The organism is Photobacterium sanctipauli (genome assembly GCF_003026495.1).
GTDB classification, from domain to species: domain Bacteria; phylum Pseudomonadota; class Gammaproteobacteria; order Enterobacterales; family Vibrionaceae; genus Photobacterium; species Photobacterium sanctipauli.
On sequence record NZ_PYMA01000018.1, the window covers coordinates 54,131 to 110,965 of the forward strand.

The window sequence follows — 56,835 nt, forward strand, 5'->3', positions numbered from 1 at the left end:
TGGCGAGATGTTGGGTGGTTGGTTTGGCCGCAAACTCGACTCGCCCGAGCAAGTTGCCACAAAGGTTGATGCTGTTCAGCAGAAAGAAGCTCAGGCTAGGCAACAACCTCAAGTGACATTTTCCCCTCAGATTCAAATCACCGGTGCTCAAGGTCAAGATGAGCAAGTCATTGCGAAAGAGGTCACTCGCCAGATGGATCAGCAATTTGCTTACCTGATGGGTGAGAACACGCTTTCGACTCAGTTGGGTTATGCCGCTATCGATCGGGATAGTTAGGTGCTCGAGATAATAAGGGTTCACTATGCATCATTTAGTTATTGGTGAGTTTGTTTTTGCTGTGGGGAATAAAACGCCTATTAGTAAGTTCGAGCGTACTTCTCCAGGCGCGTTCTCTGAAGTGGGTTTGATAGATGATGCTCGGTCGGAAAGGACTGGGCGCCCACTTGAGACCATCGATATTAGTGGGAAATGGCTGCAATACGGGGCTCATGAGTCAGTTGAGGCGATCCGGAACTTGATTGAAGAACCTCAGCAAGTGAGTGACGGGCAGGGGCGTAATTTAGGTCGCTGGACGATTCAGCAGCTTAAAGAAGGTAAATCATCGCTGGTACATGATGGTCGAGCGATGGTGACGGATATTACTCTGCAGCTGAAGGAGTATCGCGGGTGAAGGTCAATGCGAAGGCCGGAGAACTGATCACTGACTTGTTGTATCGGCATACCGGGCAAGATAACGATCAGCTTGAGCAGGCGTTTTATCAATTGAACCCACACGTTCGTGATGAGGTTTTCCAGCAAAATACCATTGTGGTTCTACCTGATGTGAAATCAGCGCCAAAACTCAAAACAGTCACTAAGTCATGGGATTAATGATGATTAATTTGATAGGAAAAAACGCCGACTTGATGTTGAGTCGGCTCAAATCATGGCGTTTGAAAGATGGAAACGGCACTGAGGGTGACAGCCTGACTCTGGTCATTAATTCAGATGACATAGATGGTATCCCGCCTAAGGGGGAGCGTTACTCAGTCATGCTGGGTGATGTATCTCGTGATGAGTTTCAGATCTCCAAACGGTCTATCAGCCTGCATCCAAGAGAGATCACCTTGGTTCTTACTGTGGCACCTTTTGCGATTACTGATGAAACGGGATATCGAGAGCGGAAGTCAGCGAGCTGGGACAATACAACTTTGGGCCAGGTAGTCTCGGACTGTGTTACCCCGCATGGGTTCTCTGTTTTTGTGCATTCGAGATTACAAAAAATTGTAATCGAGCATTTGGACCGATGTGAGGAGAGTACACCGGCTTTCTTAAATCGATTGGCAAAACAGTATGATGCAGTCGCCAAGCCATCAGAAGGACGGTTTGTGTTTGTTCCCATTGGTGAGCAACGAAGTGCGTCGGGACAGACCATTCAATCCATTACCCTGTCACTTTCTCAAGAGAATGATCCTCGCTTACCTGAGTTCATCAATGTGTCAGCTGATCTTGATGGCCGTAATGATTTTAGTGGTGTCCGTGCCTATTACCTTTCTACAGCCGACGGTAGCCGGAAGGAAGTTAGGCTCGGGAGTTCACCGTTCAAGCGGATTGGTAAAGACAAGAATAGTAAGGCGGAAGCCGAGCAGGCTTGCGCTACTGAGCTTAGGAAACTGCAACGGCAGGGAAGGAAAATCACCATAGATGCGCCAGTCAATCCAACGGCTTTTGCTGAAGGCATTGTGATTATGGATGAGTCTTTTCCCCGGGCATTTCAGGGGAAGTGCTCGATTGATCAGGTGAGCTTCTCCGGCCAAGGACTACAACCGACACGTATGGTTATTCAGGCGACTTTAACAGGTGAGTAATGTTATCAAGTAATCTTCGACTTAATCAGCAAGCTTTATTCTCTTCAACCATCTCCCTCAAAATCTCAGATGCCCAAATTAAAAAACACCTCCGCGATCCTCGGGTTCGTCAGCTCAAAGACGAGCGTTGCTCTCTTTATCTGAAATTCAATAAAGCGCGCACGGGTGGCACCTGGGTGTTGATGGAGTACAAGAACGGCAGTCAGTTTGGCCATCGCATTGGTAAATATCCAGCGACTCAGGCGAGGCATGTTATGGAGTTGGTGAGTATAGCGTCCCAACGAATTGCAGCCGGAGAAAAAGCTGAATGCAGCGGATTTGAAACAGTTGATCAGCTAATTAACTGGCATGTTGAGCGGGAATTTAAATTACATCGTTCAACAACTCAGAGATTGCAGAACCTTAAGAGCATGGCGGAACAGCATGTGAGCTGTATGTTTGAGGGTTGGCCGGTCATGAAATTGTGCCACCAAACAGTAGACAAACAGCTTATCCAGCCTATGTTTCAGCAGGGTTATTCTCTGAGCTATGTACGTGCCAATTTTAACTTGATGAAGACGGCATACTCTGCAGCAAAAAAGGTGAAGAAAATCACAGTAAACCCGATGTCAGATGTCCGGTTTAAAGACTTCTTTGGTGAGACCTTTTCTATATCTGCTGAACAGGTTCGAGGTTGCCGTTTCAATACTGATCAACTTCCGGAAGCATTGATGACCATCGAAAAGGCAGATCCAGATAAGCGGTTGCTGCTTACTTTAATCATTGCCCACGGTACCCGGATAGGAGAAACACGAAAAGCCAAGTGGGAACATATCGACTTGATTCAGAAGCGCTGGACCATTCCTGCAGAAGATACAAAGAACGGCAAGCCTGTTGTCTATCCTCTAACAGAAGGCATGGTTGAACTCTTGCGTTCATACCAAGAGTGGCAAGCTGTGCAAGGATATCAAACTGGGATGTTGTTCCCTTTGTCCAAACGAAGCCGAAAGCCTATCCACAGTACCACGGCGAGCGAATGGGTGAGGGATATCTCAAAAAGAAAGTGGTCGGCCCATGACCTAAGGAAGCGGGCAAGGACAATCTGGCTTGAATTGGGCATCGACTATATTGTTTGTGAAGCATTACTGAACCATGCTCGTGACAAGCTTGACCAGGCATATATTTACACTCATATGGAGTTGCAGAAGAAAGATGCCCTCAAAACGTACCATCAATGGCTGAATTCTTGCTGGCACAACTGGCTATTACCTATTTCAATTCCAGCAACAACCCTTCACTAAGCCTTATCACGACTGGATCCTTAAGTGATCCGATTCTAAACCTCAGAGGATGATAAAAAATATGGATAAATTGGCTCAAAGCGGCCCAATCGACTCGAATTTGGTTCGTGCAGCTCGGGCTGTTCCGTATCAAGTTGGTCTAGTTAAGTTGAGCAAGACGCAGTTGAGGGTGCTGCAGTCTATTAGGTGTGGGGAAGAGGTGAGTGCTATACAGATAGCTGAACGATGCAATTTGTCCTCAAGTTGGGCCAGCAATACGCTTCGTATGCTGTTAGAGAAGTGTTATGTCTCACGATATGGAATAAAAAAGGAGAGTGGTGGGATAGAATTTTGGTATTTTAGAAAGCTGAACTGAATGACTTTAAGAAACTAAAAATGGCATTATTCAAGTATCGCCCTGTTGATAAGAACTCACTTAATATCTTAATAAATGATGAGTTATATTTCGCCACCTCTAGCCAGTTTAATGATCCGTTTGACTCCCAGTTATCTCCATCCGAGTACATTCAGTCTTTCGAGTCTCTTGGGATGAATGACCAAGCATCTGAGCTAGTTGTTCTTGAGAAAACCCTACAGAAACGGTTTGAAATAATGGGTATATATTGCTTAAGTTCTCATGATGATAATTTATTGATGTGGTCACATTATGGTGATTCTCACAAAGGAATTTGTTTCGGGTTTAGAAATGATCTTCACTATTATGTCAGGACCGACGGTCCTGTTAGTTGTGAAGAAGTAGATTACTTAAATCCAGGTGAGCATGTATATACGACATTGTATATGGCTTTGAATAGTGGTAGCAGATTTCATGATGATGAGTTTGTGAATAGCATTAAAAAAAGACAAGCGCTATTCAAAACAGCATTTACGAAGAAGCATAAAAACTGGGAGTATGAGCAAGAAGTTCGGCTCTTATGTGACGATAGTGGTATCTTGAAGTTTAACCCATTAGCATTAGAGTCTGTGACTTTTGGTATGAGAATATCGGAACAAGATAAAGAAACTGTATTAACGTTGTTGACGCTGCCTAAATGGAGCCATGTAAAAGTATATCAAGCTAAAGCCAAAGGGCTTGAACTGGCCTTGGAAATTGAGACCTGTTAGGTTCTTTCAAAGAGTCCTTAGTTACAAACGAGGGGGACCCGCGCGAAATAAAAATTTTTCGGGCTCCTAGGTCACCACCACCGGCCATTCACCCGAACCAGTCAGCCTTCTTTCTCCCTGCAAGCGTTATGCGTAACGCATAGTTGATACTGCTTGAATGGTGATTGAAATAGTCTGTATAAAAATTCGACAATATCAGTGTCGCTTATCATTGATAAATAGATAATAAGATCAACATATTCAGAATAATTGATTGAATAGTTTCATGTGTGTGTTGTATAACTGAGATTATTTGCGTATGAGCCTAAAGAGGTAGAATGAAGTCTATATCAGTATTTAACAATAAGGGGGGAGTAGGCAAATCAACTCTTACTCACCATTTAGGTTGTGCTCTTGGTGAGATTGGTGTTAAGACATTAATGATTGACCTAGATCCGCAGTCGAACTTGAGCCTTTTTTCACTAACAGAAGAACAAATTGAACAAATATGGAAGGATGAAGACTCATTTGTTGAGGATTTTGAGTCGGCAAAATCGAGTATAACTCCAGAGGAATTTACCAAACTTCATTCAAGTCCTAGATCTGTTCATTATATTTTGAAACCAGTTGAAGACGGGCAATCGGATGAAGAGGAGTTACCTCCACCAATTGAAGTCGGAGAAAATCTCGCTCTAATCCCTGGTCGTTTGACCCTTCATATGTTTGAAAATAAAGTTGCCAAGCAATGGAGCGAAGCATTTTTAGGAGAACCTCAAGCACTACGCACGATAACAGCTATTAGACAGCTTTGTAAAAAATACCAGGAAAAGTTTGGTTTTCAGGTTGTATTGATAGATACATCCCCTAGTCTCGGCCTTTTAAATAAAGTAATCATATCTAATTCTGATGCTTTCATTATTCCTTGTGCACCTGATATGTTCTCTGACTACGGTGTTAAAAATATTGGTAATGCATTGAGCGTATGGAGACGAGAGTTTGGAACTATGTACTCGATGCTTTCTGATTTAAAACGTATTAATTTACGTACTGGATTTGTGAAGTTATTAGGGTATACAATTTATAATGCCAAGAAGCGCGGAGACGCTCGTAATGACTTAAAAATTGCCAAAGCACATCAGAATTGGGCTCAAAAACTACCTGATACAATTACTTCTTTTGTACCAGAAGAATGTTATAGCTTTCTAGGTGATGAAGAAATTAAAACTTCTATTGGGGCTAATTCCATAATTCATGGACACGGAACAATGCCTACAATGTCTCAAAAGTACAAATTACCAATGTGGAAAGTTCCAGATTTTCCTGAATTAGGTGACGATAAAGGAACAATATCCGGTAATCGAGACGATTATGAGTCAACTCAAGAGCGTTACCATGAGTATGCTCGTGACGTTTTAAACCGATTAGATAGGGTTGTTGACTAATATGAGTACTCAAGAATTTCATAATCAAAAGGTTGTTGCAGTCGTTCAGGAGAACATGCATCACTATGAGTTGCTTAAAGACCGATTGGAATCGATCTTAGTACGAGACAAAACCCTAAAAAAACTAATTCACTCCTTGAAGTATCGCTTCAAAGATATGGATCATTTAGATGAAAAAATAACGCGGAAAAATGAAGAGCTAGATCGAAAAGGTGAACCTCTGATTACACCTGAAAACGTTTTTGACAAGATTACAGATATTGCAGGCGTAAGAGCTTTACACCTTCATATGAGTCAATTTGCTTCGATACACTCAGCGTTAATGCAATATGTTGAAAATGGTGAGTTGGCTCTATACGAGGCGCCTAAAGCATACTCTTGGGATCCTGAATATGTGCAACAATTCAGAGAGTTGGGGATTGATGCTCAACATAAAGATAGCCTCTATACCAGTGTACATTATGTGTTTAAGTTCAGACCAGACAATCCATACACTTGCGAATTACAAGTAAGAACATTGTTTGAGGAGGTTTGGGGGGAAATTGACCATACAGTCAATTATCCGGTAGCTAGTGAAAATCTAGCAATCCAAGAACAACTTAAAGTGCTAGCAAGAGTTGTGAGTGCTGGAACTCGGCTTTCAGATTCAATATTTAAGGTGCAAGCAGAAGTTACTACAAATCGTGAATGACTTCCGAAGTTTTATGCTCAGATTTTCAATATAGTACCTAACCTTTGAAACGAGAATCAACCAGATGGAGGGGCCGCAAAAGTGGCCTCTTTTACGTTCAATGCAATATTAGTATCAAACGATGGGGGCAAAAAAGGGGCAATTAAAAAACGATATAAACAACAAAAATTTATTGCTCAACCAATTGATAAGTAAGGTTTTTTAGTCTTTTTGTTGGTAGTTCAAAGAGTTGTGGGTAAGTAAGTCAGCATTCCGCCCAGTACTTTGGGTACCGCTGGTTATAGTGTTATACGGAAGGTGGCGAGCTTAGTGTCTGAAGAGAAAGTAATCTAGTTATTAGAAGTTGGTTATTGTGTGGTCTGAACCCTAAGTTGTGTCCAAATTGCGTCCTGTAATGATGGCTTGTATAAAATAAATGATTAAAAACAGTTAGTTAATTACTTGTTTGCATAATCTAGCCAAAACAGGGTTGGCTGATTGGTATCATTCATAGTCGTTTCCATAAGCCATCTAGCATGTCATCAACCTTTCCGTCGGTGATGGCCGCGATGCAAATCATAGATGGCTGTTAGTATTAGATCTTATGGCTATAAGTATCTCGTAAGTACCCTGAATGAGGCAAGGTGGAATAGGGAAAACAGTAAGAAATTAGGCGACTTTAGCTGATGTGCACTTTACATCTAAGTTGCAGTATAGCCCTGAGCGTAATCGTGATGTTTTGAATAGTGTGTCGCATAGCTGACTAAACATGACGCAAACAACTCAAATTGATATGAGATGCATCGGAAAAATCTTTAACCTCTTTATTATCCTGGACGCGTTTTAGTTACGTTAATGCTTTTAGATTCGATAGGGAAGTAGCGATGAATCAATGCTATAAGCCAGGTGATTTTTATAAATACTTTGAAGAAAATATGAGAGCGTTAGGGTTATCGGCTCCGAGAAGTTTGTTTGAAACTGCGGAGAAGGCTACTGCAACAGCGACAATATTAGTCACTGCGCTAACGCAATTAGGTAAAAATGCCACAGTTGCAGAGCTTATTGGTGCTACGACTGGTCTGGAAAAGCTTGTTGTAGTAGGTGCACTTTTTGGTGCTGGTTATGCTGGAGCCGTCGTTGGCAGTATAGTTGTTGCAAGTGGGAGAACACTGGCTTGTGGTGCATCAATAGCCGATGCTCTTTGGTATATAAGACAGAATGGAATCGATTTTCCCAATTCACTGATATTCTTTAAATCTAACCCTGAGATTTTGAATAGAGAGGCACAAAATAGAATGAAATTTAGTGCTAAATGTAAGCAAATGAATAATTATGGTTATGTTTGCAGATGAAAAAGATAGCAACACTTATTTCATTGGTTGTCTTACTTGCTACTCTTTGGATGCTATATCAACTTATTGGTGACTATCTCTATTTGATTTTCTTAATAGCGGCAATTGCTCTTTTAGTAAAGAACTCTAAAGGAGCAAAGTTCAACGATTTGCTCGATAAGTAATACTTTGCCGATTGAAAAATTATTCCCCCAGAGACAGCAAACCTGTCTCTGGAAGGGCAGTTAGAGAGTTTAACTCAACAAGCTCACTTGCTTATCCAGCTTCTCTAGTAATACATCCCGTTTAAACGGTTTTGGTAGGTAGTCGTCCATGCCGCTATCGAAACACTTCTGGATGTCATCATCCAGTATCGAAGCGGTGAGGGCAATGATGTGTTTACGTGGGAGTTGGTTGCTAGCCTCGTGCTCACGAATGGCTTCTGTAGCGCCAAAGCCATCCATGACTGGCATCATGCAATCCATCAAGATTAGCCCGATAGCGTCATGCTCGGTTTGGTAAATGTCTACGGCTTCTTGGCCATTGTTGGCAATGATGTATTCAAGCCCCATACGCTTGAGGTTAATGCAAACAACCTGTTGGTTAACTTTGTTATCTTCAACCACGAGGATTTTTTGGCTCGTCGATGACGTTGGTCGTTGAGGTTGCTGCTGTGTTACTTCATCGGCATGGTCATTTTCATAAGCGTTTTTAAGGGTGTTGCTAAGTCGCATACCAAATAGTGGCGCGGTCACAAATGCCACAACGTGGTTTGAATCGATATCGATGTTTTTGGTGTTGTCGCGAATATAAACAACCCGATGTTTTGGCTTTTGCTGTTCAACGGCTTTCAAGATAATCGGGGAGTCAACAATCACGAGTGCATCTTGGTCGATATCAGCGATTAGCGAGGTATTGCCGTCGATAATCGAGTACTGATACCCAAAGCGTGCGAGTTCTGCCACGAGTAATGGATTAGGGCTGGTGGTGCAGTATGCAATGGTAAACAGGTTGTCTTGATTCAGTGTTTGGTCGTCTTTGCTAAACTCAACCTCAAAGTAGAACTGGCTACCCGTGCCTTTGGCTGATTTGATTTTAATCTCACCGCCCATCAGTTCGATCATTTTGGACGAAATCGCAAGACCTAATCCCGTACCGCCATATTGAGCTGACGTATCCGCATTCTCTTGCCTGAACTCATCAAAAATGTGGGCTTGTTTGTCCTCGTCGATGCCAATGCCAGTATCGGTGACAGCGAAGTAAATGACTACCGAACTATCTGTTTCCGATACCTGATGCGCCGTGAAAGTAATGGCGCCTTGCTCAGTAAACTTAATGGCATTCGAAGCCAGGTTCATGAGTACCTGGCGTACTTTCTGCTCGTCGGCTTTGATGTAGTTAGGTAGGTTGTTATCTAGGTCGACAACGATATCAATGCTCTTTTGCTGCGCCTTAGGAGTGATGAGCGCAGCGGTATCAAAAATGATCTCTTTAATTGCGCTGGTGTGGGGGCATATCTCAAGGTGGCCCGATTCAATTTTAGATAAGTCCAGAATGTCATTGATTAGCATCAGCAGCGTCTGGGACGATACGTTGATCGTAGAAAGGTAGTCTTTCTGAATGGCGCTCAGTTTCGAGTCTGATAAGATCTCCGTCATACCGAGTATGCCATTGAGCGGTGTACGGATCTCATGAGACATATTGGCAAGGAAAGCGCTTTTTGCTTTGTTGGCTTGCTTCTCTTGTTCCCGAGCGTTTATCAGTGCTGTTTCCATTTTGCCGATATGGTGAACAACGTAAACCAATACAGCAATAACAGAGAAGGCCAGAGTGAACGCCGCAATTAATAGGTAGAGTTCAAAGACATTAAGCTTGGCATTAATGAGGGCTGGGGTTTCAGAGAAGAGTGTATTGAGTTTGTCTTCCAGGACATGAATGGTTTCTCGTAGATCGCCATGGCGCCCCGAGTTATGGTCATAGCCAAAGTCTTTATAGGCACTTTGCAGCGAGTAAAATGTACTTTCAAAACCAATGAAGTGCTCGTATGCAGTGGAGTCTTTGCCTGATGTGCTAATAATTTCTTGTTCTATATTGCCGAGCGTGATCGTTATTTGTTCGAGAATCCCTTCATCAAAATCAGAGAAAAACTGGAACATTAAATCTTCGGTATTCAGGGTTAATCTATCGAGCGTTGAGTTGTTAGTGTTGATGATGTCATTTTTCAATGCCAAAGAATCATCTTTTAAAGCATCAATCAGACCTTGTTGCTCGCCTTGGCCGTGAATGAGCAAGACAACGTCAGCTAACGCAGAAAACTTTTGGTTATAGGCTTTAATTGAGTCGAGTGTTGCTTGAGGATCATAGCTGGTATCGATGTTGTTTAACGCGATACTTAGGCTAATTGCCTCAAGGCTTTGCAGTAGGTCTTGATAGGCGGTTGCCATCTTTTCTTGGTATTTAGCATCGACACGGGCAATGAAGTCTTTTTCATGCCGGCGCATCATGAGCATTTCATTAGAGGCGGTGAGAATATCAGCATTGAGGGAAATGAGTTGTCCCCGCTGGGCATTCAGTTTTTGGTCGGCATAGAAGAATGCACCAAGAAAAACCAAAATGATGCCAGCACCATAAGTTAGCAGCCGTTTGATTGAGGTGGCTTTTATCGTGTTGGTTTGTTGTGATTGGGTCACTTTCATAGAAGTCCGTTTCCTTTTTGACCTTTAAAAACGTGATAGTCATTTTCACGTTAATAAAAATGTAATACTTGTTGCGCATTGTAACAACAGTTATATGTGGCAAGTTGTTATATAAGCCACAGTGATGGAAACGTTGAGGTCAAAAAGTAACCGAACGGGTAAATGTGTGCGGGTATGATTACCCGCACTGGAGATTAGTTAACGTTAGCTTGGCCTATCTGTCCGGCTAAAGCATGGGGTTACAGTTTGGCATCAAAAGCTTCTGCCTGTTGGATAACCTTGCGGAGTGCTTGCTCAGCTTCAGAGACACTTAGCGGTTGTGCACGCTTAGATACTTTCATTAAAGCAAAAAGTGTTTTGTTGTCTTGGTTATCTTGTATGGCTTTAGCCGTGACAGTAACTTGCGGATAGAGCTCCTCCAACATACAAGCACCAATAGCCGCTGTGCCGCTTGGCAGCTCGCCTGTGGCAACCATTCTGGCAGCTTCTGCTGTGCCTTTCGGGATTTCGAGCTCTTTCAGCTCACTATATTGGCCTTTCCAACGATCAATTTGTTTTAGTGCCGCTGGGTGAGAGGCTATCTGGGTCAGTGGAATATTAGCTTTTACATCAGTTTTAGAGCGTAGGACACACATCTCAATGGCGGTTCGAATGCCGGCTTGAACTTCTTCGACTTGATATTCTTGCACGGCTGCAACGGTTGCTCTAACCAAGTTACCTTCGATGGTGGAGTTTTCTAGCGCTGTGAAAGCCAGAGCTGAGTTATCTACTGCGGCGATGAAGGTTTGCAGGGGCGTACCAGAAAATACGTAGTTTGGCTTAGCTTGGTCGGTTTTCGTATACAGTGAGTTTATCGCCGCATTATTAAAACTACCTGAACTTGCTTGAACGTATACATCGTTGGCGGCAACGGAAGAAAAACTGATTACCGAAAAAGTAAGAGCGATTGAAGCGGTAAGTCCTTTAACTTGAAAAGCCATTATTATCCATCCTTGTTAAAACTGCTGTGTTTTGGTGTAAAAATTATTATACGGCGTTGTTACTGGAGACTTCATCTTGCGATATTGACATGCTGCTGTAAATTCCGACTTTTCAATTTGCTAATAGGATGGCTAAGTGAAGACTGAATATGTGTGAGTTGTCACATTATTGATATCGATACCAATATCTACAATGTAAATTATTGCTATTAAATTCAGTGATTTATGTTTTTAGGGGCGCCTTACGTGGTAATGGCTGAGTGGGGGGGAGTGAGGATGTTGCAGGTTTTCAGGCAATAAAAAAGAGCGCCCTTGGGCACTCTTTCTTCTAAGCTTTAACGCTTGGTATCTAAATTAGATACGCTCAACGTTAGCAGCCTGAGGACCTTTCTGACCTTGTTCGATGTCGAAAGATACTTTCTGGCCTTCAGCTAGAGATTTGAAACCTTCACCAGCGATAGCACGGAAGTGAACGAATACGTCAGCACCGCCGTTGTCTTGAGTGATGAAACCAAAACCTTTCTCGTCGTTAAACCACTTAACGATACCAGTTGCTTTAGACATTGTATGTCTCCTGAAAATGTATATGTAAAATCACGCTTCGTGCGTACTTAAGCCATCATAATGTATTACTTATGGACAAAAGAATTTTGAGCTCTTCAGGACAACGGCGCTAGTTGAAGCGGTGGAACGAAGTTTTCTATTTCAATTTGTGGCATAAATAGGTCTGCATTACAGGCCGGGAAACATTAAGCCACAACTGATATGGTAGGGCAAGCAAATACTAAGAATTTTAGGGATTTATGAGAAAAGTGTGACCGCTTTATCAGCTGTAACTCAACAACTTTACATAGTGATAAGAGTTTAGTTGTAAATATCACAAACTTGCTGATGGGTAGTGATATATATGGAAGACATTAAAAAATAAGGTGAAGAGTGCATTGAAAGCACAAAATTGTCGGTGTGGTGGGAATAATAATTGTGGGTTATGACATGGCAAAAAGTAAAAAAGGGCGGTTAAGCCCTTTTAACTAGACACTGAGTAAGTGCAACTTAGATTTTCTCTACGTTAGCAGCTTGTAGGCCTTTAGGGCCTTGCTCAGTCTCGTATGCAACTTTTTGACCTTCAGCTAGTGTTTTGAAGCCGTCGCCTGTAATTGCACGGAAATGAACGAATACGTCAGCACCGCCGTTATCCTGAGTGATAAAACCAAAACCTTTTTCTTCGTTAAACCACTTAACGGTACCTGTTGCTTTAGACATGTTGTCTCCTGAATATCTTACATCTGTACACGCGCCAATAACTATTTAACTGACGTAACAATTGAAGCTAAATACTCTGGACAGCCCTTACGAGCCATTACCAGATGAAGCAATTCGTTCATATTGTTGCATTCTTGCCAAACACTACTGGTCTATTCAAGATTAGGCAGCCTTATGCTAATTGCAAATACAAATTTAAGATTTTTGTGGCGATATTCACATGTTTGAATGTCGCATTGTAAAAAGTGTAATGCTGGTACTGTTTTTCTTAGGCTGGTTGATGTGTCATCTTGATGAAATCAAAGGAAAGGTTGCGCTAATTTTCAGCAATTATTCGCTGATAACTGCATTAAATCAAAGGAAAGAGGGATCTTTTTTAATTGATTAAAATGTGACTTGAGTAGCAACATGGCTTTCTGTTATAACGGGTGCAGTTAGGTTTTGTAGATTCATAAAAGGACAAATCATGAACACTATCCTAGAGCTAGTTCGTCAAACCCGTCGTAAGAACAAGCTGAAGCGCGAGATCCTAGATAACGATCGCAAAATTCGCGATAACCGTAAGCGTGTTGAGTTGCTGGAAAACCTACTTGACTACATTAAAGCTGACATGACTCACGATCAAATCGTTGAAATTGTTGAAAACATGAAAGGCGACTACGAAGATCGCGTTGATGACCACATCATCATCAGTGCTGAGCTTTCTAAAGAGCGTCGCGAAGTTAGCAAGAACGTAAAAGACCTGAAAAAAGCAGAAATTGCTAGCCAGCAGTAATTTTTACCAAGAATTGTTAAAGCCCGATATTAATCGGGCTTTTTTTATGGTTTTTTTACACTCGTACGACAATCATTAAGTTAATTGTTGTTATAAAACAGCGCTATACTAATCGTGATAATTATCATGTGTGTAAATGACGTTTGAAGAATAAAAATTGTACGATGTTGGGAGAGTTGTTTGTTTAAGCCTTTAGGATGGTTGTTGTGTTGCGTACCGCTTGTTGTGAGCGCAGAGGATGCCCAAACACAAGATGGCCCAGTTGCTGATGAGAAAGCACAAGGTTTCATTTCCGTTCATGATTTGCGTGCAAAGCGGGGGAGTGAACAGCAGTGGGGTATTGCCGCTGTTTTTAGGGGGGCGAGTATACCCTACAGTTCAGCCTATCTAGAGGGTATCAATTCTGATCCTGACCGCGATGTGAGTGATTCATCGGTATATACTTTCGTGCCTATGATGTTTTATCAAGGTGAAAGGCTATTCATTAATGGCACAGAAGGCGGCTTGAATCTCTACCGTGAAGATAATTGGGAAGTGAACCTTTTCACACGGCTTCATTTCATCGATATACCGAGTTCTGTCCAAAATGACATAGGTGGGGATACTGCTGATATGGGCCTGCAGTATAAATACCTCTGGACGGACGATACCTACACCGAGTTTGAATTATTGTCTGACCCTGATGGCCGACTCAGTTCGCAATTTACCTTGGGGTCGAAATACGGTGTCGACAACTGGCAACTAAGGCCTGAACTGTCGTTAACTTGGAAAGAGACGGCTTACAATAGTTATTACTATGGGCTAAATCGTGAGTCGGTACATGCTGGCGTGGATTTGCGCTTGGGCGTAGCTGGTAGTTACCATGTTGCATCTAACCTTTATTTGCTTGGCGGGGCGCATCTAACCTATTTTGATAAAAATGTACGCGACTCCGTTACGATGTCCAGTGATGGGCAAGCTGAAGCATTTCTTGGCTTTGGATTCTTTAATGATCAAGATAAGCCGCGTAAATCTTCTATTAGCACTAAACCCTACTTTCGGGTCGCTCATGGCAGGGCAACGCCTTCCAATATGGGAGATATCTTTTCCGGAAAGGGTGAGAAGGATGAGTTCAATAATCAGTTAACTTCAATTTTTTATGGGCACCCACTTACTGATGAACTCTTTGGCATTCCTCTAGACATTTATCTTACCCCTGGCTTTGTGTGGCATTGGAGCTCTGATGTTCAGTCGACAACCCAAGAGTATGTGATGGCGATTAAGGCGTATTACACGGTTAACTGGCCGGTGAAATGGCGCTTTGGTGTTGCAGAAGGCTTGTCGTACATTACCGATATATCGTATATCGAAGCGGCTGAAATGGAGCGTAAAGATTACGAGCCAAGTAACCTGCTCAACTATCTCGATTTCTCTTTTGACGTGAACTTGGGAGACTTGTTCAACGAGAAGTCGATGGATGGGGTTTGGGTGGGCTATAGCTTACACCACCGTTCCGCTATCTTCGAAAATGCCTCTCAGTTTGGCCGCATTAAAGGTGGTAGTAACTACAACACTATTTACGTTCAATTCGACTTCTAGTTCTTTTGAAGGGCCAACGAAACAAGCAAGCCCCACCGCATGGTGGGGCTTTGAGTATTTGGCTAGGTGTGATTAGACCGCTAGCTTCTCAAGCTCTTCTTCCGCACTCTGTACCGCTTTGCTTGCTAAGTCTTCACCCATGTTTAGTGCTTCACTGTAGACAAACTTCACGTCGGTTAGGCCAACAAAGCCTAAGATGGTTTTCAGGTAAGGCACCATAGTGTCTGTCGCGCCATCTTTATGCATACCGCCACGGGTGGTGACTACAATCACTTTTTTATCGGTTAGTAAGCCAACCGGGCCGTTTTCAGTGTAGCTGAATGTCACGCCTGCACGAGCAATCAAGTCAAACCAGTTTTTTAGCTGGGTTGGAATTGAGAAGTTGTACATTGGTGCCGCAATGACAAGGGTATCGCTGGCTTGAATTTCTGCAATTAATTGGTTGGAAAGTGCCAAAGCATCTTGCTGTTTTTGCGTCAGGTTGTCACCACCACGTAAGCCACCTGCAATTTCACCATCAAGAACAGGTAATGGTTGCGCTGCAAGGTCGCGTTCGATAACAGACTGCTTGCCTTCCCATGATTCAACAAGGTGGTCAATAAGGCCGTTAGATTGAGAGTAATCGCCTAGAATGCTTGATTTCAATACCAATAGATTTGCCATGATGTTCTCCTTAAACTTGTTAGCCATCGGGCTTGACTCTTACTATACGACTGGGCAACAACTTAAGAAAGTTGAAAAAATAGCTGAAGTTGTTCGAAAAAATCGATGTTTCTGGTTTGTTGCTTAAATTAATGATAAATAAGGGTTTAAAGTCAATTGTGCAACGTTATTTTGTTGTGGTTTCTATATTTAAGGAAGATGGTAGGAGAGTTTGTTCAGAGTAGCGGAATGTTGCTGATGCAGAGCGGTTTGGTGTGTGATGGCGGTGAAATTTAGACAAAAAATAGCCCGAAACGACTCCTGTCTCGGGCTTAGGGGAATGGCTCGTGAGAGCCTTGCGCTAACTGGTTAGTAAATGGAGATCAATTACACTATCAATGTTAGTTCAAGCAGTGCAATTTGCCAGTTTTAGCACTGAGAATGCCATTCAAGTCTGATACTTAACAAAAATTTGCTAGTGACGGCAAAAATCTGTGGCAGTTAGTTGCGGTGCCTAAATATCAAACAGGTTGGTGTCTCTAACAAGCTCGCGAGGGAGCCCATTTTTAATGCGATTACCTACCCATTTACCAATACCAATTGGGTAATCACGATAGGTTACAATCACTTCCCCTTTACCAGATAGATCTTCAGGTCGAATATCACGGCCCATAAACCATTCTTTTGCCTGCTCAGATGTAAAGGCAACAACGGTACTCTCGTTACCTTTGGCAAGCGTCATGACAGCTTCATGCTGCCAGCGATAGCCTTTTTTGTGCTGCTCAGCCAGTTTAATACCAATACGCTGGAAGCGAATTTCTTTGATCAAATCGCGAAGTTGAGAAGGGAATAACCACACCTCTTTGTCGCGCAGCCAAATGTCACTGCCTTCAGGAATAACGAGGTCAAGATCTTGCTTGATGCTGGTGGCGACCGCTTCGGCGTCTTTAGTATTGGCTTGGGCGAAAGGGAATTTACCCTTACGCTTTTTTATTGCCGGTGATTCAACAGCGGCTAACTTACGGATACGGGCAACGAAAAATCCTTCGCTGTCGTATATTTGCGGATAGACATGAAGAAAGCCTTCTTCTGTTAATGCCTTGTCTGCCCCATCAAATAAGTCAGCTAATGACTCGAATTCGACCGCATCACCAAATGTTTCTTTTAGGTGGCGACAAACACCTTGGTTTTCACTTAAGTTAAGGGTACAGGTTGAGTAGACCATCACACCGCCGGGCTTGAGGGCTTGGAAGCCACTAACGATGAGGTTACGCTGTACGGCTGCGATATCTTCAACTGACTGCAAGCTCCAGTTTTCCATCGCGTCATCATCTTTACGGATGGCGCCTTCGCCAGAGCAAGGCGCGTCGAGCAGAATAGAATCGAAGGACTCAGGCGCCCAGCTGCCAAACACACAGCCGTCGAAATGGGTTAGGGCGGCATTGTAGACACCACAACGTTGGAGGTTAGAGTGCAGTACTTTAATGCGGCTAGCAGCTAGTTCATTGGCAACCAAGGCGCCACGGTTTTTCATTGCACTGGCAATCTGCGTGGTTTTCGACCCCGGAGCTGATGCCATATCAAGCACACAGTCCAGCGCGTCATTGTCTTTGAGTAATGCAGTAACAGGCATCATAGAGCTAGCTTCTTGAATGTAGAAAAGCCCGGCCATGTGCTCGGCTGTGTTACCCAGAGAAACGCTGTCTTCGTCGTCGCGAGTGATCCAGAAACCGGTCTCGCACCATGGCACAGGTGTGAGGTGCCAACCTTTATCCGCGACACGTGCAAGGAAATCTTCAACACTGATCTTAAGCGTGTTTACTCGAATGCTGCGACGGAGCGGGGTTTTACAGATCGCGATAAACTCGTCCATGTCGAGGTGATCGGGCATGATTTGGCGAATTTGTTCAATGAAAGCGTCTGGAATGTGGATATTAGGATGCAAGGGTATATCTCGATTAACTAGCTGTGGGGCGGGAGTTTATCATTTGCAGCAGGTAAAAAGAAAGGAGCCATAAAAGCTCCTTTCGTGATTGATTTATAGTGTCTATGCGCGATTTAGTCTTTAGGAATCGCCGTGCGCCAGGTTTTCCACTCTGGTTGTGCTGCTTCGTATAAGAAGAAGCGGTCATCACTGATTGCTCTTGGCGAGAGAGGTTGTGATTCTGGTGTGGCAAAGGCAATACCGCCGCGAATTAGGCTGTCTACCGTGCCTGTTTGAATCGATGCGCCAGTTAAGCCGATAGTCACATCAAGCCCAGATGCATTCCAGAACACGGTATCATTGCGTACCAAGTGGCTATATTGCTGTTCGATTTGCGCTTCAACAATCACGCGGTCAGCCAGCTCGCCAAGGCTCACGTCCACCACTTGGCCAACTTGAATGTCACGGTAGAGCAGTGGCGTACCAACGGCAACTGAATTGCGGTTTTCACTTTCCAGTATCACGTGCAGGCCGGCATCGAACTGCTCGGTAACGTCCAAGTCAAAAGTTTGCGAGTAATGGCCTTCGGTCCCCGGTGTGACCGCAATGTAGCTACCCAGCAAGGTATCGAGATCTTCGGCGCCGGTGAGGCTCAGCTTAGGTGTGACCACCCAAAAATGGCTGTCTGATTTAGCCAGTGGGGTGACATACTTAGGGAAAAGGCGCGCCTGAATGATCACCTGGCTAGTTTCAAAGTCTGGGGTAATATCAACCACCTTACCCACGTTCACCCCTTGGTAACGGATATCAGCACCAACCGATACCGCTTTGGCGTCGTTAGCTTTTAGCGATACCACTAAGCCAAAGTCTCTTGCTTCTTTAAAGCTAGGGTATAGCTTGTAGCGATTGTTGGCTAAGTTGGTTACTCCGGGCATTTCATCAAATGCGATTCCGCCTTTAATCAAGGTAGCGAGTGGGTCGGCTTTGACATTCACTCCGCCGAGTCCTGCTTCTACTTCAATGCCTGAGCGGTTCCAGAATACCGTGTCAGGTTTGATTAAGTGGCGGTACTTACGCTCGACGTTAATGCTGATGGTGACACCGTCACGGGTTAGGGCGTAATCTTTTACTTTACCAACTTGCAAGTTGCGGTATAGCACTGGGCTGCCTTCGCTGACGGGTGGTAACTCATCAGCAAATAGGTTGACCGTTGAATAGCCCGATGCCTGTTCTACTGCTAAGTCGGCCAGCTTCTTGCTCTTGTAAAGCGGGTAGTTATCGAGGATTTTACGGCTGCCTGTACTGGTAAAGCTGATATTTTGGCTGATGATTTGATCGGCTGGCGGCACAGTAAGATCAAGCCCTTCACCGCTGAGGTTTGCAGTGATACCGCCATCAATAAAGAAACGGCTACCAGAGCGAACGAGTTTGGTGTACTCAGGACGGACAATTACATCAAAACGGATTTGTTTGCCATCAAGGCTAACACGCTTCACACGGCCAACGTCGATACCACGGTGTTTAAGCTTGGTGCCACGTTTGATTCCAAAGCTTTCACTGGCGTAAAGCGAAAAATTAGCCACGCCAGGTTGCTGCTCTTGCAATTCGTCTTGGCTGATCGCCGTGAATTGGCGGGTTTTCTCGCCGGTACCTGGCATAAGGGTGAGGTAGTTGCCACGGATCAGGTTACCGATGTTCTTCACGCCAGTTAGGGACAGTTCTGCTTCTTCAAGCAGCATCTTAGAGCCGGTATTAAGCAGCTCGCTCATGCTTGGTTCAATGGCTGCGTGGGCGACGATCTTCTGGCGCTCCTTATCGAGGCGAAGGTCGGAGATTTTGCCGATTTCCAAGCCACGGTAAACAATGGGCGCACCGCCAGCGTTGATGTTGTTGCCTTCAGGCAAATCAATGGTGATGGCAATACCGCGGCCCGCAGTGTTTAGGTCAGGGTATAGGCGGAACAGGTGATTCGGTTCGATGGGCAAGCCTTCGTCCGGGGAGTCAAAGGCGATGGCACCACTGATCATGGCTGATAGGCTTTCAAATTGAACGTCAACACCATTGAAACCAATATTGGCGCTCATGCCACTCACATTCCAGAAGCGGCTCTTGTTGGTGACCAGCTCACTGTATTGCGGCTTGATCAATACATCGATAACAACCCGCTTTCTGTCATGGCTAAGGGTGTAGTTGAAGACTTCACCCACAGGGATTTTTTTGTAGAGCACCTGAGAGCCAATGTTGATTGAGCCAAGGTGCGGCGAACGCAGCTGCACGCGCAAGCCTTCACCCAGTGGCGTATCGGCCGGTTGGTTATCAAGCGCCGTAAACTCATTATCGAATTTCCCTTCACCAGGTTGCAAGGCGATGTAGTTACCTGAAACCAAGGCATCTAAGCCTGATATACCCGTAATGGATGCTTTGGGTTTGACGAGCCAGAATTGGGTGCCTTCTTTCAAGGTTTGCACGGCTTCTGGGTAGATATCGGCTTCAACATAAATGCTTTGTAAGTCGTTAGACAAATTCACATCACGAACAATACCCACTTCCAACCCTTGGTAGCGGATGGTTGTACGGCCTGCAACAAGGCCGGCAGCATCATTGAAATGAATTTTAATCCGTTCACCAGCTTCATTAACGGCTTTGAAAACGAGCCAACCAGCAAGCACAAGGGAGAGTACAGGCAGAATCCATAGGGGAGAGATGCCTTTGTCCCGTTTTATGTTCACTGGCTCTGGTTGTTGATTATTTTGTCCGTTGTTCATAGTTGTCCCATATCAGACGAGAATCCAAGCTTTCCGCTGCAAGCATTGTTAAGACGACGACGACACCGAAGGCAATAGCACCGGGGCCGGGGGTAAAATCGAGGAGCTGGTCACGGTCAATCAAAGTGACCATGATCGAAATAACAAATAGGTCCATCATTGACCATTTGCCAATCCACTGGATAAAACGATACAGCTTCATTCGCTGCAAGTGGTTCACTTGGCGTTTGAACTGAATGGTCAGCAAAATAAAGGCAAGGCCAAGGATTTTGGCAACAGGCACAACGATACTGGCAACGAAGATGATGATGGCAATACCTAGCATGTCGGTTTTCACCAGCGTCGCCACACCAGAAAAAATGGTGTCTTCAGCGCGTTTACCGTTGTTTAGGAAAATCGAAATTGGGTACAGGTTGGCCGGAAAAATAAATACCGAAGCCGCAATAAGGTATGCCCATGTTTTTTGGATGGAGTTTGGCATACGTTTGTGAAGTGGCGCTTGGCAGCGAACGCAGTGGCTATTTGTGCCCTGTGACATATGGCAGTGATGGCAATGAACCGATAACTCATCAAGCTTGTGCTCGGTTTCCGGCTGCCAAGCTTCCCAGTAGCGGGTCAGGCTAATGCGCGATAGCAGCAATGCCATCAGAATTTGCAAAATAACCAGCGAGTAAAGGCCTGGGCCAACATAGATATCGGCATAGTCCTGCACTTTAAAACATGAGATACCTAGGCTCACCAAGAATACATCGAACATGGCCCAATGTTTTAGGTGGCCGATGATCCATGCAGAGCGCTTGAACAGTGTGAACTTGCGAAACTTTAGGCTGTACTGGGCTGAGAGCACCGAACCACAAACCAGTAGTGGCGCAATGGAGCTACAAAAAAGGATAAGAAAAGCAACGGCTGGGAAGTCGGGCGCCAAAGTAAGGGTGCCTGATGGCAGCGTTGCCGGGATCATCACGCCGAACAGGCGAATGGTGATCATAGGGAAAAAGTGAGCGGGAATGAAAAGGATTAGACATGCCAGCGCAATGGCAAACTCACCGGTAAAGCGGAAGGTACCGCCGCGATATAGCTTGGATTGACAGCGTGGGCAGTAAGCACTTTGTCCGTGTTCGGCGACCTGAGGTAGTACGGGAAGGTCGCAATCTGGACACAGTCTCGCTGTTGTCATGAAGATCTAATCCTTTAAATATAATACCAACCTACATAAGTACTTGATCAGTCTTACTGGTTAAAATCGCTGTTCTCTGCGTTAGAGATTTTGTCATTAGAACCACTAATCACTGCAATCTCTGCCTTGATAACAACGATTTTTCCTGCGTAATACTTAGATCAACTACTTATGTAGGTTGGTATAACCAAGCGTATGAACACGTTTTCAGGTGAACAATACCCTTGGTTAATCAATATCAGCACGAAATGAACACTATATTATTTTCCGCTGATTCTGGCTACCGATACTTGGTCATCTTCTTGATAAAGTGTTGGTTCTGGCGACTGGACCGACCCGTATAAGGTCTGGTACAAGCCCGCTTCGTTAACCAATTCATGGTGTGTACCACACTGGCTAACCTGACCATCTTCGAGTACATAAATGAGATCAGCCTGTTTTACCGCAGATAGGCGATGCGCAACAATAAGCGTAGTACGATCTGTCAAGAATTCGTTCAATGCCCGGTGCAAGGCAGCTTCTGTCGCGGTATCCAATGCCGAGGTTGCTTCATCCAAAATAACAAATTCTGGGTTAGCCAGTACCATGCGGGCAATCGCAAGGCGTTGGCGTTGACCGCCGGATAATTTGATCCCTTGGCGGCCAATTTCAGTGTCTAACCCTTCGGTTAAACGCTGAGTTACATCGGTCATTTGCGCAATTTCCAACGCATGCCAAAGTTGATCATCAGTAAAGTTACCGCCAAGGGTTAAGTTATGGCGCATGGTATCGTTGAATAAGACAGGCTGCTGAAGCACAACCGCCATCTTATCGCGCAGGGCTTCGTAGCTTACATCTTCAATTTGATGGCCATTAACCAATATCTCACCCTGGTTCTTTTGGTAAATGCCCAGCAGCAATTGAATTAGGGTTGACTTACCACCACCAGATGCACCAACCAACGCCACGCGTTTCCCGGCCGGGATGGTGAGGTTCAAGTCGTTTAGTACCTCTTTATCTTCATCATAAGAGAAGTGGATGTGCTTTAACTCAAGCTCTATTGAATGTGATTCGTTGAACGGATTTACTGTTTGGACAGGGCGCACTTCTTCCTCAATGGCAATTAAACCGTTAAGGCGTTGCATGGCCGCAGATGCGCTGTACCAGGCAAACTGAATCCCTAAGAGCTCTTGTACTGGGCCAAGCATGAACCAGAGATAACCAAATACGGCAAACATCTGACCAACAGAAAGGTCGGTGAACAACACCATGATCATTGCCATGGCACGGAACAGCTCGAAACCAACTAAGAATAGAAGGAAAGAAATGCGGCCTGCAGCTTCAGACTGCCATGCGTATTTATCGGCATCGTGGCGGATATCATTGGCGTTTGATTTTAATTGGGTAAGAAACTCGCGCTCACGGTTGGCTGCTCGTAATTGGTAGATACCATCAAGGGTTTCTACCAGGCGCTGTTGGAATTTCTCGAATGCTTGGTTCTCCTTCTTCTTAAGGGTTTTAACTCGGTTACCCATCAACTTTGATGCGTAAACAACAATAGGGTTTACCAGAAGAATGAATAAGCCAAGTTGCCAATTTAACCACAGGAGAATAACCGCGGTGCCAATGACCGTCAGTAGGCCAACCAGAAAACGACTGAGAGTATCACCGACAAACTTGTCGATGGTTTCAACATCGGTAATTAGGTGAGAAGTGATACCACCACTGCCGCGTTCTTCGTATTGACGCATGCTGATGCGGCCTAACTTGTCGATTAGGTGCTGGCGCATATTGTAGGTGATGTCTTTGGCGACCAAAGTGAACTGGCGGCTTTGAAGAATATTCAAAGCTTGCCCGGCAATACGCATCAATACTACAAACAGCAGGACTAACATGATGTAGGCAGTTGGCTGGTGCAGCGATTCAGGAAGAAAATGATTTAAGAATTCGATGCCGCCTGCTGGCTTTTCCAAAAGGATTTCATCAACCATCAATGGCATAAGAAGAGGAATAGGCACACTGATGAGTGTTGCCAGAATCGCAATAATATTGGCGAAGATTAACCGAGGACGATGATGTTTTGCTTGCTTTACTAGCCAAGACCAGTTAATCATTTGGTTTGAATTGCCTTTCACAATGATAATGATTCCTATTATTAAGTGTAAGGTTGCCATTCTAACGGCTATAGAAGGAGTAAGCCATGGAAAATCGTACAGTAAATTACAACACGCTCACTAAGCAGGCCGTTGCACTGGTAGAAGGTGAGTCTGATATCGTTGCTAATATGTCTAATATTAGTGCGTTACTGGCGATGGAGTTAGAAGATATTAACTGGGTTGGCTTCTATATCCTTAAAGGTGAAGAACTTGTCCTTGGGCCATTTCAAGGTAAACCAGCTTGTGTTCGCATCCCTGTTGGCCGCGGCGTTTGCGGTACCGCGATATCTGAAAACCGAGTACAGCGCGTGGAAGACGTTCACCAATTCGAAGGGCACATTGCTTGCGATGCGGCGAGTAATTCAGAGATTGTTATTCCGTTTACAGTTAATGGCGAATTATACGGCGTGCTGGATATTGATAGCCCGATCCTGTCAAGATTTAACCAATCTGATGAAGATGGACTAGTTACTTTGTTAGAAGAACTACAAAAAAGGCTCTAATTGCATGCTTTCGGTGGTTTTTCAGCGTTAGGTAACTATAATAGCGGAACAATTTCTTTTTAATTAAAGTACTAACGGCGAGGAAGACTCGCTTTTGTCAGGAAAGTCCATGGAAAACTCTGAAAAGCTAACGAACAGTAAAGAAGTCATTGCATACATTGCTGAGCGTTTCCCTAAATGTTTTACGGTTGAAGGTGAAGCGAAGCCTCTTAAGATTGGTATCTTCCAAGATTTGGCAGAACGCCTAAGTGAAGACCCAAAAGTAAGTAAAACTCAGCTGCGTACTGCTCTGCGTCAATACACTTCTTCCTGGCGTTACCTTCACGGCGTGAAAGCGGGTGCAAACCGTGTTGACCTAGATGGCAACGACTGTGGTGTGCTGGAACAGGAACATGTTGAGCACGCTAAAACTGCACTAGAAGAGAGCAAGGCGAAAGTACGCGCTCGTCGTAAAGAGCAGGCAGAAGCGAAAGCAGCTGCAAACAAAGACGGTGAGGCGAAAGCGAAAAAAATTCGTGCTAAATCGGCTAAACCAAAGAACACTAAGCAAAAAACGTCTAAGATAAATAAAAAGCCTGTAGAAACAACCCGTGCACTAACGGCTGACGAAGTTGTTGTTGGTAAGAACGTAAGTGTAAACATGGGTACTGGTAACATGCCGGCTACTATTGTTGAAATTAATAAGGACGATGTGCGTGTTCGTCTATCAAATGGTCTAACCATGGTAGTTAAAGCGGAGCACCTGCGTTCATAAAGGAGAATGCTCGACGCATGAAATGTCGATTCCGTTTCTCACTGATAGCTGCTGGCATGATGCTAGCAGCTTCAGCGCAAGCCCTAGAGGCTAAGTACTCATTAAGTGATTTGCCGCAACTTGCTCCTGAAAAACAGCATGCAACTGCTAGTAAACGTGTTGCGTCTCGATTCACACGTTCTCACTACAAGCAATTCTCACTTGATGATGAATTCTCAGCCAGTGTTTTTGATCGCTATATCGAAATGCTGGACTTCAATAAAAGCTTCCTTACCGCATCCGACGTTAAGCAGTTTGAAAAATGGGAAAACCAACTTGATGATCAACTCAAAAGAGGGGATACATCCGCTGCGTTTGATATTTTCAATACTTTGCTGAAACGTCGTTATGACCGCTACCAATATGCCCTAACTCTGTTAGACAGAGAGATCAAGTTCGATACCAATGAAGAAATGGTATTGGATCGTTCTGAAATGGATTGGGCTAAAGACCGCAACGAATTGAACGAGATTTGGCGCAAGCGCGTTAAATACGATGCGTTGAATCTGAAATTAGCGGGCAAAGAGTGGGACGATATCAATGAAACCTTGGGTAAGCGTTATAATAATGCTCTCAAGCGTTTGACCCAAACTCACAGTGAAGATGTATTCCAGATCTACATGAATGCCTTTGCTCGTGAAGTTGATCCCCATACCAGTTATTTGTCACCGCGTAACGCTGAACAATTCCAGTCAGAAATGAACCTGTCTTTGGAAGGTATCGGTGCTGTGCTACAAGTTGTTGATGACTATACAGTTATCCGCTCACTTGTCGCAGGCGGCCCTGCTTCTGCTTCGAAGAAGCTTGCTGCTGGTGACCGCATTATTGGTGTTGCCCAAGATGGCAAAGACACCGTTGATGTGATCGGTTGGCGCCTTGATGATGTTGTACAGCTCATCAAAGGGCCGAAGGGCAGTAAAGTTAAGCTACAGATCTTGCCGGAAGGGAACAATAAGAAAAGTTACGACGTAACTATTGTTCGCGACAAGATCCGCCTTGAAGACCGTGCTGTTAAATCAGAGGTGAAGGCTAGCCAGGGTAAGAAAATTGGTGTAATTGAAATTCCAAGTTTCTATGTCGGCTTGTCTGAAGATACCAAGAAAGAGCTGGCCTCTTTGAACGACCAACAAGTTGACGGGGTTGTTATTGACCTACGTAACAATGGTGGTGGTGCCTTGACTGAAGCGACCGCATTGACTGGTCTGTTCATTAACGGTGGACCTGTTGTGCAAGTGCGTGACAGCTATGGCCGAGTGAAAGTTAATGGCGACTCTGACGATCGTGTTTACTTCGACGGACCACTGACTGTATTGGTCAACCGTTACAGTGCTTCTGCATCCGAAATCTTTGCTGCCGCAATGCAAGACTACGGTCGTGCTGTCGTGATTGGTGAGCAATCATTTGGTAAAGGCACGGTACAGCAACACCGTTCGCTCAATCATATTTATGATTTGTTCGACAAGCCTCTTGGTCATGTTCAGTACACTATCCAGAAATTCTATCGAATTAATGGTGGTAGTACCCAGAACCTTGGTGTTGTGCCAGACCTTGCTTTCCCAAGTGCAGTTGACCCGTCTGAAACCGGTGAAAGTGTCGAAGACAATGCATTGCCATGGGATAGCATCAAACCAGCTAGTTACCAAAGGTTGTATAACTTCTCTTCTGTATTGCCGAGCTTGAAAACGAAACACGAAGCTCGCATCAGCAAAGATATGGAATTCGGTTTTATTCTTGCAGATATCGAGACATATAAAGCTGAAAAAGATATCAATACGATTTCCCTGAACGAGAAAACACGTATTGCTGAGCAAGACAAAGATGATATCGATCGTCTAGCACGATTGAACCAGCGCCAGAAAGCAATGGGCAAAAAGCCATTTGCAACTTTGGATGATGTGCCAAAAGACTATGAAGCCCCCGATGCCTACCTAGATGAGGCATTGGCAATTACGGCGGATTTGTCAAAAGCACAAAGCTAAAGACTGGATTAATAAGGTCTTAAGTTCAAAATCTCAAACGGCATCAGCAATGATGCCGTTTTTTTGTGCTTGTTTTGTATCAGTTGTGAGACTGTGAATTTAAATTATGTGATATTCATCAAATTTCGCATCAGCACCGAATGAAGACGACTAGGGTTAATGTAGGCGCTCGATTTTGCTGGGGGAAGTGCAATGTTGAAATCAATCTTTTTATCTTTATCGTTATTTTTTGCTTCGTTTAGTGTGCAGGTACACGCTGAGGATCTGACTGAGTTTGATTACCCTTTATTACTCGGTGATTGGTATTGGTTTAGTAATACTGAGGAAGGGGTGAATAGCGAGGGAACAAGTTACCGCGCGATGAATATTAAATTCAAGTCAAACTACCGCTTTATTATTCGCTTATTACAAGTGGATGGCAATGTTGAAGAGTGGGACGGTACTTACGATATCGATGAAACAACAGTCACATTTTTATCCCACGGCCAACCAGAACAACAACACACTTATATGTTGAGTTATAACCAGTTTTTGCTAGACGGCGCTCGTTTCACCAAGCTTGCACCTGAAAATCTACCAGGGAATTGGCGTTCATCACAAATTACTGGCCAAGATGTGGGTGACACGGTTTCTGAATTAGCGATTTCATTACGTCCTGACTTTTTATTTTCCGCAGAAGTTTCTGGTAAAGACGGTAAGAAGAAAGAGCATCGTGGCATTTATTTCATTGAAGACGATCGCATCGTTTTAATATATGAAGATGGTCAACATGACAGCCAGTTTTTATTAGGTAGCGATACCCTAACATTATCGAATAAGCAGTTTGGTATGGAAGCTATTATGCGAAGAGAATAGGGGACATTGCTTCCTCTATAGTAAGAGCGTTAGAAAAATCGGGTGTAAAAAAGGCTTGTTATAAACAAGCCTTTTTTATTAGAGAGCTTTTTCTCGTTAACCTTTTCAGCTAACTTTTGATTAGCTATTTACCGCCTTTGACTAACTAACCAGGTTGAATGCTTGACGCAGCTGGCTCAGGTAGCCTTCATCTCGGCAAATACTTTTACCTGGCTCGTCGGAGATTTTTGCAACCGGGCGGCCTTCACATTCCGTTAGTTTGATCACGACGTTCAAGGTTTTCACATCCGGTAGATCGCAAGTTAGCTGGGTACCGATACCAAAACTTGTGTTGATGCGATGGGCAAAGTGCTTATAAATAGTCAGCGCCTTGTCGAGCGTTAGGCTATCAGAGAAAACCAGCAGTTTTGTTTTCGGGTCAATGCCTAAAGACTCGTAGTGGGCGATGGCTTTTTCACCCCAAGCAATCGGATCACCACTGTCGTGGCGCAGACCGATGAATCGTTCAGATAAACGTAAATCAAAGTCGCGAAGGAAGGCATCCATGTTGATGCAATCTGTCAGCGCGATGCCAAGCGTATCTGGGTATTCTTGCAGCCAGCGGTTCAGGGCAAGTTGCTGAGAGTCGGCTAATTCACCTGAAAGTTGCTGGTGTGCCTGAAACCACTCGTGTGCTTGCGTGCCGACAGGGGTCAACTGGCGAGTTTGGGCAAGGTGGTAGTTTGACGTCCCTTTAAACTCTGGCATGTTGTCTTTCAGGTAGCCGACAACATGGTGGTGTACTTCTTTAGAGAAGCGGCGACGTGAGCCAAAATCAACCAAAGAGAATTCGCTAAGGTCGGTACCTTCGGCTTTGCGGTAGAAATCTGCAAGCTTAAGCTTCAACTGTTCTATCGCTTGTTCCGGTGTCGCTTCTGGGTAGCACTGCGCCGAGCGCACTTCACAAATGATTGCTAGCAGTGGCACTTCCCACAGAATGATGTCAATCCATTTGCCTTTGATCTTAATCGCGAGTTGATCGCCTGACGTATCAACTTGTACTTGCTCGCTTTTGAGCTTGAAAGACTTCAAGTATTCAAGGAAATCAGATTGGAAAAAGCTCAATGTCGATAGGTAAGCAATTTCTTCTGTGGTGAAAGATAGGCCACCAAGGCGATTAATATGCTCTTGGATCTGTGCGCCATAGGGGCGGAGATCTTCCTGGCTTCGGCAGTGGAATTCCGCAACCGCTTCAATATTTGGATATTGATGGTAAATTGCCTGCTGCATGTGGAGCTTATATGCATCAGTATCAAGCAGGGAGTCGATAATCCCAATGTGTCCAGAATGAGTCATAGCTGTGTGAGTGTTTTTTTGCAATCCGAGGATTTTACCTTATTTTGAACCGATAGTGGGTCAAAATGAGTCAAATTGATGATTTTTTTAGGGGCGTAACAATACGATCAAACCTCTCAGACAACAAGCAAGATGTAACAGTTTTTGTCTATTTGATGCTTCTATCATCAATTTTACTTCTACTCTTTAATTATAATCGCTATAGATAAAGGCATCACGGCGCGGGGGGGAGGCTAATAGCCTTTGCCTTTTTGTGGGAATGTGTTTAAACCCTCGACAGAGTGTCTTGGTTCTAACCCTTTTGCTAGTCTGATTTAAAGTAAATGGTTATTTAGATTGGTATTTATCGCTAAAAGTCAGTCTAGTTCTTGTCACAATCATTCAAACGCAGAATAATGGGATTAACCGCATAGTCGCTATCATCGCTAATCATAAATGCGGAAACATATAAGGAATTAACATGGCCGAACAACCAACAACGACACAGCCGACGGCAAAATACCGTGCTGATTATTTGTCTCCTGATTATACCATCACCGATATTTCCCTTGAGTTTGACCTACACGATACTGAAACCAAAGTGGTCGCAGTCAATAAGGTGCAACGTCTTTCAACTGAAGGAGCACCTCTTGTGCTCGATGGCGACAGCCTAAAGCTGGTAAGGGTAGAAGTTGATGGTCAAAGTTGGACTGACTTTAGCGAGGGGGAGTCTAGCCTTACAATCAACAACTTACCAGAGCAGTGTGAGTTATTGATTGAAACGGAAATTAACCCTGAAGCGAATACCTTGCTGGAAGGCTTGTACAAGTCGGGTGGTGCATACTGCACACAGTGTGAAGCCGAGGGTTTCCGCCGCATTACTTTTTATTTGGATCGCCCTGATGTATTGGCGCGCTTTACCACGAAAGTTATTGCAGACAAAACGCAGTATCCATTCTTGCTCAGTAACGGTAACCGTGTGGATGCCGGTGAACTTGAAAATGGTCGACACTGGGTACAATGGCAAGACCCATTCCCTAAACCGAGTTACTTGTTTGCACTTGTGGCCGGTGACTTTGATGTGCTTCGTGATAAGTACACCACAGTCAGTGGTCGTGAAGTTGAGCTGGAAATTTTTGTCGATAAGGGCAACCTCGACCGCGCCGACTACGCGATGACATCTCTGATTAACTCAATGAAATGGGATGAAGAGCGCTTTGGCCTAGAATACGATCTTGATATCTATATGATTGTTGCGGTTGATTTCTTCAACATGGGCGCGATGGAGAACAAGGGCTTGAATGTCTTCAACTCCAAGTTTGTTCTGGCCAACCCAAGCACTGCGACAGATACTGATTACCAAGGTATCGAAGCGGTGATCGGCCATGAATACTTCCATAACTGGACAGGTAACCGCGTGACATGCCGCGATTGGTTCCAGCTGAGCCTTAAAGAAGGTTTGACTGTTTTCCGTGATCAAGAGTTTTCATCAGATCTAGGTTCGCGTCCGGTCAATCGCATTAATAATGTTCGCATCATGCGTGGCCCGCAGTTTGCTGAAGACCGAGGCCCGATGTCTCATCCTATTCGTCCTGAAAAAGTGATTGAGATGAATAACTTCTATACCTTGACCGTCTATGAGAAGGGCAGTGAAGTGATTCGTATGATGCACACTTTGCTGGGTGAGGAAAACTTCCAGTCAGGCATGAAGTTGTACTTTGAGCGTCATGATGGCACGGCGGCAACGTGTGATGATTTTGTCCAGGCAATGGAAGATGCTTCAGGTATTAGCCTTGAACGTTTCCGCCGTTGGTACAGCCAGTCGGGCACACCTGTCGTGAAGGTTGATACTGAATATCTACCAGAACAAAAGCGTTACCGTGTCACTATCAAGCAACACACGCCAGAAACCGCGGGCCAGAAAGAGAAGCTTCCACTGCATATTCCGTTTGATATTGAGCTGTATAACAAGCAGGGTGAAGTTATTTCGTTACAATGTAACGGAAAGCCGGTGCACCATGTGCTTGATATTACAGAAGCAGAGCAAGTTTTTGAGTTTGAAAATGTTGTTGAGCAACCAATCATCTCGATGCTGCGCGAATTCTCTGCGCCGGTTATTTTGGAATACGATTACTCTGACGAAGAGCTCGTGTTCTTGATGGTCAATGCACGTAATGAGTTTGCGCGTTGGGATGCGGGGCAAATTCTGTTGGCGAAGTACATCAAGCTGAATGTTTCCCGCCTACAACAGGGCGAAGGTTTTGAATTGCCATCGTCAGTGGTTGATGCTTTCCGTGGTGTGCTGCTTGATGAGAACTTAGACCCGGCCTTTATTGCTGAGATGTTGACCCTACCAAGTGAAAACGAGATTGCAGGTTGGTATAAGACGGTTGATGTCGATGCCATCCACACGGTTGTGGGTGAATTGGAATCTGTATTTGCGAATGAAATGGCTGATGAGTTTAGTGCGATTTATCACACCTTAACGCAAGACAGCTACACCATTGAGCATGCTGCAATGGCAAAACGTTCGTTGCGTAATACTTGTTTGGCTTACCTTGCTAATACTGAGCAAGGTAATGAGTTGGCAAGCAAGCAATACACTGACTCTGACAACATGACCGATACCATGGCGGCAATGGCTGCAGCCAACAGTGCAGAACTGTCTTGCCGTGAAAACCAGATGAGCGACTTTAGCGAAAAGTGGACTCATGATGGTTTGGTGATGGATAAGTGGTTTATGTTGCAGGGCAAGAATCCAGCAGACAATGCGCTGGAAAATGTACGCGCGACGATGAGCCATGCGGCGTTCGATATCAAGAACCCGAACCGTACTCGTAGTTTGGTTGCGAGCTTCTGTGCTAACAACCCGGTTCACTTCCATGCGAAAGATGGGTCGGGGTATGCGTTTTTAACTGAGATCCTGACTGTGCTAAACAGCAGCAACCCTCAGGTGGCATCACGCCTTATCGAACCATTCTTGAAATATCGTCAGTACGATGAACAGCGTCAGTCATTGATGCGAGCTGAGTTAGAAAAACTGGCTGCATTGGATAACTTGGCCAAAGACTTATTCGAGAAAATTCAGAAGGCACTTGAATTGTAATCTGTCGTTACGCGATTGATTCTTTCTTTGAGGGCAGGCATATTGTCTGCCCTCATTCTATTTCTATATTGTTGCGATCGTTTCTATTTTATTTCCTATGAAGTCATTTACTTTTTCTGCCTATATCTCTTACAACGACTTTTTGAACCATTACTCTGGTGTAGCAGCTACCGTGGTTGTTCGCACGGACAATGGTCTAAAATTGCAACTGCCTGCGTCACGCTTTCGGCCTTTCCTTACCCAAATAGGGGTAAAAGGTCGCTTTCGAGTGACGGTAAACCAAGACAATCGTCTTCAGGGGATCGAGCAAATTGCGTAAAGTCAGCATTGCATTTTGTTAACAAAATGCTTGGTGGTGTGATGGGGCTCATAGAATTGAACCCAGAATGTTATACCCGTTCGCACTAAAGCTGATTACTTTTCTACTCATTTGGTATTAGAAAAAATAACCTTAAAATTAATAGGTTATACCAGTCGTACCAAGAGGGTTATCAAGTTGATGCTAAATTCGTCAAACTCAGATAATCCGACCAGCCAAAATCTTTACCTTAGTCACATATTCGATTTTTTCCTAGTCGACCAGTGATATTAACGTAACCTATCCGCAACAAAACACCCTACAATAGCAGTCGCAACTGGAAAGAATCTTATTGGTAAAATTGCCTGAAATTACCTATAGGATTTTTATAAAACTCTATACTTGATTGATAAAATATAACGATGGAGCATTGCTATGACCGCACCTGACCCTATAGTGCCGGTACTGCTTGAGAAAGTGTATGGCTTAATCCAGGATAAGATTGAGTCTCCTCAGCAGCCATTAGTAGAAGTGTTTGCTCAGCGATTGTTAGGACAACTTGCAGATGATGATCTGCTTCAACGGAATGAATCTGACCTTTACGGTGCTGTACTGAGTCTATGGCATCACCTTGCACAAAATAAATCGGATCAAATATCTGTTCGGGTATATAACCCGACGTTGAGTCGATACGGCTGGCAGTCAACACACACTGTTGTTGAGATTGTGACACCAGATCGACCGTTTCTTGTTGATTCGGTACGAATGACGTTGACGCGTTTGGGTATTACTAGCCACTTGATGCTAAACGGCCCGTATTACTTCAAGCGTGATGAGAAAGGCACCATTACCGAAGCCTGCGGTAAAGACGGTGAACTGCAAACCTTATTCCACATTGAGGTTGATAGACTCAATAAAAAAGATGAGCTTGAAGCATTAAAACAAGAACTCGAACAAGTGCTTCAGGATATCGATCTCGTGGTTAACGACTGGCAACCGATGCAGGAAAAAATGCAGTCGATTGTCGAAGATCTGAAAAAAGCAGATTTACCGGTTAATAAAGAGCACCGCGAAGAAGCCATTGCCTTCCTTGATTGGGTTACTCACCATAACTTTACGTTCATGGGCTATCACCAGTACGACTTAATTCCTATTGAAGGGGATTACGAACTGCGTCCATGTGATGACAAAGGGTATGGCTTATTGAGCAAAGATACGCTCAAAACTATTCGTTTGTCCCAGTTGCCTGAGTCTGCACGCATTGAAGCGCGCAAACCAGAGTTACTGATTCTAACTAAGAGTAACAGCAAATCGAAGATCCACCGTCCTGCATATACTGATTACATTGGTATCAAGCGTTTTGATAAAGACGGTAATGTGATTGGTGAACACCGCTTTACCGGTTTGTATGCTTCGACAGCGTATCACCAGACAGCCATGAACATCCCGCTGATCAGTAACAAAGTGTCCCGTATTCTTGAAGATAGCCGTTACCCATCAGGATCTCATTCATGGAAGGCGCTAAACAACCTACTGGAAACTTACCCACGCGATGAGTTGATCCAAGCAACTGAGAAAGAAATGTTGGATGTGGGCTGCGGTGTAGTACAAATGCAAGATCGTGATCTTCTGCGTTTGTTTGTGCGTCGTGATCCTTTCGGCCGCTTCTTCTCTTGTATGGTGTACGTAACCAAGGAACGTTATAACACTGAGCTACGAAGCAAAACACAAGAAATCTTGAAAGAGTACTTCGGATCAGCTGAGACGGTTGAATTCACGACTTTCTTCTCGGAAAGTCCGCTAGCGAGGACGCATTATATCGTGCGTGTAGATAACAATAACTTCGATGTTGATGTTAAGGCGGTAGAGCATAACTTGGTTGAAGCGGCTTCATCATGGGAAGATCGCCTAAGCGGTGCGTTAGCGGCAAACTTTGGTGAAAGCAAAGGTACCTTGTTAGCCAAGAATTACGCCCGTGCTTTCCCGCGTTCTTATAAAGAACAGATGCTATCAGGCTCGGCAGTGGCTGATATCGAACAACTTGAAAGCCTAAGCGAAGATAACAAGCTGGGTATGTTGTTCTACCGACCACAAGAAGAAGCGTCAGATTCGCGTTTCGTGAAACTTAAACTATTCCACCGCGATGAGCCTATTCACCTATCAGATGTCATGCCAATGCTGGAAAACCTTGGCTTGCGTGTGATCGGAGAGTCGCCGTACCAGATCGTGACGGCAAGTGGCACTGTCTATTGGATCCTTGATTTTGCGATGCTTCATAATGCCTGTACGGGTATTGATTTGAGTGAAGCTCGTGATCGATTCCAGGAAGCCTTTTCTGCTATTTGGCATGGCGAGATTGAAAGTGATGGTTTCAACCGCTTGGTGCTTTGTGCCGGGCTAACGGGTAGGGAGATCACTATCCTTCGTAGCTTTGCGCGCTATATGCGCCAAGTTGGCTTCCCGTTTAGTCAGCACTATATCGAAGAGACGCTAGGTAGCCACAGTGATCTTGCTCGTGATTTGGTGAAGCTATTTAGCCTGCGTTTTGACCCTGCGGCCAAGCACAGTGAGAAAGCAGAGCAAGATCTGATTGCTAAGTTGAATGCGAAGCTTGAGCATGTAGAAAGCCTAGATGATGATCGAATCATCCGTCGTTATATGGAGATGATCCTAGCGACGCAGCGTACTAACTACTACCAGCTGGATGATAATGGACAGCCAAAACCTTGGTTGTCGTTAAAACTTCGTCCTTCTGAGATCCCGGAAATTCCAGCACCAGTGCCATTCTTCGAGATCTTCGTTTATGCGCCAGATATCGAAGGTGTTCACCTGCGTGGTGGTAAAGTTGCTCGTGGTGGTCTGCGTTGGTCGGATCGCCAAGAAGATTTCCGAACTGAAATCCTCGGCCTTGTGAAAGCGCAGCAAGTGAAGAACACCGTTATCGTTCCTGTGGGGGCGAAAGGTGGCTTTGTTTGTAAACGTCAGCCTCAGCTTTCAACCCGTGAAGAGATTTGGGCTGAAGGGCAGCGTTGCTACAAGCGCTTTATTCGTGCCTTGCTTGATGTGACTGATAACATTGTTGATGGCGAACTACTGCCACCAGCCCATGTTGTGCGTCATGATGAAGATGACCCATATTTGGTTGTAGCAGCCGATAAAGGAACGGCAACATTCTCAGATTTAGCCAACTCAGTATCAGAAGATTATAACTTCTGGCTGGGTGATGCTTTTGCTTCAGGTGGTTCGAATGGTTATGACCACAAGCAAATGGGCATTACCGCCAAAGGTGGTTGGGAATCGGTTAAACGCCATTTCCGTGAACTAGGTGTGAATTGCCAAACAACCGACTTCACCTGTGCCGGTATTGGTGACATGGCGGGTGACGTATTTGGTAATGGTATGTTGCTTTCTAAGCACATTCGCTTAGTCGCAGCGTTTAACCATTTGCACATCTTCTTGGATCCTAACCCGGACTCGGCAACCAGCTGGGAAGAGCGCGATCGTTTGTTTAAACTACCTAGATCTAGCTGGGAAGATTACGATCAAAGCTTGATCTCTGAAGGTGGTGGGATCTTCTCTCGTCGAGCGAAGTCGATCAAATTGACACCGCAGATCCAGAAGCTGCTGGGTACTCGCAAACAGTCTCTTACACCTAACGAGCTAATCCGCTTAATCCTATGTATGGAAGTGGATCTACTTTGGAATGGTGGTATCGGTACGTATGTGAAGTCTGAGCTAGAGACACATACAGACGTTGGTGACCGTGCTAATGACGCTTTGCGTATTAATGGTAACGAGCTACGTGCAAAAGTCGTGGGCGAAGGGGGTAACCTTGGTCTTACCCAGCTAGGCCGTGTTGAGTTTGCTATGACGGGTGGCCTTGTTAACACTGACTTTATTGATAACGTAGGTGGTGTTGACTGTTCGGACAACGAAGTAAATATCAAGATCCTCCTAAATAGCTTGGTTACTGGTGGCGATCTGACTTATAAGCAGCGTAATGAGTTGCTAGAGCGGATGGAAGATGAGGTTGGCGATATCGTGTTGGATGATGCGTATTGCCAGAGCGAGTCCATTTCTGTTACTCAGCAGCAGCAAGTGCAATTGCTGAAAGAGCAGATCCGTTTCATTCATCACTTAGAGAAGAACGGCAAGCTGGATCGTGCGCTTGAATACTTACCTGATGACGATACGCTTGCAGAGCGTGAAAAGGCGGGGATGGGGCTAACACGCCCTGAGCTTGCGGTACTCGTGGCCTACGGCAAGATGGTACTGAAAGAAGATCTAGTCACTGACGAAGTTGCGAATGATCCGTACCATGCCCGTTTGTTGCCGGCTTATTTCCCGAAAGAGTTGCAGGAAAAATACCGTCCGCAAATGGAACACCATCCACTTCGTAAAGAGCTGATTGCAACGTCTTTGGCAAATCAGATGTCTAACGAGATGGGCTGTAACTTCGTTACTCGTCTGCAAGAAGAAACAGGCGCAACAGTTGCTGAAATTTCATCGGCGTATTCTGTAGGCCGTGAGGTATTTAACTTCGAAAGCTTCTTCGAGCAGGTAAGGGGGTTAGATAACGAAATTACGGCTGAAGTGCAGTATGAGGTGCTTTACCGCTGTCGACGTATGCTTCGCCGTGCAACACGTTGGATCTTGCGTAATCGTGACCGTAAGCTAGGCATTGAGCAGATGATCAGTGTTTATCAGCCTATCGTTCATAAGCTGCGTGATAACCTTGAAAGTTACCTTGTAACAGAAGAGGTGCAAGAGCACAACGAGCAAGCTGAAGTGATGATCCAAAGCGGGGTACCGGCTGATTTGGCTCATAACATCGCTCGCCTAAGCAGTTTGTACTCAGCAATGGATATTGCCCAGATCGCGAAAGAGCTGGATAAAGATATCGACTTTATCTCCCGTGTTTACTTTGTGATTGGTGCTGACTTATCGCTTCACTGGTTCTTGAAGCAGGTACATAACCAACCGGTTGAAAACCACTGGCAGGCACTGGCGCGAGCGTCGTTCCGGGAAGATCTCGATTGGCAGCAACGCCAATTAACGTCTGCTGTGATCACAAGCGGGCTTGAAGGCGAGGATGCCATTGCCTTGATCGAAAACTGGATGGAAGCGCACCAGGTTGCCATTCATCGCTGGAACACAGTATTAGCTGAGTTCAAAGTGGGTACAACACATGAATTTGCCAAGTTCTCTGTTGCACTACGTGAGTTGATGCTACTTAACCTGAATTGTCGCTCAACAGCTTAAATTCGGTCATAAATACAAAATTGGTTTATAACTAGCTGATTTTAAGTTAAATATTAATGTTAAAAGCCACTAAGTTTATCTTGGTGGCTTTTTATTTTGCCTTTACTAACATCATGAAAACGATTGCGTTTTTCTTAGCTGAAAAAAACAGGCTATAAAGTGTTAATTATAGTTATTAGGGCAGGGTAATCGGTATTATGAAGTGTTTTTATGAATAAACTTAAAAAAATAGTTTGAATTTAACCGACAAAGTGTGAATAATGTTCTCCCGTTTACACGGGGCTTTTTTAGGAGGTACAATGATTTACCGCCTCGCTCGATCTGCTATTTTCCAGCTTGATGCTGAAAAGGCACACGATCTAGCTATTCAGAACTTTTCTCGCTTTACTGGCACTCCTCTCGATCTTTTCTATCGACAACACGTTCCTGATCGTCCCGTTGAAGTAATGGGCATCAAATTCAAAAACCCAGTTGGCCTAGCTGCTGGCTTAGACAAGAACGGCGAATGCATCGATGCATTTGGCGCAATGGGTTTTGGTTTCGTTGAAGTGGGCACGGTAACACCACGACCACAGCCAGGTAACGACAAGCCTCGTTTGTTCCGCGTTATTCCTGCGGAAGGTATTATTAACCGCTTTGGTTTCAACAATTTAGGTGTAGATAACCTAATTGAAAACGTTAAGAAATCAAACTATGACGGTGTTATCGGTATTAATATCGGTAAAAACAAAGATACGCCAATTGAAAAGGGTGTGGATGATTACCTGATCTGTATGGAAAAGGTGTATCAGTATGCGGGTTACATTACCGTCAACATTTCTTCGCCTAACACACCTGGACTGCGTACGTTGCAATACGGTGAAATGCTAGATGATTTGCTGTCTCAACTAAAAGAGAAGCAAAAGGAGCTAGCAGAAAAGCACGGTAAGTATGTACCTCTGACACTTAAGATCGCGCCGGATCTTGAAGATCACGAAATTAAGCAGATTGCTGAGTCATTGATCAAAAATGAGATCGACGGCGTTATCGGTACTAACACGACATTGGATCGCTCGTTGGTGCAGGGCATGCCGCATTGCGATGAAGCGGGTGGTCTAAGTGGCCGTCCTTTGCAAAACCGCAGTACTGAAGTGATTCGTATGCTGGCCGAAGAATTGAACGGCGCACTGCCTATTATTGGGGTAGGTGGTATTGATTCTGCTATCTCTGCACGTGAAAAGATGGCAGCGGGTGCTAGCCTGGTGCAGATTTACTCTGGTTTCATTTATCACGGTCCAAAACTGGTCAAAGATATTGTGACTAACATCTAGCGTTTAATAGAACGACTACAGTTAGTTAATGAAGTCGGTGCTTGGGGGAACTCAAGCACCGACTTTTTTTGTTTATAGAGATATGACAGATCTGCATTCATGCGATTTTTGTCAAACTTTCAGGGTTTTACAGTTGTTTTACCCATTTTATTTCCCCTTTTAATTTGCTCAATGCGAAGTAAAATTCTTCTAAAGGTTTGTTTCAATCGTTAGATAAGCTGTATAACGAACTGATTTTGGAGCGATTACGTGTTAAAACCAAATAATTCATGGACGTGGTATTACGACCAAAAGGATGACTCCCTGATGCTTGATCTGGGTGACGATATGGTTTTCCGCGTAGCCATTCCAACCAAGCACCTTGTTCCTACCGCTTTTGAAAAATCAACGTTTACCGTTGATGATGCGACGGTTTATCAGAGCTTTATCGAAGGCATTTCTGATCTCGACCTTTCCGCACCTCGAAAAGCTGAGTTGGCCCTTAATGCTGTTGCTGCCAGCCGCTTCCATAAGCCACTAATGCCCAAAAGTTGGTTCTTTCAGAACCTAGAAGGGGATTGCACACCAGTTCAAGCCGAGATTGTTACCCTGTACACAGAATCAGGCAAAGGCAACTATTTGGTTATCGAAAACAGCGGTTGCGCAAGTTTATGTATGCTGGCCGATGTGGAACCCTTATCACTGACTTCTACCAAAGATATGAAGTTCTGCGAGGTGATTAAGGTCATGAACGACCGTATGGAAGCCTTCCAGGTTGAGGTAGAGGTGGCACCAATGAGCTTTGCGCTTGTCGGATAGAAGCTAAAATCGGTGACCTTGTCACTAGTTAGTGATTCTACTTCATTTCTCAGCTTTACCCTCATACCGTATTTTCCTTTCCTTTCCTTTCCTGGCTACCCTTGTGACTAATCCAATACGTTAGGTTAGCTGAATTAACATCATCTTAAGCTCAAGCCACATAACCCCAATCATGTCTATCTAGCTCTAGCTCTAGCTCTAGCTCTAGCTCTTTGCGCTTTTCTTATATCAATCCCACGATGACGGAAAGAGGAGTGAATGGCTATGTACACAATGTCTGATAGATAGCTGGAAAGGTCATCAACTTAGAGCGTGAACTTAGTCTGGGCTATTGGCTATAGCTCACATGCGGCATGCCAAGTAATGCCTAGATTTTTTTCGTGTAACGCACTTTTTGGAATGAACATCTATATGTTAACCAGATTGTTGGTGTGGCTATTATTGGGCGCTCTGTATGATTCTTGAACAAAATAAGTGAGCTAGTTCAGAAAATATAAACTTTTTTGTCTTTATTTATTGCCTATTTTTGCGATAAAAGGTCAAAAAAACACCATAAATTGTTTCCTATTCTCTATTGAAATTTCCGCGATCTTCCTCCTTTTCCCGTTTATTGAAAGTTTTATTCAAACACTTTCAATACGTGATTATTTCCCCAATCCAATTAATTCCAGATAGGACGCAATCAATATTGCATTACTTTTACTGCTCGATAGTGAAAGTAAGTACATACAAATATTCATATGACAATCAAGGTTTGCACCTTAAAAATCTCGCTGTAAGTTGTTGTTTTGCAATCTTGTTTCTTGTGGTGAACAATGGTGGTTGCAGTTATTGTTGTTTGCTTGATGGTTATTGTGTCCATATGGAAACAGTTCATTTTGCCCAATTGTTTACAGGTGGAAACGGTGGGTGATTTTGGGGATGGGGGTGATTATCGTGTAACTATTAGCTTTAGCGGGGATGGAGAAAGAAATCGTTGAGGGAAATTGGCGGTTTTAACTCGCTATTCAATGAGGCATGAACACTGATTGCTGCTTTTTTAGCTAAATACGCACTTAACTTCTTTTTATCACAAGGTATTTAGTGGGTTTTCAGTTATAATTCATCGCAACATAAGTGCGAAAAGAACTCCATGAATCAATATCTAGCTATCACTTCACGAGGCCTTGAAAACCTCCTTGCAGAAGAATTAGAACAACTTGGTGCGAGCAACATTCAGGTTGTCCACGCAGGCGTCCGTTTTAAAGCAGAGCAAGCAACCGCATATCGTTGCTGTCTTTGGGTACGTACAGCCTCTCGAATTATTCAGGTCCTAAGCGAATTCAATGTTCGTGATGATATGGACTTATACCTTGGTGCAACGGCAATCAACTGGCCTGACTACTTTGGTAGCGACACGCGTATTATCGTTGACTTCAATGGTACCAACCGTGAGATCCGAAATAGCCAATATGGTGCAATGAAGGTTAAAGATGCCATTGTTGACCGTTTTACCAAGGCTGATCTACGTCGTCCGAGTATCGACCGCGAGCGCCCTGAACTGCGTATTCATATGCGTCTATCTGGTGAGAAAGGGGTACTGGGTCTTGATATGGCTGGCAGTGGTCTTCACCAGCGTGGCTACCGCAGTGAGTCGGGTAAGGCACCATTGCGTGAAACCCATGCTGCTGCATTGGTAATGAAGTCTGGTTGGACTGCTGAGAAGCCAATGCTTGACCCTATGTGTGGTTCAGGCACCTTACTTATTGAAGCTGCGATGATGGCGGCGGATATTGCGCCTGGTATTAAACGCAAGCGTTGGGGCTTTGAGTCAATTAAAGACTTTGACAAAGAAGCTTGGCTAGAGATTCATGCAGAAGCGAAAGTAAAAGCGCGTCGTGGTCCTTCAAAAGTCGAGACTAAGTTCTTTGGCCGTGAAATGGATCGCCGTGTGCTTAGTATTGCCCGTGATAACGCTGGCCGTGCTGGTGTTAAAGACTTAATTGATTTTGAGTATGGCGATGCGACGCAATTGACGGCGCCGGAAGGCTTCTCCGAAGGGACAATTCTATGTAACCCTCCTTACGGTGAGCGTCTGGGCACAACGCCTGAGCTGATCTCACTGTATACCGAGTTTGGTAACCGTCTGAAGTTGGCGTTTGCGGGTTCGACTGCCGCTATTTACTCATCAAACAATGAGCTTCTAAGTTGCCTGCGTATGCGTGCAGACAAGCAATTTAAGCTTCGCAACGGCGCGTTGGACTGCGTGCTTAAGAGCTACCTAATCACCGCTGGTGGTGTGAAGCAGGTGGAAGGTCAAGAAGAAGGTCAGCTTGAAGAGAAACAAGTTGCGCCAGATTTTGCCAACCGCTTGAAGAAAAACATCACTAAATTGAACAAGTGGGCGAAGAAAGAAGGGCTTGAATGCTACCGCATTTATGATGCCGACTTGCCTAACTACAACGCTGCGATCGACAAGTACAAAGATTATCTGGTTATTCAGGAATACGCGGCACCTAAGTCGGTACCAGAAGAAACCGCTCGTCGCCGAATCATGGATATTCTACGTGCAACGATTCAGGTAACCGGTGTTGAGAACAACAAGGTCATTCTAAAAGTACGTGAGCGCCAGAAAGGTAAGAGCCAGTACCAGAAACTATCCAGTGCCGAACGCCACATGACGGTAAACGAGTATGGTGTTGAGCTAAAAGTGAACCTGTACGATTACCTTGATACCGGTTTGTTCCTTGACCACCGTATTACCCGTCGTAAGTTGGGTGAGATGGCACAGGGTAAAGACTTCCTCAACCTGTTTGCTTACACCGGCTCTGCAACTTGCCATGCGGCATGTGGTGGCGCGAAATCGACTACCACGGTTGATATGTCGAACACATACCTGCGTTGGGCTCAAGAGAACATGGAGCTAAACGGCAAGGTAGGGCGTGAACATGAGTTCATCCAAGCGGATTGTTTGCAATGGCTACAAGAGGTGGATGATACGTTCGACCTGATCTTTATTGATCCGCCTACGTTCTCGAACTCTAAGCGTATGAACCAGAGCTTTGATGTTCAGCGTGACCACATCATGCTGATGGAAAACCTGAAACGCATGCTTCGTCCTAACGGACAGATTGTGTTCTCGAACAATAAGCGCCATTTCAAGATGGACTTCGAGAAACTGGAAGTCCTTGGTTTACATGCCAAGAATATTTCTGATAAAACGTTGCCAATGGACTTTGGCCGCAACAAGCAGATCCACAACTGCTGGATTATTACCCACAAGGAAGATTAAGTGCTAATCACGCTCTATAGCACAGAGGGATGTCATCTATGCGAGCAGGCTTATGGCCTGCTCGTACAAGCAGGCGTCGAAGCGCAGGTTCAAACGGTAGATATTGCCTTTGACGATGCGCTTTTTTCTCGTTACGGCGTCACTATCCCTGTACTCGCTATCCAACATAACGATCCTTCATTTCAAAGCCCTGAGCTTGGTTGGCCTTTTGACGCCGACCAGCTGGCTGCATGGTTAAACGAAAATGGCATTAATTAAAATCAGTAACGCCCAACTGGCGTATGGTGATCACGCGCTGCTAGATAAAGCAGAGTTCCTTCTTCAGCCTAACGAACGCGTTTGTTTGGTAGGTCGCAACGGCGCTGGTAAATCAACCCTAATGAAGGTGATTGCCGGTGATGTACTGCTTGATGATGGCAGTATTCAGCGTCAATCAGAGCTAAAGGTTTCGCGTCTTGAGCAGGATCCACCGCGTGATGCAGAGGGCAGCGTATTTGATTATGTGTCGGAAGGCTTGGCCGAGATTGGCCTGGTTCTAAAAGAGTACCACCGCCTACTGGATTTGATCACGCATGAACCGACTGAATCCAACTTTGCCAAGTTGGCTCGCGCTCAAGAGAAAATCGATCATGCGGATGCGTGGCAGTTTGATAATAAAATCACCTCTGTATTGCAGCACCTGCAACTTGAGCCGAATACCTTACTGAAAGACTTGTCAGGCGGCTGGCAGCGCAAGGCTGCGTTGGCTCGTGCGCTGGTTTGTAGCCCTGATATCTTGCTGCTTGATGAGCCGACCAACCACCTGGATGTATCGACGATTGAATGGCTGGAAGGTTTCCTGAAAGAATTTAACGGTGCGATTGTCTTTATCTCGCACGACCGTGCCTTTATCCGTTCCATGTCTACCCGAATTGTCGATTTGGATCGTGGCCAGCTGGCGTCTTTCCCTGGTGACTATGACAAGTACCTTGAAGACAAGGAAGAGATGCTGCGTGTCGAAGCCGAGCAAAATGCCGAGTTCGACAAGAAACTGGCGCAGGAAGAAGTGTGGATCCGTCAGGGGATTAAAGCCCGTCGTACCCGCAACGAAGGCCGCGTACGCGCACTGAAGCAGCTGCGCCGCGAACGCAGCGAGCGCCGTGAAGTGGTCGGCAAGGCTGATATGCAGCTTCAAGATGCCCAGCGCTCAGGCAAAATTGTCTTTGAAGCTGAAAACATCAGCTACAGCTACGGTGATAAGCCAATCATTAAAGACTTTAGCTTTAATGTTATGCGCGGGGACCGTATCGCACTGATTGGCCCGAATGGTTGTGGTAAGAGTACCTTGCTTAAAATCATGCTGGGTAACTTGGAGTCACAGGGTCACTTCCATTGTGGTACTAAGCTTGAGGTTGCTTACTTCGATCAGTACCGTGAAGTGCTCGATCCTGAAAAAACAGTGATGGACAACCTTGCCGACGGTAAGCAAGAAGTCACGGTTAATGGCCGTACACGCCATGCTCTGGGCTACTTGCAAGATTTCCTTTTCCACCCGCGCCGTGCTCGTACGCCGGTAAAAGCCCTGTCGGGTGGTGAGAAAAACCGCCTGTTGTTGGCGAAACTTTTCCTTAAGCCTAATAATTTATTGGTGCTAGATGAACCAACTAACGATTTAGATATCGAAACTTTGGAACTTTTGGAAGAAATTCTTGCCAACTATCAGGGTACGTTATTATTAGTGAGCCACGATCGTCAGTTCGTTGATAATACAGTCACAACAAGTTGGATTTTCGAAGGGAATGGTGTCATCGATGAGTACGTTGGTGGCTACCACGATGCGCAAGAACAACGAGCGAATTCGCTAAGTCAAATAGCGAAAGCGCAGGCGGCTCAAATTGAAGCGGCCAAAAAGAAAAATGAGAACAAGCAGCGCCAGGCTGACCGCCCTAAAGCAGGTAAGAAGCTTTCTTACAAACTGCAGAAAGAGTTGGAAGATCTGCCGCTAAAGATTGAAGAACTGGAAAACGAAATTGCTGAACTGCAGGAAAAAATTAACGATCCTGCGTTCTTCTCAGATGTGAAGAATGATACTCAATCGGTGCTAAGCCGATTGGCCGATGCGGAATCGGAGTTTGAGCAGGCGTTCGAACGTTGGGAAGAATTAGAAGCGATGCAAAAGGAATCTTAATGCAACACAAGACATTAAAGCTATCGACACTGGCGATTCTGATCGCCGGTGCCACACATGCCAACGCTGCTGTATACCGTGTGGTAGAAGTTGATGCATCTAAAGAAGTAGCAAACAACCAATACTTCCCTCAAGTGACGGCTGATCTGAATGATAGTATTCGTTTCTATGGACAAGGGTTATTTACAGCCTCCTCCAGAGCAAGTTGTTTTACTGAAGAGTGTGATGAAACAGAATACCTTGTTTATGGTGAAAGTCGTTTAGGTGCTGATGGTATCAATTATCGCGATGAAGTACCGTTTCTGAGCGATAATTACCAAGAAGTTAATGATGTCATTGAGTTAGAAAGGTACTGTGATCGAAACCTTGGACCAAATACTTGTGAAAACTGGGCGAGAACGCAGTTCTACGGTTCATTCTATAACGAGAATGACCGTGGTGATCGCACAGGTCTTGGTGGTTTTGTTCGTGAATTAGAGGCGTGGTCACAAAACTATTATTCGAATGCGACTGCTATGGTTGAAAGCGGGCAAACTCTGAGTCCATTAATGACATTTGCTGATGAGAGCTCAGGTTATAGTGATGAGGTTAAAGGTTATCTTGGTACTATTGTAGATAGTGTTGGTCAGCACAAATCTACAAATAGTGTTGTAAATAGTGCCGGTACTTCGTCTTTAGGTGATTATAAACTAGGTGTTACAAGTGCTGCTTACTTTTACGATGGTAGTCGCTATGCTCGCCAGTTCAATAAGCGTGGTTTCGTTAATGCTGGTACTTCGATGTTTGGTCTCGAACCGATAGAAGGTCAGAATAATGAGCAGGAAGAAGGTCAAAGTAGTGTTAACAGTGACGAGTTAATTCAAAAGGCTGGGCAGACTTTAGCATGGGATGCTGTTGAGTATAATGGCAACCTGTTAGTCGTTGGTAGTGCATCATTTAACCCAAGTAACTTTAGAGACAGTGATAAGGTTCCTGACCGCGATATAAGCACTGACCCGAATTATAATAGTAATTCTTTCCGTGATTGCTTAGATGATTACTTTGCTACCAGTAATAATACTCCAAACTTAGATGCTTTTTATAATACTCGAGAGTGTCAAATTTCGGTATTTGCTAATGATGCTGCTTTCTGGACTATTGGTTCTGATGAGCAGCTTGTAGCTCGTTCAATAGCTGAACGTGTAGATCGAAATGGAGTAACTTATGAAGCACTTGATCCTGATAACCGGGATCGTACCTTCCAAGGTTCAGCGCGAGCTGTAGAGTTAGTTGATGGCTCACCTGTGATTGTTGGTTTCACTACAGATTCAATTAATAAAGAATCGATCAATGAAGCTCGTAAAGACTACTATGCGGTTCGTGCAGCTGTGTATGAGCTAAAGTTTGATTCTACTGGCTCTGTAGCGGAGAATCAGTGGGAAAGGAAAATAATCCCTGGCTTGCCAATTGAAGACAACAGTGGTGATCGTCGATTAACATATTCGATTGCTACCGATGTAAACCAGAACAACATGGTTGTAGGTGTTGCAAAGAACTACTTTGCTGAGAACCGTTCATATGCTGAGCGTATCTTTGTGTTTGATAACAACACCGACACAGTCTCCTACATTGATGAAACAACAACTTCGACTGATGTCTTTTTTGCTGGTGCCAATGGTTACCCTGCCGCTATCAACAAACATGACCAGGTTGTTGGCCGTGTGGATTCAGAAACTGCAAACCAAGTCGATGGTAAGTTCCGCCGTCAGCGTGGTTTCACGTACATTGCAGGTAGTGATATCGCTGATTCTCCACTGACATCGAATAAAGCATGGTTGCTTGATGACTTAACGTATGGGGGTGAAGACGATGAAATCTCGATTGCAAATAACCAGTTCCGAATTGCTGATGCAACAGGCATTACTGATGATGGCGTAATTTCAGCAACGGCATTCAAGTGTGAAGGCGGTTATGACACGTTTACCAAAGAATCATTCTGTAAGGGTGGTGAACCGAACGCAGAGAAACAGGTTGCGGTTAAGCTGATTCCTGTTCCAGCAGGTGAGATTCAGGCTCGTCCAGCGGAAGAAGAGACCATTAAACGACAAGGCGCTTCTTTGGGTATTTTTGCTCTGACACTACTTGGCTGGCTAGGGTTCCGTCGCCGCAAGTAATTTCTTGTTAGATTTGTTCGTTTTTTACTCAGGCTCACAATTTGTGAGCCTGAGTCGTTTCTGGGCTTGATCTACCGCTTCACTTGGCTAATTCTTAATAGTGGAGTCACAAAAACTCCATCATTATGCAAAAGTAATGAAAGAAACCGAATAAGGATGAGGATCGTACTATGAAGAGACAAAAGCGGGATCGTTTGGAACGCGCACAATCTCAAGGCTACAAGGCTGGTATTAATGGTCGTTCCAGTGAAGAATGTCCGTATCAACAAACGGATGCCCGTACTAACTGGCTAGGTGGCTGGCGAGAAGCAAGAGAAGATCTGCAATCTGGCCTATTTAAATAATAATCTCCCTTCATATCACCCTTATGCAAGCCCCTTTCAGGAGAAGGGGCTTCTTGCTATCTAGGGCTAGGAGATTAGCCCCAGCCTTAAACCCGATTAGCGATTCATCCATTATGGCTGATTTCTCTATACTTCAGGCAAAAGAAAAGGCTGCACAGGGCAGCCTTTGGGAATGATTAAGAAACTATCTTAAACGTAGATTAGAACGTTGACGTATCTTTGAAAAGACCGACTTTAAGATCTTTAGCAACATAGATTTCTTTACCGTCAACCAGTACGCGGCCATCAGCAACGCCCATAATTAGCTTGCGGTTGATAACGCGTTTTAGCTGGATTTCATACGTTACTTTTTTCGCTTCCGGCAAGATTTGGCCTGTGAATTTCACTTCGCCAACACCTAGGGCGCGACCTTTACCTTCACCGCCTTGCCAGCCAAGGAAGAAACCCACTAGTTGCCACATCGCATCAAGGCCAAGACAACCAGGCATTACAGGGTCACCTTTGAAGTGGCAATCGAAGAACCATAGGTCAGGGTTGATATCCAGCTCAGCGTGGATGAAACCTTTGCCATGCTCGCCACCTTCGTTGGTAATAGTAACGATGCGGTCAATCATTAGCATGTTGTCAGATGGTAAGGATGGGAATTCGGGACCGTAAAGTTCGCCTTTACCACATGCAACAAGTTCGTCGTAGTTATAAGATTGCTGGCGTTTCATCAGACTTTAATGCTCCTTAAAAAGTATGAAGGCAATTTAGCTTACACATGTAAGCCAGACAACTCGGATCAGTGCTGGACAAACCAGTTTCTAATGCGACCTAACCAACTGACTTCGCTATTAAGTTCTCCGTTATGGAAAGTATCGATACGCTGTGCTATTCGAGAAAGTAGCGTTTCAGTTTCTTCCTCTTCACTACGGAACACCATGCCGGTAAGTAGTGGCAGGGCGTCGTCAACGCTTTCAACGGTCCATAAATGGAATTGGCCTGACTTGATTGCGTTGAGAACTTCATCGTTCAAACATAGGTTAGTTAAGTTTGTTTTCGGTAAAATGACACCTTGCTTGCCTGTCAGCCCACGGAAGGCACAAACCTTGTAGAACCCTTCAATTTTTTCATTGATCCCGCCCACAGCCTGTACACGGCCAAATTGGTCCACAGCGCCCGTGACTGCAATTTGTTGGTTGATAGGCTGGATAGCCAAGGCTGAAACTAGCGAGCAAAGCTCAGCAAGGGAGGCGCTGTCACCATCGACTTCAGAATAGGATTGTTCGAATACAATGGATGCGGCATAAGGCAGAGGCTGGTCTAAATCGAGCGCAGTACTGAGGAAGGCCTGCATAATCATCATGCCTTTGGCGTGAATATTACCGCCAAGCTCAGCTTTGCGTTCAACGTCAGAAATATCACCATCGCCAAAGTGTACCACACATGAGATACGTGCTGGTTCGCCGTAGGCACGAGGGTGTCCTGGCACTTCAACAACGGTTAGGCCATTTACTTGGCCAATTTCTTCGCCCTGGCAGTTAATCACAACCTGACCATGGTGAATATCCTCGATAGCACGTTCTGGTAGGTACGATTCGCGGTATTCACGTGCTTTTATTGAATTATCAATATCTTTAGCTGAAATGGTGTTACCCTGTGACTCAATTGCCGCTTCACACAGTAGGCTTTGGTGCCATAACGGGCACAAAGGTACGCGGGTTTGGTCTTCGGCGTATCGTGCACCGGTTTTTAATACCATCTCGATAGCGGCAGTATCGGCCAGTTCTGGTAGCGATGCCTTGGCGATAATGGCTTTTAGATAAGAAAGGTAAAGCGGTAGGTTAGCTTCATTGATAACCAAATCCTGCTCAAACTCGCCATACATGGTAAAACCAGAAGAGACATCAGGCTCGGCGTGCTCCAGTTCGCCCATTAAATAGCGATCGCCAATCAGTACTAGCTTGATGTTCAACTGCTCTGCTGGTGGCAGTGGGTATAGCCTTTTGTTAGAAGCAGCTTGCCATTCTAGCGAGCCATTCATCAACACTGATTTGAGGCGAGGCCACAAGCTCGGGTTGCTAAGAATGGCTGCGACAGAAAGCACGAGGTAACCGTTATTGGCTTGATGAACTAAACCATGCTTAACTTGCGGCTTATGCAGGCCGCTTTCTTCTAGTGGCGGGTAGACAGTACCAAATAGGTTTTGCTCTGTAACGTTTTCACCAGCCACAATAACAGGTGGCTCGCCATTGCTTGGTGCATGTTGTGAGAGTAGTTCAATAACATAGTCTCGGTAGACCTTGTTATCTGGCGCAGTAATACGTAGCACACGAGGCTGTATTTCTACAGCGGTAAACCGGCGTACAGCATCCGTAAGACGATCTTGCAACGTGCCTGTTACTGCAGGAGAGAGAGCGTCATATTGAGAAAGGATGGTTTGGTATGTCGAGTAATCTGGAGTCATTGTACGCCAAGTTTCTTCTTGCATGGGCTTCTGCTTTATTTCGTTAGTGTGAAAAAGACAGCAGTATAAATGAATCAATAGCCGCATAATAGGTATATCACGACGATTATTTCATGATTTGCGCTGTGAGTGAGATCTGCTTAAAAACAACTGGTTAAAACTCAAAATCCAATTGAGCTTTAGCTTAGTTAAGGTTACACTGTCACCCTTAAGTTTAGACTTATCGAGAAAACCTGACACTATGAAATATCAGCAGCTTGAAAACTTGGAAGCCGGTTGGAAATGGAATTATTTGGTAAAAAAATGGAAAGAAGGCGAAGCAATTACATGCTACATCGATACCAGTGAGGCTGAAGCTGCTGTAAAAGATTTACTTGCTATCGAGCATGAGCCAACCCGCGTGCTCAAGTGGATCAACAAGCATATGTCAGCAGATCTTGATAAAAAGCTCAAGCAGGCGATCCGTGCCAAGCGCAAGCGCCACTTCAATGCCGAGCAGGTTCATACCCGTAAAAAATCCATCGACCTTGACTACCGTGTTTGGGAAAAGCTAGCAGAGAAGTCTAAAGAGCTTGATTGTACGCTGTCAGACACCATCGAATATTTATTGAGTGAGTCGAATAAGACAGAGCAGGCCAGCAAGAAAGTACTGGATATTAAAAACGATCTCCATGAGTTGCTCGACTTTGACTAATCAAGCTACGAACGAAGCAATAAATTGCCCGCTCTGAGGGCATGGGTCGGCGGTAATTGATTTGAAGGCAAAAAATGCCGCGGTGATGTAGGATTAAAAATAAACGCTGAAAGGAGTAGCGAATGGAATATGTGATCGTCCTGGCTATTATTGTATTTGTTTTAGTCTTTTGGGACAGGCCAATTATGGTGTTGACCTTTGAGGATGGAAAACTCACGCAATCTAAAGGCAATATTCCTAATGGCTTTTTAATGGGATGCAAAGATATCGCCCATAAACAACCGTTCTCGGGCAAGATCAAGGTCTATAAAAATCGCTTTACCACCAAGCTTGTGTTTTCAAAGTCGGTACCATCGAAAGTCAAACAACGGATTCATAACGTCTTTCCGTATAGTGGTAATACCAAGAAGCGCGGTAAGCGTGCCTAAAATTCCTTGTTGATTGCACTTACACTGAAAAGCTTCTTAGGAAGCTTTTTTTGTTTCTCGTACACTGTTTTTATTCTGCATATAAGGAGCTCACATGCTGACACCACATGCCTTTCGTTTAACCCAAGGGGCTGATTTGAAACTGGCTATGCTTGATTATGTCAAAGCTCACCAGATCCAAGCGGGCTCTCTGCTAAGCACTGTTGGCTGTTTATCTGTGGCAGTTATCCGGTTAGCGAATGAAAGTGAAACTATAACGCTGGAGGGGCCGTTAGAGGTATTGTCATTAACAGGTACACTCACGCCTGAGCATGTTCATTTGCATATTTCAGTGGCAGATGCGAATGGCGCTGTCTATGGTGGCCATCTTGTGGAAGGCTCAATAGTTTCCTATACCGCAGAGGTGTGCTTAGCGGCTTATGAAAACCTGACATTCACTCGTGAATTTGATGAGAAAACTGGCTTCACAGAGCTGTGTGTGAAACCTCGTTAGTTCTACGGACTGGAGATAGTATTTGAGGCAGTTACTTCGTTAGCTTAGAGGACCTTGACGATTCTGCATACCGTATATACTGAATGAATAAGGACTTTTTAAGGTGGCGGTATTGTTCTATGCAGAAAAACGTCGATTCAACGCATTCTGAATTAAATCAAACCGATTTTTCGGTCTTGTCAGCAAGGCAGCAGTCGTTTCAGCGCCAAATTAAAGGCAATCACTGTTATGGTTGCGGAAGTGAAAACCCTGATGGACTCAATATACAAAGCTATTGGGCACTGTCTATCAATGGTGAGTTGCTTGAGGAGTCACTTTGCCACTTTGAGCCAGAACCGCACCATAGTGCTGCACCTACACATTTTTTAAATGGCGGGATCATTGCGACGGTAATTGATTGCCACTGTATTTGTACTGCAATGGCATACGCTTACCAGCGAGCTGGTCGACCGATTGGTCAAGGAGAGGGATTATGGTTTGCAACCGGTGCGTTATCCTTGAAGTACCATCGCCCGGTAGGAATGGACTCAACCATCATTTTAAAAGCGCATGTTATTGATTTTAGTGAGTCGAAAGCTGAGCTGGAATGTCAGTTATTTTCGAACAGTAAAATGGCAGTATCAGCTAAATTAACTGCTGTGCGGGTGCCCGATGAATGGATGCGTACACCGGGCTGATGATTGATTATTTCATGGCATTCATTAGCTCATGCTGGCTTTCTAAATAGCGCGTGATTTTTGTTTTTAATATCGTCAATTCTTCCTCTGCTTGTTCACGCTTCTTCTTTTCATGTGCAAGCTTATCGCCAAGTTCAACCGCAAGATAACCGCCTTTAATTAAGGCTTTTGTTGTTACTGAGGTTTCGGTAAGTGCTTTAAGATCTTCAATCATGTAGTAGTGTTGTTCGATATTTCTTATTGTAATGGCCATAAATCAGTTACTTGCGTTAAAAGATAGCATTATGTAATTAATGACGAGGATGTCAATATCTTTGATTGCATTGTTCCGAAGCGGATATCTTTTAATTTTCACTTTTTGCAATCAAAGTAGGTTTTATATTTAGGGTGATGACTTATCAGAAAATCTCATGGCTGTTTGCTTTTTAACCTACTAAATGGTTAAAGTCACACTCTGTAAATGCTGACGGTTGTCAGTGTGATTCATCACGTATTAGAATGACCTATTGGTAAGAATATAAATTATTATAAGGGTTATAAATTGATCCAGCAGGGACGGTCATTTTCGCAACACGCAGCAAAAAATGAAACCTGGGAAGAAGTCGTACTTGGCGAGCAGGCGATTGAAAGGCTTAAACATGGCTCAGGTGTAACCCTGAGTGTGAAAACCCCTCTAGGACGTTTATACCGCGTTGAAACCACTTTTATTGGTACCAATAGTCAAAGCGAACTTTTCTTTGAGCTACCTAGTGTACTTAACGCTGATTTATCTAATTACTTTGATGCCGGTTTCAAAGTAACGGTTAAGGCAATTTCGGATAAAGGCGAGGGCGCTATCATCCAGTTTCAAAGCATTATTAATAATGTGGCTTATAAGCCATTTCGCTTGTTGTCTTTATCGATGCCGCATAATGCACATTTACGTCCATTACGAAATGAACCAAGGTTCGATGTGAAGCTAGACGCTGTGGTTGTTGGCCAGTCACGCGAGTTGGCAGTCAAACTGCAAGACTTGTCGGCTAATGGTTGTCGGTTTATCACCGATTATAACGGCCCGTCGTTTAGTGAAGCGATGACTTTAAATTTGGTGGTGACTAAGCCTGATAACCAACAACAATTTTCACTGACAGGCACCGTGAAAAACCATCATAAGAAAGGATCAACCAAACAATATGGGTTGCAGTTTGATACCCGTGGCGCTATTCAAGTTAAAGCATTAATGACCCAGCTAATCTTTGATGGTTCTCATTTGTCATTTAAGAAAGCAGGGGCGAATTAGTCTGTAGCAATACCCGCTGCCACTTTCTCTAAACAGCGCTGCAACTTCTGCATTGATAGTGGTTTGACGATGTAATCATTGGGTTTGTGGGAAATGACGCGCTTTACGGTTTCGATTTCACTATCACCGGTGACAATCACAACGGGTAAGTCAGCATACTGTTGACGAATGTACTCTAGAACTTCAATCCCATCCAGAGGGGTAACCAAATTGAGGTCAAGGAAAACACAGTCAACTTCGTTCTTAAGCAGTATATTGTATGCCTGTTGAGCTGAGGGGGCATAGAGCAACTTTTGTGGCTTAGCGCATTTACGGAGTAATTGAGCCAAAATGTTGGCCATCATCTTATTATCTTCAATGATAAGAAATTTTTTCATGTAGTTCTTATTCCTTTAATCACGGCAATAACATATCAAAAAGTAATTACTGTGTACGTCCTTATATTTATACTAGGAAAAAAATAACACAGCGATAATGTGCAGTCAGCATTTATGTGTTGAGGATCATATTTTATTTACAAACCAGTGAGTAAAGATTACTTCCTAGCGCACTATAACTTTATATGTGTTAATAAAATCATCAGGTTAGTTACGATTTAATGTCATGTATCTAACTACAATCATTAAAATGATAGCCATCCAGGCGAAATGGATTTCGGGCTCATTTATTTTGGTTAAGCTGTCTTCTGAGCTATCGAAATCAGAAGGGAGATTGGGTTTGGTGGGTGAATTGCTGTCGTTTGCTGGTGGTTGTGAAACCTCAATTGTTTCATTGAGCACTGGCAATGCTGGTGGATCCAAATCTGGCGCTTTAACTCCATCACTCGTAGCTTCATTATTTGAAGTTGACAACTGATCCTCGGTTGACCCTAGTGAAATAAAACTATTGTTAAACAAACTTGATTGGCTGGGTTGTACATTACGATCAGAAATTGCTGACATAGAAAAAGTTGGGTAGCTGCTGTTCATGCTTATTGGATTAGGCGAATCAAATAATAATTGGCCTGAAAACGGATTGTTGTGAAAGCTGCTTAATTGATTAAAAGCAAAGTGATCAGAGGTGACGCTGTCATCTTGTGGGTGGATGGAGAGCTCTGGATTAGTGTAGGTGTCGTTGCTTAAATCAAGGTTATCAAATAGAACATCAAAGGGGATTTTAATAATCTCATCATTATCAACATGTGAATGTAAAAGCGTTAATAAAGTTTGATCACCTTGGCTGTTAATCGTTTGCGGTTGGTCTGGTGCTTGGTATCCTTCAGGCTGCATTTGATTGAACGAAATTCGATCGCTTTTATCAATAGTTGCTAAAGCTGCTTCGCTATCCGACGGTGTAGAGTGAGCAGAAGAAGCCTTTACTCCATGCAATCGTTTATTGGAGCCTAGGTGAAAATAAATAATCGTAACTATCGATATTCCAATGAGTAGCCATAAAAAGTAGATGTAATTTCTCTTGATTGGAAACATAAGCCACCTTGCTCGTTTTGTACTCAATCCTATCTAAATAAGCGTAATGCAAAAAATACATCACAACAAATAGTGATAGGTTGTGCATCTGTTTTTATGGCTGATTAAAAGTGCTACGTTGTCACTTTTTAGGTTATACAACGCTACCGGTCAAGACGCTGTTTAGATGGAGGGGAGTCTTTGATTTGGTAATGAAGACCCCACGTTGATCCGATATAAGAATTGCGTTTTCGCCATTGGATTCTATGAAGTAACTCCGTGCTGTTAAGTGTTGATTATGATCTGCAGTGTTTTGTTCTTTCGCCAAAACAAAGTAATGAGCGCCGTAACGTAAAAAGAGTCCGTAAAATTGTTTGGATACGACAATATCATTATCAATGTTGTAGCCGAAATATTGCATCTTAATTCGACCGCGTATCTGCGTCATCATGAAAGACTCATGTCCAACTCCGGCATAGTGACTATGAAATTGGTATTTGTTTATGGTTGAAAATGCAGAAATAAAACCAATGCTTAATGCCGCAACGAGAGCTAGCGTCACTCCCAGTATTGCCTTTTGTAAGTGTTTAACCATTGCAATCACCTTGTTGTATTTTACTAGTAAGGTCCGTTATCTTTTCTGAGTCATAGGAGAGCAACTGATACTGGTGACACAAACCTCCCAAAGGGAATGCAACAATGGTGTTATCACTGTCAGGTTCCTGTTCAATAACGTCAGTGACAGCTGTTGGTAAGTTAAAGCCGTCTGTATATGCGGGGTAGCCAGCAATTTTGGTCGATTCTACGAAAAAAGCATATTGAGATAACGTAAATAATGTCGCAACAAAAAAAACCAGTGTGACACTGTGACTTGAAAGCGCAGATTTTATCCTTGAAGCGGGGAAAGGCGAAACACTATTAAACCAATGACACTGGCTCAACTCTGTTGTTAAAGAAATATCTTCAAGAGGTGACGCTGTAGCGCTCTGTTGGCCATTTTGTATCCTCAGTAAATAAACCTTTCTTGGGCTCAGTCACGATGATATCTTCAGCACCTAATGAAGAAAAGGCTGAACGAATGTGCTTGATGGCCACATTGAGTGAACTGCTTGTCACTACCTTTCCGGTCCAGCACTTCTCCAACAAAATTTCACGGCTAACCGCTTGATTAGGGGTGCTCGCTAATAATCGGACAATCAGGCATTCAGAACGTGATATTTTTAAACTGTAATTGTCTGAAATTCGAGTAATTTGCTGTTGGTTTGGATCGATAAAAAACCTTCGATCTCAATAGGTTCTATTAATTCTTGCATTAGTATCCTATGAGGCTGATTGTTCACGTTGGATTCTAAGTTGATCCATTATTTGGGGCAATTTATTTGGGGGTGTTTATTTTTCTGATTTATATGCCAACTGTAAACGGCCGATTACTCACGTAAGTCGGCCCAGTATACAGATGAATAAATTAGCATTAGATGTTGAGTTTATATCCCAAGTACATAATGATCCGCACCAGCAGTTTTGGACACCGAGTTAAGTGAGTACAATCACTAACGAGGTGAATCATGACAAACAAGAAGAAACGTATTATCCATTCTCCTGAATTTAAAGCAGAAGCCCTTAAACTG

General features: G+C 44.2%; 48 protein-coding genes (1 of these 48 running past the window's edge). 31 read left to right on the forward strand and 17 right to left on the reverse strand.

The annotated features are described in order from the left end of the window. The 10 genes from C9I98_RS21675 to C9I98_RS21720 all read left to right on the forward strand — a co-directional run. Nucleotides 1–277, forward strand: partial view of a phage tail tape measure protein gene (locus C9I98_RS21675; protein ID WP_107272474.1) — the end only. It extends 2,426 nt beyond the left edge of the window; the window shows 277 of its 2,703 coding nt (coding positions 2,427–2,703); its start codon lies beyond the left edge, outside the window; its stop codon occupies nt 275–277. Between the two features lie 25 nt (nt 278–302). Beyond that, entirely contained in the window at nt 303–671 is a 369-nt protein-coding gene (locus C9I98_RS21680) for a phage tail protein (protein ID WP_036817637.1), read from the forward strand. Next, nucleotides 668–871, forward strand: a complete 204-nt coding sequence (locus tag C9I98_RS21685) for a tail protein X (RefSeq protein ID WP_036817638.1) — start codon at nt 668–670, stop codon at nt 869–871. Before C9I98_RS21680 ends, C9I98_RS21685 begins: the two co-directional genes overlap by 4 nt. A gap of 35 nt (nt 872–906) precedes the next feature. After that, the gene (locus C9I98_RS21690; RefSeq protein WP_245907219.1) at nt 907–1,848 is read left to right on the forward strand and encodes a contractile injection system protein, VgrG/Pvc8 family; all 942 of its coding nucleotides are present in this window, start codon (nt 907–909) and stop codon (nt 1,846–1,848) included. After that, complete coding sequence (locus C9I98_RS21695) at nt 1,848–3,128, forward strand: tyrosine-type recombinase/integrase (RefSeq protein ID WP_051901905.1); 1,281 nt, start codon at nt 1,848–1,850, stop codon at nt 3,126–3,128. Before C9I98_RS21690 ends, C9I98_RS21695 begins: the two co-directional genes overlap by 1 nt. A 61-nt stretch (nt 3,129–3,189) precedes the next feature. After that, a complete protein-coding gene (locus C9I98_RS21700; RefSeq protein WP_036817643.1) occupies nt 3,190–3,483 on the forward strand; it encodes a MarR family transcriptional regulator in 294 nt (97 codons plus the stop codon). A gap of 20 nt (nt 3,484–3,503) precedes the next feature. Next, the gene (locus C9I98_RS21705) at nt 3,504–4,232 is read left to right on the forward strand and encodes a DUF2971 domain-containing protein (protein WP_051901906.1); all 729 of its coding nucleotides are present in this window, start codon (nt 3,504–3,506) and stop codon (nt 4,230–4,232) included. Nucleotides 4,233–4,549: 317 nt separating this feature from the next. Further along, nucleotides 4,550–5,653, forward strand: coding sequence for a ParA family protein (locus C9I98_RS21710; protein ID WP_107272475.1), 1,104 nt, complete (start codon nt 4,550–4,552; stop codon nt 5,651–5,653). Between the two features lies 1 nt (nt 5,654). Continuing rightward, entirely contained in the window at nt 5,655–6,344 is a 690-nt protein-coding gene (locus tag C9I98_RS21715; RefSeq protein WP_036818137.1) for a RelA/SpoT domain-containing protein, read from the forward strand. Nucleotides 6,345–7,207: 863 nt separating this feature from the next. Next, a complete protein-coding gene (locus C9I98_RS21720) occupies nt 7,208–7,675 on the forward strand; it encodes a hypothetical protein (RefSeq protein ID WP_051901942.1) in 468 nt (155 codons plus the stop codon). Between the two features lie 233 nt (nt 7,676–7,908). Here the strand turns inward: C9I98_RS21720 and C9I98_RS21725 are convergent, their stop codons facing one another. The 4 genes from C9I98_RS21725 to cspE (C9I98_RS21740) form a co-directional block, all read right to left on the reverse strand. After that, entirely contained in the window at nt 7,909–10,350 is a 2,442-nt protein-coding gene (locus C9I98_RS21725) for a hybrid sensor histidine kinase/response regulator (protein ID WP_036818135.1), read from the reverse strand. A 239-nt stretch (nt 10,351–10,589) separates the two neighbouring features. Beyond that, nucleotides 10,590–11,330, reverse strand: coding sequence for a prephenate dehydratase domain-containing protein (locus C9I98_RS21730; RefSeq protein ID WP_036818132.1), 741 nt, complete (start codon nt 11,328–11,330; stop codon nt 10,590–10,592). Between the two features lie 354 nt (nt 11,331–11,684). Then, nucleotides 11,685–11,894 (reverse strand): transcription antiterminator/RNA stability regulator CspE, encoded by a 210-nt coding sequence (gene cspE, locus C9I98_RS21735; RefSeq protein WP_036830632.1) that lies wholly within the window; start codon nt 11,892–11,894, stop codon nt 11,685–11,687. Between the two features lie 489 nt (nt 11,895–12,383). Further along, a complete protein-coding gene (cspE, locus tag C9I98_RS21740) occupies nt 12,384–12,593 on the reverse strand; it encodes a transcription antiterminator/RNA stability regulator CspE (protein WP_036824165.1) in 210 nt (69 codons plus the stop codon). Nucleotides 12,594–13,059: 466 nt separating this feature from the next. On the opposite strand from cspE (C9I98_RS21740), the gene C9I98_RS21745 reads away from it, so the two are divergent. Together C9I98_RS21745 and C9I98_RS21750 are read left to right on the forward strand one after the other, a co-directional pair. Continuing rightward, entirely contained in the window at nt 13,060–13,368 is a 309-nt protein-coding gene (locus tag C9I98_RS21745; RefSeq protein WP_036824163.1) for a DUF496 family protein, read from the forward strand. A gap of 180 nt (nt 13,369–13,548) precedes the next feature. After that, nucleotides 13,549–14,946 (forward strand): MipA/OmpV family protein, encoded by a 1,398-nt coding sequence (locus C9I98_RS21750; RefSeq protein ID WP_245907220.1) that lies wholly within the window; start codon nt 13,549–13,551, stop codon nt 14,944–14,946. 72 nt (nt 14,947–15,018) lie between these two features. Here the strand turns inward: C9I98_RS21750 and C9I98_RS21755 are convergent, their stop codons facing one another. From C9I98_RS21755 to C9I98_RS21775, 5 genes are all read right to left on the reverse strand, one after another. Then, on the reverse strand, nt 15,019–15,609 hold the full coding sequence (locus C9I98_RS21755; protein ID WP_107272476.1) for an FMN-dependent NADH-azoreductase: 591 nt from the start codon (nt 15,607–15,609) through the stop codon (nt 15,019–15,021). Between the two features lie 493 nt (nt 15,610–16,102). Continuing rightward, nucleotides 16,103–17,533, reverse strand: coding sequence for a 16S rRNA (cytosine(1407)-C(5))-methyltransferase RsmF (gene rsmF / locus C9I98_RS21760; protein WP_036832813.1), 1,431 nt, complete (start codon nt 17,531–17,533; stop codon nt 16,103–16,105). 113 nt (nt 17,534–17,646) lie between these two features. Beyond that, a complete protein-coding gene (locus C9I98_RS21765) occupies nt 17,647–20,277 on the reverse strand; it encodes a PqiB family protein (RefSeq protein WP_036832816.1) in 2,631 nt (876 codons plus the stop codon). Next, entirely contained in the window at nt 20,258–21,454 is a 1,197-nt protein-coding gene (locus C9I98_RS21770) for a paraquat-inducible protein A (protein ID WP_036832818.1), read from the reverse strand. The genes C9I98_RS21765 and C9I98_RS21770 overlap by 20 nt, the downstream gene beginning before the upstream one ends. Nucleotides 21,455–21,714: 260 nt before the next feature. Next, nucleotides 21,715–23,547 (reverse strand): ABC transporter ATP-binding protein, encoded by a 1,833-nt coding sequence (locus tag C9I98_RS21775; RefSeq protein WP_036832838.1) that lies wholly within the window; start codon nt 23,545–23,547, stop codon nt 21,715–21,717. 86 nt (nt 23,548–23,633) lie between these two features. On the opposite strand from C9I98_RS21775, the gene C9I98_RS21780 reads away from it, so the two are divergent. The 4 genes from C9I98_RS21780 (at nt 23,634) to C9I98_RS21795 (ending at nt 27,719) form a co-directional block, all read left to right on the forward strand. Continuing rightward, entirely contained in the window at nt 23,634–24,092 is a 459-nt protein-coding gene (locus C9I98_RS21780; RefSeq protein ID WP_036832822.1) for a GAF domain-containing protein, read from the forward strand. 109 nt (nt 24,093–24,201) lie between these two features. Beyond that, the gene (proQ, locus tag C9I98_RS21785; RefSeq protein ID WP_036832826.1) at nt 24,202–24,846 is read left to right on the forward strand and encodes an RNA chaperone ProQ; all 645 of its coding nucleotides are present in this window, start codon (nt 24,202–24,204) and stop codon (nt 24,844–24,846) included. A 17-nt stretch (nt 24,847–24,863) separates the two neighbouring features. Continuing rightward, the gene (gene prc, locus C9I98_RS21790; protein WP_036832827.1) at nt 24,864–26,864 is read left to right on the forward strand and encodes a carboxy terminal-processing peptidase; all 2,001 of its coding nucleotides are present in this window, start codon (nt 24,864–24,866) and stop codon (nt 26,862–26,864) included. 192 nt (nt 26,865–27,056) lie between these two features. Next, nucleotides 27,057–27,719 (forward strand): lipocalin family protein, encoded by a 663-nt coding sequence (locus C9I98_RS21795; RefSeq protein WP_036832830.1) that lies wholly within the window; start codon nt 27,057–27,059, stop codon nt 27,717–27,719. Between the two features lie 141 nt (nt 27,720–27,860). Here the strand turns inward: C9I98_RS21795 and pncB are convergent, their stop codons facing one another. Further along, entirely contained in the window at nt 27,861–29,054 is a 1,194-nt protein-coding gene (pncB, locus tag C9I98_RS21800; protein WP_036832832.1) for a nicotinate phosphoribosyltransferase, read from the reverse strand. A 460-nt stretch (nt 29,055–29,514) separates the two neighbouring features. Between pncB and pepN the strand changes: the two genes are divergently transcribed. The 10 genes from pepN (at nt 29,515) to rmf (ending at nt 47,742) form a co-directional block, all read left to right on the forward strand. Next, nucleotides 29,515–32,139, forward strand: coding sequence for an aminopeptidase N (gene pepN, locus C9I98_RS21805; protein ID WP_036832835.1), 2,625 nt, complete (start codon nt 29,515–29,517; stop codon nt 32,137–32,139). Nucleotides 32,140–32,236: 97 nt separating this feature from the next. Next, on the forward strand, nt 32,237–32,458 hold the full coding sequence (locus C9I98_RS21810; RefSeq protein WP_081879168.1) for a DUF2835 domain-containing protein: 222 nt from the start codon (nt 32,237–32,239) through the stop codon (nt 32,456–32,458). A 414-nt stretch (nt 32,459–32,872) separates the two neighbouring features. Continuing rightward, entirely contained in the window at nt 32,873–37,699 is a 4,827-nt protein-coding gene (locus tag C9I98_RS21815; protein ID WP_107272477.1) for an NAD-glutamate dehydrogenase, read from the forward strand. Between the two features lie 299 nt (nt 37,700–37,998). Beyond that, complete coding sequence (gene pyrD, locus C9I98_RS21820) at nt 37,999–39,009, forward strand: quinone-dependent dihydroorotate dehydrogenase (protein WP_036824583.1); 1,011 nt, start codon at nt 37,999–38,001, stop codon at nt 39,007–39,009. A 249-nt stretch (nt 39,010–39,258) separates the two neighbouring features. Next, on the forward strand, nt 39,259–39,807 hold the full coding sequence (locus C9I98_RS21825) for a cell division protein ZapC (RefSeq protein WP_036824580.1): 549 nt from the start codon (nt 39,259–39,261) through the stop codon (nt 39,805–39,807). A 1,132-nt stretch (nt 39,808–40,939) separates the two neighbouring features. Then, nucleotides 40,940–43,078 (forward strand): bifunctional 23S rRNA (guanine(2069)-N(7))-methyltransferase RlmK/23S rRNA (guanine(2445)-N(2))-methyltransferase RlmL, encoded by a 2,139-nt coding sequence (gene rlmKL, locus C9I98_RS21830; RefSeq protein WP_036816747.1) that lies wholly within the window; start codon nt 40,940–40,942, stop codon nt 43,076–43,078. Continuing rightward, a complete protein-coding gene (locus C9I98_RS21835) occupies nt 43,079–43,336 on the forward strand; it encodes a glutaredoxin family protein (RefSeq protein WP_036816744.1) in 258 nt (85 codons plus the stop codon). Beyond that, entirely contained in the window at nt 43,323–45,245 is a 1,923-nt protein-coding gene (uup, locus tag C9I98_RS21840; protein ID WP_036816741.1) for an ATP-binding cassette ATPase Uup, read from the forward strand. The genes C9I98_RS21835 and uup overlap by 14 nt, the downstream gene beginning before the upstream one ends. Continuing rightward, complete coding sequence (locus C9I98_RS21845; RefSeq protein WP_036816738.1) at nt 45,245–47,398, forward strand: DUF3466 family protein; 2,154 nt, start codon at nt 45,245–45,247, stop codon at nt 47,396–47,398. The genes uup and C9I98_RS21845 overlap by 1 nt, the downstream gene beginning before the upstream one ends. A 170-nt stretch (nt 47,399–47,568) precedes the next feature. Beyond that, a complete protein-coding gene (rmf, locus tag C9I98_RS21850) occupies nt 47,569–47,742 on the forward strand; it encodes a ribosome modulation factor (RefSeq protein ID WP_036816736.1) in 174 nt (57 codons plus the stop codon). A gap of 200 nt (nt 47,743–47,942) precedes the next feature. Here rmf and fabA read toward each other — a convergent pair whose 3' ends face one another. Both fabA and C9I98_RS21860 read right to left on the reverse strand, forming a co-directional pair. Beyond that, nucleotides 47,943–48,458 (reverse strand): bifunctional 3-hydroxydecanoyl-ACP dehydratase/trans-2-decenoyl-ACP isomerase, encoded by a 516-nt coding sequence (gene fabA / locus C9I98_RS21855; RefSeq protein WP_036816734.1) that lies wholly within the window; start codon nt 48,456–48,458, stop codon nt 47,943–47,945. A gap of 68 nt (nt 48,459–48,526) precedes the next feature. After that, nucleotides 48,527–50,215 (reverse strand): AAA family ATPase, encoded by a 1,689-nt coding sequence (locus C9I98_RS21860; protein ID WP_036816731.1) that lies wholly within the window; start codon nt 50,213–50,215, stop codon nt 48,527–48,529. Between the two features lie 217 nt (nt 50,216–50,432). Between C9I98_RS21860 and matP the strand changes: the two genes are divergently transcribed. From matP to C9I98_RS21880, 4 genes are all read left to right on the forward strand, one after another. Beyond that, nucleotides 50,433–50,885, forward strand: coding sequence for a macrodomain Ter protein MatP (gene matP / locus C9I98_RS21865; protein ID WP_036816729.1), 453 nt, complete (start codon nt 50,433–50,435; stop codon nt 50,883–50,885). A 122-nt stretch (nt 50,886–51,007) separates the two neighbouring features. After that, entirely contained in the window at nt 51,008–51,313 is a 306-nt protein-coding gene (locus C9I98_RS21870) for a DUF3634 family protein (RefSeq protein ID WP_036816726.1), read from the forward strand. 94 nt (nt 51,314–51,407) lie between these two features. Further along, a complete protein-coding gene (locus C9I98_RS21875; protein WP_036816723.1) occupies nt 51,408–51,806 on the forward strand; it encodes a PPC domain-containing DNA-binding protein in 399 nt (132 codons plus the stop codon). 119 nt (nt 51,807–51,925) lie between these two features. Then, nucleotides 51,926–52,483 carry a PaaI family thioesterase gene (locus C9I98_RS21880; protein WP_107272478.1) on the forward strand — a complete coding sequence of 186 codons (558 nt, stop codon included), beginning with the start codon at nt 51,926–51,928 and terminating at the stop codon, nt 52,481–52,483. Nucleotides 52,484–52,490: 7 nt separating this feature from the next. On the opposite strand, the gene C9I98_RS21885 is transcribed toward C9I98_RS21880, so the two are convergent. After that, complete coding sequence (locus C9I98_RS21885) at nt 52,491–52,736, reverse strand: hypothetical protein (protein WP_036816721.1); 246 nt, start codon at nt 52,734–52,736, stop codon at nt 52,491–52,493. Nucleotides 52,737–53,024: 288 nt separating this feature from the next. Here C9I98_RS21885 and C9I98_RS21890 point away from each other — a divergent pair, with 288 nt between their 5' ends. Next, nucleotides 53,025–53,762 carry a PilZ domain-containing protein gene (locus C9I98_RS21890; protein WP_107272479.1) on the forward strand — a complete coding sequence of 246 codons (738 nt, stop codon included), beginning with the start codon at nt 53,025–53,027 and terminating at the stop codon, nt 53,760–53,762. Here the strand turns inward: C9I98_RS21890 and C9I98_RS21895 are convergent. The 4 genes from C9I98_RS21895 to C9I98_RS21910 form a co-directional block, all read right to left on the reverse strand. Next, nucleotides 53,759–54,139: a response regulator gene (locus tag C9I98_RS21895; protein WP_036827753.1), complete on the reverse strand. Its 381-nt coding sequence runs from the start codon at nt 54,137–54,139 to the stop codon at nt 53,759–53,761. The genes C9I98_RS21890 and C9I98_RS21895 overlap by 4 nt on opposite strands. A 207-nt stretch (nt 54,140–54,346) precedes the next feature. Then, nucleotides 54,347–55,228 carry a hypothetical protein gene (locus C9I98_RS21900; protein ID WP_146153900.1) on the reverse strand — a complete coding sequence of 294 codons (882 nt, stop codon included), beginning with the start codon at nt 55,226–55,228 and terminating at the stop codon, nt 54,347–54,349. Nucleotides 55,229–55,361: 133 nt separating this feature from the next. Continuing rightward, nucleotides 55,362–55,802: a hypothetical protein gene (locus C9I98_RS21905; RefSeq protein WP_051902419.1), complete on the reverse strand. Its 441-nt coding sequence runs from the start codon at nt 55,800–55,802 to the stop codon at nt 55,362–55,364. A 368-nt stretch (nt 55,803–56,170) separates the two neighbouring features. Next, on the reverse strand, nt 56,171–56,479 hold the full coding sequence (locus C9I98_RS21910; RefSeq protein WP_081879023.1) for a winged helix-turn-helix domain-containing protein: 309 nt from the start codon (nt 56,477–56,479) through the stop codon (nt 56,171–56,173). Nucleotides 56,480–56,835: the final 356 nt, after the last annotated feature.

What these genes read in the sequence shown, in the direction of transcription:
- C9I98_RS21680 (WP_036817637.1), top strand. Translation starts at nt 303, where the DNA reads ATGCATCATTTAGTTATTGGTGAGTTTGTTTTTGCTGTGGGGAATAAA.
- C9I98_RS21690 (WP_245907219.1), top strand. Translation starts at nt 907, where the DNA reads ATGTTGAGTCGGCTCAAATCATGGCGTTTGAAAGATGGAAACGGCACT.
- C9I98_RS21695 (WP_051901905.1), top strand. Translation starts at nt 1,848, where the DNA reads ATGTTATCAAGTAATCTTCGACTTAATCAGCAAGCTTTATTCTCTTCA.
- C9I98_RS21700 (WP_036817643.1), top strand. Translation starts at nt 3,190, where the DNA reads ATGGATAAATTGGCTCAAAGCGGCCCAATCGACTCGAATTTGGTTCGT.
- C9I98_RS21705 (WP_051901906.1), top strand. Translation starts at nt 3,504, where the DNA reads ATGGCATTATTCAAGTATCGCCCTGTTGATAAGAACTCACTTAATATC.
- C9I98_RS21710 (WP_107272475.1), top strand. Translation starts at nt 4,550, where the DNA reads ATGAAGTCTATATCAGTATTTAACAATAAGGGGGGAGTAGGCAAATCA.
- C9I98_RS21715 (WP_036818137.1), top strand. Translation starts at nt 5,655, where the DNA reads ATGAGTACTCAAGAATTTCATAATCAAAAGGTTGTTGCAGTCGTTCAG.
- C9I98_RS21720 (WP_051901942.1), top strand. Translation starts at nt 7,208, where the DNA reads ATGAATCAATGCTATAAGCCAGGTGATTTTTATAAATACTTTGAAGAA.
- C9I98_RS21725 (WP_036818135.1), bottom strand. Translation starts at nt 10,350, where the DNA reads ATGAAAGTGACCCAATCACAACAAACCAACACGATAAAAGCCACCTCA.
- C9I98_RS21730 (WP_036818132.1), bottom strand. Translation starts at nt 11,330, where the DNA reads ATGGCTTTTCAAGTTAAAGGACTTACCGCTTCAATCGCTCTTACTTTT.
- cspE (WP_036830632.1), bottom strand. Translation starts at nt 11,894, where the DNA reads ATGTCTAAAGCAACTGGTATCGTTAAGTGGTTTAACGACGAGAAAGGT.
- cspE (WP_036824165.1), bottom strand. Translation starts at nt 12,593, where the DNA reads ATGTCTAAAGCAACAGGTACCGTTAAGTGGTTTAACGAAGAAAAAGGT.
- C9I98_RS21745 (WP_036824163.1), top strand. Translation starts at nt 13,060, where the DNA reads ATGAACACTATCCTAGAGCTAGTTCGTCAAACCCGTCGTAAGAACAAG.
- C9I98_RS21755 (WP_107272476.1), bottom strand. Translation starts at nt 15,609, where the DNA reads ATGGCAAATCTATTGGTATTGAAATCAAGCATTCTAGGCGATTACTCT.
- C9I98_RS21765 (WP_036832816.1), bottom strand. Translation starts at nt 20,277, where the DNA reads ATGAACAACGGACAAAATAATCAACAACCAGAGCCAGTGAACATAAAA.
- C9I98_RS21770 (WP_036832818.1), bottom strand. Translation starts at nt 21,454, where the DNA reads ATGACAACAGCGAGACTGTGTCCAGATTGCGACCTTCCCGTACTACCT.
- C9I98_RS21775 (WP_036832838.1), bottom strand. Translation starts at nt 23,547, where the DNA reads ATGATTAACTGGTCTTGGCTAGTAAAGCAAGCAAAACATCATCGTCCT.
- C9I98_RS21780 (WP_036832822.1), top strand. Translation starts at nt 23,634, where the DNA reads ATGGAAAATCGTACAGTAAATTACAACACGCTCACTAAGCAGGCCGTT.
- proQ (WP_036832826.1), top strand. Translation starts at nt 24,202, where the DNA reads ATGGAAAACTCTGAAAAGCTAACGAACAGTAAAGAAGTCATTGCATAC.
- prc (WP_036832827.1), top strand. Translation starts at nt 24,864, where the DNA reads ATGAAATGTCGATTCCGTTTCTCACTGATAGCTGCTGGCATGATGCTA.
- C9I98_RS21795 (WP_036832830.1), top strand. Translation starts at nt 27,057, where the DNA reads ATGTTGAAATCAATCTTTTTATCTTTATCGTTATTTTTTGCTTCGTTT.
- pncB (WP_036832832.1), bottom strand. Translation starts at nt 29,054, where the DNA reads ATGACTCATTCTGGACACATTGGGATTATCGACTCCCTGCTTGATACT.
- pepN (WP_036832835.1), top strand. Translation starts at nt 29,515, where the DNA reads ATGGCCGAACAACCAACAACGACACAGCCGACGGCAAAATACCGTGCT.
- C9I98_RS21810 (WP_081879168.1), top strand. Translation starts at nt 32,237, where the DNA reads ATGAAGTCATTTACTTTTTCTGCCTATATCTCTTACAACGACTTTTTG.
- C9I98_RS21815 (WP_107272477.1), top strand. Translation starts at nt 32,873, where the DNA reads ATGACCGCACCTGACCCTATAGTGCCGGTACTGCTTGAGAAAGTGTAT.
- pyrD (WP_036824583.1), top strand. Translation starts at nt 37,999, where the DNA reads ATGATTTACCGCCTCGCTCGATCTGCTATTTTCCAGCTTGATGCTGAA.
- rlmKL (WP_036816747.1), top strand. Translation starts at nt 40,940, where the DNA reads ATGAATCAATATCTAGCTATCACTTCACGAGGCCTTGAAAACCTCCTT.
- uup (WP_036816741.1), top strand. Translation starts at nt 43,323, where the DNA reads ATGGCATTAATTAAAATCAGTAACGCCCAACTGGCGTATGGTGATCAC.
- C9I98_RS21845 (WP_036816738.1), top strand. Translation starts at nt 45,245, where the DNA reads ATGCAACACAAGACATTAAAGCTATCGACACTGGCGATTCTGATCGCC.
- rmf (WP_036816736.1), top strand. Translation starts at nt 47,569, where the DNA reads ATGAAGAGACAAAAGCGGGATCGTTTGGAACGCGCACAATCTCAAGGC.
- fabA (WP_036816734.1), bottom strand. Translation starts at nt 48,458, where the DNA reads ATGAAACGCCAGCAATCTTATAACTACGACGAACTTGTTGCATGTGGT.
- C9I98_RS21860 (WP_036816731.1), bottom strand. Translation starts at nt 50,215, where the DNA reads ATGCAAGAAGAAACTTGGCGTACAATGACTCCAGATTACTCGACATAC.
- matP (WP_036816729.1), top strand. Translation starts at nt 50,433, where the DNA reads ATGAAATATCAGCAGCTTGAAAACTTGGAAGCCGGTTGGAAATGGAAT.
- C9I98_RS21870 (WP_036816726.1), top strand. Translation starts at nt 51,008, where the DNA reads ATGGAATATGTGATCGTCCTGGCTATTATTGTATTTGTTTTAGTCTTT.
- C9I98_RS21875 (WP_036816723.1), top strand. Translation starts at nt 51,408, where the DNA reads ATGCTGACACCACATGCCTTTCGTTTAACCCAAGGGGCTGATTTGAAA.
- C9I98_RS21880 (WP_107272478.1), top strand. Translation starts at nt 51,926, where the DNA reads ATGCAGAAAAACGTCGATTCAACGCATTCTGAATTAAATCAAACCGAT.
- C9I98_RS21885 (WP_036816721.1), bottom strand. Translation starts at nt 52,736, where the DNA reads ATGGCCATTACAATAAGAAATATCGAACAACACTACTACATGATTGAA.
- C9I98_RS21895 (WP_036827753.1), bottom strand. Translation starts at nt 54,139, where the DNA reads ATGAAAAAATTTCTTATCATTGAAGATAATAAGATGATGGCCAACATT.
- C9I98_RS21900 (WP_146153900.1), bottom strand. Translation starts at nt 55,228, where the DNA reads ATGTTTCCAATCAAGAGAAATTACATCTACTTTTTATGGCTACTCATT.
- C9I98_RS21905 (WP_051902419.1), bottom strand. Translation starts at nt 55,802, where the DNA reads ATGGTTAAACACTTACAAAAGGCAATACTGGGAGTGACGCTAGCTCTC.